Below are 57671 nucleotides of genomic sequence, written 5' to 3' on the forward strand. Positions count from 1 at the left end.
CCACCAGAACCCGTCCCGTCCCCCGTGCCGCAACCGGTTCCCGGCCCCGTTCCCGAACCCATACCCGGCCCTGTTCCTGAACCCGTTCCCTCGCCGGTGCCATCCCCCGTGCCATCCCCCGTGCCACAGCCCGTTCCCAGCCCCATTCCCCAACCTGTTCCCTAAACGCGGCTGATAGCCTTGGAGCCAGTTCGATGTTAGAGGTCACTGGATGAAGCCTGACGTTTGATTTTTAGAGTCGAAGCATGAGGGTTTAGACTGGATGAAGTCAACCCGCTTAATCTTTATGCCGCCAGGGTCAAAAGATTAACGTTTTGCTGTCTAACCTTTTAACGTTCATCTTGATATGCTGAGAGCCGGGATCGTCGGACTACCTAACGTCGGTAAATCTACTCTATTCAATGCTGTGGTCGCGAATGCTAAAGCGCAAGCGGCTAACTTTCCGTTTTGTACCATTGAACCCAATGTGGGCGTGGTAGCCGTTCCGGACGAGCGCTTGCAGGTACTCACTACCATCTCGGAATCCGTTGATACAGTGCCAGCCCGAGTTGAGTTTGTCGATATCGCTGGACTGGTCAAAGGAGCCAGTAAAGGGGAGGGGTTAGGGAACCAGTTTTTAGCTAATATCCGCGAAGTAGACGCGATCGTCCATGTCGTTCGCTGTTTCGAAAACGACGATATTATTCATGTGTCGGGGTCAATTGATCCCGTGCGCGATATTGACGTGATTAATCTGGAGCTGGCGCTAGCCGACCTGTCTCAAATCGAACGGCGGATCGATCGCACCCGCAAGCAGGCTCGCACCAGTAAAGACGCTCAGGCAGAACTGGCTGTACTCGAACAGCTCAACACCGTATTAAACGAAGGGAAGCCGGCTCGATTAGTATCACTCAACGAAGACGAAGAAGCGATCATTAAACCCCTGGGACTGCTGACCCGCAAGCCGATCATCTATGCAGCCAATGTCTCTGAAGATGATTTAGCAACAGGGAATGACTGGGTTGAGCAAGTCAGGGCGATCGCGGCTCAAGAAGAGGCTCAGGTGGTTATCGTCTCGGCTCAGGTTGAATCCGAGCTGGTCGAAATTCCAGAAGAGGAGCGAGCCGACTTTTTAGAATCCCTCGGTGTGCAAGAGGGAGGCTTGAAATCGTTGATTCGAGCCACCTACGAACTGCTCGGACTCCGCACGTATTTCACTACCGGCCCCAAAGAAACGCGCGCCTGGACGATTCAGGCAGGAATGCTTGCCCCACAAGCGGCTGGAGTCATTCACTCCGATTTTGAGCGTGGCTTTATCCGGGCTGAAACGGTTGCCTACAAAGACTTAGCCACACTCGGTTCGATGTCTGCCGCTAAAGAAAAGGGGTTGGTTCGCAGTGAAGGAAAAGAGTATGTAGTGCAAGAAGGCGACGTAATGCTCTTCCGCTTCAACGTTTAACCGTCTCCCTGTATCTCTCGTTCCCATAGCCGGGCGTTGCGTAGTTGAAGCATCAATAGCGGCTGGCTCTGGCAAAATCGCCGATCGCATAACACACCGTTTTGAGGCTGGCGAGCGTTTGCTGTTCTAGCTGGGTATCGTGAATGGCCTGAACAACCGCCAATCGTTGCTCATAGAAACCAATGGCTCGCTCGTATTGCCCCAACGAGTCGTAAATAATGCCTAAACTTTCCAGGGCTTGCTCTGTGTTGCGGTAATCTTGCAGCATTTGAGCAATAATCAGCCGTTGCTCATGATAAAAAATCGCTTTGGCAGGTTCACCCAGGGCATAGCAAACACTGGCTAGATTTTTGAGAATTTGTCCCTCAATTTTGGGATCGGCAAGCTGACGGGCAATCACTAGCAGTTGCTCGTAACATTGGACGGTCTGAGCGTATTCTTCTAAGGCATGGTGGGCATTTCCCAAATTTCGTAAGATTTGCCCTTCAATTTGCTGGTCGTGCAAATCTCTGGCAATTTCTAAGCTTTGTTCGTAATAGGCGATCGCGCCCCGGCAATCTCCCATCGCTTTGTATGCCATTCCCAGGTTGTTCAGCGCTGCCATCTCGCCACGCCGATCTTGAATGTCTCGCGCCACGATCAAACTTTGCTGCTTGTACTCAATGGCTCTGGTGTAGTCGTTCAGATGGCGGTAGGCATTTCCCAGGTTACTTAAGGCTTGCCGCTCAGTCCGGCGATCCATCGTTTGCCGCGACAGGGCAAGGCTCTGCTGAGAGGTTGCGATCGACTCCAGATAGTTCCCGAGGGCATAGTAAGCCAACCCTAACCCGCCCAGCGCTCGACCTTCTCCTTGTAAATCAGAAAGCGCTCGATAGGCCGTTAGCGCCTGTTGCAGCGTTTGCACCGCCGCTGCCGATTCTCGAATTTGATACTGTTCAATGCCTTTCTCTAGCCACCGATCGGCTTCGTCTTTGCGAGAATTGGCTTCTTGCCCCAAGGTCTGTTGGGTATCCCAAACGCGATCGCTCGCTGGCACAAGGGTACGATGCTGGTCATCAAATGGTGTAACCATAAGTTGAAATTTTCCCCATTTGAGGAGTCACAATGGCAAAGTCCAGCGTTTCTACAACAGTCGTTTAGGTCAAAGGAATCAAAGAGGGGCAATGGATATGCCAGCCCACTTTAATTCTTGGGTATACCGTTACTTGAATGCGTTGGTCTACTTCAGGTTTAGCCGAGCTAGCGCTAAAAACAAACGGTAGATGTTCTGAAGTTTCAAATAGCCCCAATGGCTTCTTCGTCATTTGCCTCCGCGAGATCGCTGACTGTACTGTAATCCTCACTCTGGCGATCGCCCCATTCCTAACAAAATCAACTAGATTGAAAGAGCCGTTTCGCTGTTTTGACTGTTGAGTTCTGTTTTCTCTGCCGAACGCCTCTTGTTTACCCCGGTGGCTCCATCTTCTGAGGCCACCCCCTTGATCTTTGCCTTTCCCAACGAATACAGCGTTGGCATCACCAGTTTGGGGTATCAGGTAGTCTGGGCCACGTTGACCTCACGCCCCGACCTGGCCGTGAGCCGCTTGTTTACCGATGTGCAGGAAGCACTGCCAGCACAGCCCGAACTGGTTGGCTTTTCGGTGTCGTGGGAGTTAGATTACGTCAACATTCTCAACATGCTGGAGTCTTTAGAGATTCCGATTCGAGCTGCCGATCGCATCCAGTCGCACCCGCTAGTATTCGGGGGTGGCCCTGTTCTGACGGCGAATCCAGAACCCTTTGCCGACTTCTTTGATGTCATTTTGCTGGGGGATGGAGAAACCTTGCTGGGCGATTTCATTGATGCCTATCAAGCTATTCGTACCGCCGATCGTCAAACCCAATTACATCATCTGGCTCAGGTGCCAGGGGTCTATGTTCCGGCTCTGTATCAGGTAACGTATGCCAGCCGGGATGGGGCGATCGCGGCAATTTACCCGATTGATTCCTCTATACCGGCACAGGTCGAAAAGCAGACCTATCGCGGCAATGTATTGTCGGCCTCCACCGTGGTCACTGAAAAAGCGGCCTGGGAAAACATTTACATGGTCGAGGTGGTACGCAGTTGTCCTGAAATGTGCCGCTTTTGCCTCGCCAGCTACCTGACATTGCCATTCCGCACTGCCAGTTTAGAAGCCTCATTGATTCCCGCCATTGAACGCGGGTTAACCGTGACAAAGCGTCTGGGATTATTAGGGGCATCCGTGACGCAACACCCGGAGTTTGAGGCGTTGCTGGATTTCATTGATCAACCGCACTATGACGATGTGCGCCTTAGCATTGCCTCCGTACGCACCAATACGGTGACAGAGAAGCTAGCGCGATCGCTGGTCAACCATGATACTCGCTCCATTACCATTGCCGTTGAAAGTGGAAGCGATCGCCTCCGCAAAATTATCAATAAAAAGCTGGACAATGAGGAAATTATTCAGGCGGCGATCAATGCCAAAGCAGGCGGCTTAAGCAACTTAAAACTCTATGGCATGGTAGGAGTTCCCGGTGAGGAACCGGATGATTTAGACGCTACGGTGTCCATGATGAATGCGATTAAACAGGCAGTTCCCGGTTTGCGGTTGACGCTGGGATGCAGCACATTTGTGCCAAAATCACACACGCCATTTCAATGGTTCGGCGTTAATCGAGCCGCAGAGAAACGGCTGAAGTCATTACAAAAACAGTTGCGATCGCAAGGTATAGATTTTCGGCCTGAAAGCTACAACTGGTCGGTGATCCAGGCACTCATTTCTAGAGGCGATCGGCGGCTCTCGCACCTGTTAGAACTGGCACGCCACTATGGCGACTCATTGGGCAGCTACCGTCGCGCCTTTAAAGAATTGCGGGGGCAATTACCCGAACTGGAGTATTACGTTCACGAAACCTGGTCAACCGATCAGGTGTTGCCGTGGAGCCATCTGAAAGGCCCATTACCGCAGGCAACTTTGATCAAGCATTTGGAGAGTGCCATGGGTCATTTTGAATCACCGCCTCCCTTGCCTGACCGTGAATCTGTTACGGTTTGAGAATATGGCTTCAGGCGATCGCCTCCCTCGCTAAACTAAGGTCATCTCTGATCATCCGTCTTGCAGGTCAACCGCTATGTCTACCACAAATGCTCCTGAATCGATAGCTGAGCAGATGGAACTGGAAAGCGGTGTCATCATTCCACCCTGTGATTTATGGAGCGACGAGCCACCGTTGGAAAGTGACTGGCATCGAGAACAGATCGAGCTATTACTCGCGTGCTTAAAGCAGCATTGGCGAGAGCGATCTGACTTTTATGCCAGCGGTAATCTCACGATTTACTTCAGCCCCGATCAAATTAAATCTCGCGACTTTAAAGGCCCTGATTTCTTTGTTGTGTTAGGAGCCACTCCTGAGCCGCGCAAGAGTTGGGTCGTTTGGGCAGAAAGCGGCAAATATCCTAACGTGATTGTGGAAATTCTCTCTGAAAGCACCGCAAATGTCGATCGAACCGCCAAAAAACAGCTTTATCAAGACACATTTCGTACCCCCAATTATGTTTGGTTCGATCCCTACAGTTTTGAGCTGATGGGATTTCAGCTCATCAGCGGTCACTATCAAGAGATTCCAGCGAATTCAGAGGGCTGGTTGTGGAGTGACCAACTGGAGCTGTACCTGGGCGTTTATGACACCAAACTAAGGTTGTTTACCGCTGAAGGGCAACTCGTTGCATCACCAGCAGAATTAGCAGAGCAAGAGCGGCAACGAGCAGAACGATTGGCGGAGAAATTGCGAGAGATGGGAATTGATCCATCGGCGATTTAGCGGCTACGATCGCCCATTTCAATTGTTCAATTACAGCCATTTTCATTTGCATTCACCACACTCCAAACCCTACACTGCACACCCATCTTGGCGAGACTGTGGCTGACTCGATTGAGAACTGCTGTAATGTCACCCTCACTGAACCACCATACGGCCTCATACATCTCGCCATAATTCAATCGGCTTAGATCATTGCTGCATCATTCAACACATACCGCAGGGTGGGTGATATCACCCATCCCTATTCAACGGCGCTTCAGTGAAGCAGATCGCTATGCTGATGTAGCGATCGCACTGGCAAATCTTGCACCTTACCCATTCTCAGAAGGTTGGATTGCGGTTGAACCAATCCTAAAGTTTGGCGCGAAATATCCCTAGGATAGAAGAGCGACAACAGGATATCGCCAATAATTCACCTTGCAGTCAACCAATTTATCAATGACACCTGAAGATATCACGGATGCTTTAACGCGTTTATTTGGCGCAACGGCGCAACCCACCGGAGCCGATGCGTGGCAGGTGGAAGAAGGCAACTTGCGGTTGCTAATTTTACTATCCGAAGATCAGTCCTGGCTACGAGCACTGGTCACGATCGCCCCTGCTCAGGAAGCCGCGCCCTATTTAGAACAGCTTTTAGAAGCCAACTTTGATGACACGCAAGAAACGCGCTATGCCATTTCGCAAGGGATTGTGTGGGGAGTGTTTCAACACGATCGCAACAGCTTGACGACGACCGATTTTGAGCGGGCGATCGCCCGTTTAACCACCATGCAGCAAACCGGGTTAGATCACAGCTTTAACAAACTGGCAGAAGAGCAAATTCGTCAAATTATTGCAGTCGCCAAACAACAAGGACAGTCTCTAGAAGCGACCATGCAGACGCTCGATCGATTCTACCAGGAAGGAGTAATGGGAGGAATGGATCAAGACCCACAACAGCGTGACGAATTTCTGGCAGCATGGCGGTATCAGCTTCAACGTCTCTGGAATGAAGCGGAGCGGTGAAGGAACTTTGTCACTATCCAATATCGCAGCCATAAAAAATCGGTAGGCGATCGCCTACCGACTGTTGGACTTTATTCAATCCAGGGACAGAAATTAGAACAGGTCGAATTTCTTGAACCGGGATGAATGGGTTGTTACGATGATACGTTCACCTTTAAGCCTGCTCTATCTTGAGAATAAGGTTCGAGCTGAACGGAAACGGGTTGAACATTCCAAATTTCCTTGCAATATTCCCAAATGGTGCGATCGGACGAAAACTTGCCCATCCGAGCCACATTCAGAATAGATTTGCGCGTCCACAAATCCTGGTCGCGGTAGACTTCACACACCTGGTTATGACAATCCGCATAGGACTGATAATCGGCCAGGTGCATGTACTCGTCCCCATGCAGCAAAGCGTCAACAATCGCCTTAAATAGCCCCGGCTCATTAGGAGAAAAGGCCCCCGTTGCGATCGCATCAATAACGCCTTTCAATTCAGGATTGCTGTAGTAGTAATCCATTGGGTTGTAGCCGTTCGCCTTGAAGTCCTGCACTTCCTGGGCGGTAAGACCAAAGAGGAAGAAGTTTTCGGCTCCGGCCTCTTCCCGAATTTCGACGTTGGCACCGTCCAGTGTACCAATGGTCAGCGCCCCATTGAGGGCAAACTTCATGTTGCCCGTACCCGAAGCTTCCTTCCCGGCAGTCGAAATCTGCTCCGAAAGTTCAGCGGCTGGATACGCCATCTGACCCATCGATACAGAGTAATTTGCCAGAAAGACAACCTTAAGTCGTCCAGCCACATCGGGGTCATTATTGACCACCTCGGCTACAGAGTTGATTAGCTTGACGACCAGCTTTGCCATGAAATAGCCAGGAGCAGCCTTACCTCCAAAGATAAAGGTGCGGGGCAACATATCCTGACCTGGGTTAGCCTTCAGACGATGATACAAACCGATGATGTGCATCGCATCCAGCAATTGCCGCTTATACTCGTGAATTCGTTTGATTTGAACATCAAACAGCGAGTTTATGTCAATTTCGATGCCGTTTGTTCGCAGAATATAATCTGCCAGGGTTCGCTTATTCTCGCGCTTGATGGCCTGCCACTGTTGCCGGAACTCTGGATCGTCAACAAACGCCTCCAGTTGCCGCAGCTCATCGAGATTGGCCGTCCAGCGATCGCCAATCTTCTCGGTAATCAGATTAGACAACGCTGGATTGCTCATCATCAGCCAGCGACGCGGCGTAATGCCATTTGTTTTGTTCTGGAACTTCTCCGGCCACAGCTCGTAAAAGTCATGCATCAGGTCTTGCTTGATCAACTGCGTGTGCAGTTCTGCTACACCGTTGACCGTATGGCTACCCACACACGCCAGATGAGCCATGCGAACCTGTTTGTCTGCCCCTTCCTGAATCAGCGACATGCGAGACAGCTTCGCTTCGTCTTTCGGATAGTTGGCGCGGACTTCGCTTAAAAATCGGTAGTTGATTTCGTAGATAATTTCCAGGTGTCGCGGCAACAACCGACTGAATAACCCAATTGACCAACGCTCCAGAGCTTCCGACAGCAACGTGTGGTTGGTATAGGCAAAGGTGCGGCGCGTAATATCCCACGCTTCATCCCAACCCAATTCATGCTCATCAATCAACAGTCGCATCAATTCAGCGATCGCGATCGACGGGTGCGTATCATTCAGTTGAACGGCAACCTTTTCTGGGAAGGCATCAAACGTCTTGTGCTTCCGCAAATACAGGCGAATGATGTCTTGCAGAGAGCAAGACACAAAGAAATACTGCTGCTGGAGCCGCAGTTCTTTGCCTTGAGGGGTCTGGTCGTTGGGGTAGAGAACTTTAGAAATGTTCTCCGAAAAGGTCTTGGTGGCAACCGCTTGCGTATAGTCGCCCGCGTTGAATACCTGGAAATTAAAATCTTCCCCGGCACGCGCAGCCCACAGACGGAGCGTATTAACGGTATTGTTTTTGTATCCCGGTACTGGAATATCGTAAGGAGTACCATGAACGGTGGTGCGTGGCATCCAGCGAACTTTGTAGTGTCCCTGGCGATCGGTAAAGGCTTCCGTGTGGCCGCCAAACTTCACTTCAACGGTGTATTCAGGACGAGCAATTTCCCACGGGTTGCCGTTTTGCAGCCAGTTGTCAGGATTTTCGCACTGCCAGCCGTTTGCAATTAACTGCTTAAAGATACCGAACTCGTAGCGAATACCGTAACCAATCGCCGGGATTTCTAGCGTAGCTAACGAATCGAGAAAACAAGCCGCTAACCGTCCCAAACCGCCGTTGCCTAACCCTGGCTCTTCTTCACATTCCAGCAGGTCGTCTAGATTTAATCCTGAGTCTTTCAACGCCTGGCGCATGGGTTCATACAAGCCAAGGTTGATCAAGTTATTCAACAGCAGGCGACCAATCAAAAATTCAGCCGACAGGTAATAGACCATTTTGACATCTTGCTCAAAATAGGTCTGCGCTGTCCGAATCCGCCGATGAACGAGGCGATCGCGCACTGTGTAGGCCAGTGCCATGTAGTAATCATAGAGCGTAGCAAAGTTCTCGTCTTTGCCCTGAATGTAATAGAGGTTATCGGCGATCGCGCGCTTGAGCGTTTCAACGCTCATTCCGGTGCGATCGTCCTCTATTCGATGCTCTATATGCTTAATTGGATTCTCGACCATAGTCCGGGGATTTATTACTCCAAAAAAACTACACCCGCTATTGCTCGAAAGAAAGTACCAATAGCTACACGCAAAACACTCTCAAGAGAGTTTTAAGATTTTCTGCCTCGAGTCGTACGCCGACAGGTGTAGATGCCCAATCTTAGAATGTTCAAGCAATAAACCGCTAGACGGTTGCATCATTCTAATCAATCGCCTTCAACACTCACCATACACTAGACTCAACTTCAAACAACCTTTACTCACCTGTAATCGACAAACTGTCAATCCAGATCCGGGGGCAGACCCCTGATCCAGTGAATTCAGCGTTGGGTTCCACAAAGATGATGGATTTCAGCACCTCCCGGAAATCGCCAGCAACCGTTGCAGACTCAATACTAATGCGCTTGCCCCGGTTCACTAACCAGCCATCAAACGGCAACGAGAACGACCCCTGAAGCGATTGCACCCCCGCATGAAGGGCTTGCAGATCGTCTACAAAAATGACGTTCTCAGCCGTATCCAGGCTGTAGGTTTGTTCGGTCGAGGTGCCCGGCATCACATGAAAGAAGTGAGGGCTAACGCTTACCTTAGAACCAATTCCCGCATGTCCGGTGGGTTGAGCGCCCATTCGCTTGGCCGTTCCCGCACTGTGCAAAAAGTTGGACAGCACGCCTTCGGTAATGAGCGGAATTCGCCGGGTCGGTGTTCCCTCTCCGTCAAAGGTTTCGCCACCCACGTTGTCTGGATGCAGCGCATCATCATAGACAGATAGCAGCGGAGATGCCAGTTGGCTCCCCAGCGAATCAGCGGTTGAAAGGCTCTGGTTATCCAGAATACTTTGAGCGTTAAACAGGTTAGAGAAAGCCCCCAACAAACTCAAAAACGCATCAGGCGAGAAGACCACCCGATATTTGCCTGTCTTCACCTTCTCATAGTTCAAATGGCTAATGGTCTTCTCTGCCGCCTCTTTGAGGCAGCCTTCGACATCCAGCCGGGTGACGCTGGGACTCACCCGAAACGCACCAGCGCTGCGGGGCTTTTTGCCATCTTCTTCTGTCTTGCTGTAAAGATAAATTGAGGCATAAGAATGAGCTTCTTGCCGTGCCGCTCCTTCGCTGTTGAGATAGAAGCGATCGATATCCCGCTGTGCCAACCCGTTGTAGGGCACCCCTTTAATCGCCGGGTGAGCTGCCGTCAGCTCTTTTTCAGCCTTGATCAGCGTTTCGATAAGCTGATCCACCGGAGCCTGCGGCGCTGTTTCTTCCAAGTGATGGGAAATGGGCGCGGTCGATTCAGGGCTAAAGTCAGGCGCATTGTCTTTCACGCCGAACTCGCTGGCTTCATGGGCAGTCTTGAGAGCCAGCTCAATGCCGCTGGGATCAAGGTCAGTCGTTGTGGCAACCCCTACCGTTTTGTCAGCATTCCACACTCGCACCATAATGGCCGAGCGGTTGGATGCCTTAACCTGTTTCGGTTCGCCCTCATCGACTTGAACACTGGTTTCATCGATTGAGGAACCCGAAATATCAAATTTGTTGATGCCAAGCTGGTGGGCGATCGAGCGAGTCTGTTCGACCAGTTTTGTAATATCCGTCATAGTTCATGTTCTCAGTTGAAAGTGCCTGGAAAGCTCGGTTTAGCGCCCACCCACCGTGATCGCGTCTACCTTAATATGGGGCTGACCAACCGTGACATAAATGCTGCCGCTTACCGAACCACAGAACCCAGCAGCCAACCCCAGATCGTTCGAGCACATCGAAATCCGATTCATGATTTCTTTGGCTTCTCCGATCAGCGTGGCTCCCTTCAGCGGCTTGGTAATTTTGCCGTTCTCGATCAAATAGGCTTCATCCACCGCAAAGTTGAATTGTCCGGTTGCACCAACGCTGCCGCCGCCCATCTTCTTGCAGTAAATGCCTTTGTCAATAGACGCAAACAGTTCGTCAATGGCATAGTCACCCGGCGCAATGTAGGTGTTACGCATCCGGGACGCTGCCGCAAACGCATAGCTTTGACGACGACCGCTGCCCGTCCGCGGGTGCCCCGTGCGAGCCGCCCCGGCGCGATCGGCCAGGAAGTTTTTAAGGATACCATTTTCAATCAACAGCGTCCGCTGAGCGGGCATCCCCTCATCATCCATATCAATCGTGCCAAAGGCATCGGTAGATAAGCCCTCATCCCAGGCTGTCAGGCTCTCGTGGGCAATTTTAGTTTCTTTTTTATCCGCAAACGGAGTCGTCTTGCGCTCAATTTGCGTCGTTTCCAGCAGGTGGCCGCAGGCTTCATGGAAGATCACTCCACCAAACTGATTAGCCATGATGATGGGATAGGAACCCGACTCAACATAGTCGGCATACAGCATGACTCCAGCAGACTCCGCCACTTCCTCTGCGCTCGCGTCGTAGTCCCAATTGCGGAGAAATTGGGGTTGCCCTGTACTGCCCAATCGCTTGCTAATGGAGGAGCGATGCGCGCCATCGGCACAAAGAAGGCTGTATCCCACGGATTGCGTCAGGCGAATATCTCTGGCAAAGGTGCCGTCGCTGGCGGCCACCAAAACTTCCTGCCAGTCGCGGAAGTAGGAGGCTCGGCGAGACTGCACATGCTTAGCCTTCGTGTTGAGCTTGGTGTTAGCCACCAGCAACACATCGCCCATTTCTCGCATAGAGCTACAGTCGGCCAGCCAATGCTCTTTGCCGCGCAGCGTTGCATAATCTCGTAAGGGTTCCAGGTTAATTTCAGGAACAAAGGCATTTGGCCCCGGTAGGTGAAGCCCCATAATGGCCAGAGCTTTTTCCAGAGCAGCCTTTAAGCCAGAAAAGGAAAGGTCATTAGTGCTAACGTAACAGTCGGCCTGTTTGCGGAAGACGCGGACACCAGCCCCAGTAGACAGTCGTGGTGAAATGCTGGTAATGGCATCGTCTTCGGCCAGACAGCTAATGTAGTTGTCCCGCTCCAGAAAGAATTCGATAAAGTCTGCACCTGCCGCACGTCCTAGCCCCAGCAAAGTGGATAAAGGAGCGCCCCATGTGTCATCGAAGCGATCGCGGGTTGAAGTGTAGCGAAGCGTTGGTAATTCTTTAGAAAGCAACAGAGTGCTTGAGGGCATCGAGAGCGTCATCGGCGATCGTCCTTCAGCGGGTAAACGGTTAGGCTAACTGAAACTTGGTAGAATCCAGCCTATCCCAGTCTAGCAAACGCCTCTATGCCTCGCCGGACTCACGCGTCCTGTGGAGGTTGAGCGCTGCTGAGTTGCCGGGGAAACCGTAACGCAAAGGTGGTGGAGTTGTTGCCGCTTTCCGCCTGAATCGATGCCCCCAAATATTCTGTCCGCTTTTTGACCAGAGCCAGCCCTAACCCTGTACCTGTGTATCGCCAGGGATCGTGATTGGGAACCCGGTAAAACTTATCGAAAATATGGGGCAACTCAACGGACGGAATTTCAACCCCAACATTGCTAACACTCAGAAAGATCGCTTCAGCCGTCGCCCACGCTGCAATTCCAATCGTGCCACCCACAGGCGTGTAGGTACAGGCGTTGTTCAGGAGTTCGCTCAGGATGTGGCTAAGAATGGATAAATCGGTGGTCAAGGCCGGTAAATCTGCTGGAATATCGATTTGCAATATCTGCTGCCGCTCATTGATCCGATCTTGAAATAGCTCAACCGCAAAGGGAATCCATGCTTGCAGGTTCACAGCACCCAGCACCAGGGGTTCGGTTCCGGCATCCAGGTGGGGAAACCCCAACAGATCGTCTACTAGTTTAATTTCGCGCTTGCATTCTTCTCGCAAAATTTGAAAGTATCGTGCCACTTGACTGGTCGCCATATCGAGCGTTCCTTGCTGGTGGGCAACTACTTCCAGCATCTGTACCGCCATGATGATATTAGCCAGTGGCGTTCGCAATTCGTGAGAAATAGTGCTTAAAAAATCCTCTTTCAGGCGGTTGAGCCGTTCCAGTTCGCGCACCTGAACCTGAGAAGCTGCATAGAGCTGAGCCTGACGCATGGCGATCGCACACTGGTTGGCAACCTGCTGAAGCAGCCGCAACTCCTGTTCGCTAAAGATGCGATCGCTGTGGTCAATCAACCAGAGATCACCAATTACGCCCTGATCGTCCAAGATTGGGCTGGCCAAAATACTAGCTCGCGACTCCGGCGAATGGGCGGTAAGGGGGCAACACTGCAACGGCTGCCCCCGCAAAATCTGCTCGTATTCTGGAGAATCGGCCTGCTGCTCGGTTCGTCCCGGCATTGGGGCGATCGGACTGACGTATTCAGACTGAATCGTAAAGGTTCCTTGTTCGGCACTATAGAACGCAGCGCTGCAACAGCCCACCCCCAGAGCGATCGCTAAATTTCGCACGGCGGTCTGCAAGATATGATTATCGTCCAGGCTATCTCGCACGCTATCGGCAATGCGCTTGAGCGTTGCTTCAAACTCAAAAGCACGTTCCAACGTTGTTGTGCGGTCTTGCACCTGCTGCGCCAGTTCCACGTTTAACCGTTGCACCTGTTGGTAGCGTTGAGCTTGCTGAATAGCGATCGCCACATGCCTTACAAGCTGCTGTAGCACGTCTATTTCCCACGGTTGCCAATTGCGCTGAGTCTGAACCTGATGCACAATCAACACGCCCCAGAGGCTACCAGATTGCTGAATTGGAACCGTAATTTGGGATTGAACATTGAGCTGGCGTAAATCATCTAGATACTCTGGATGCTGGTTCAGGTACTCATCCTGGTTGATATCCGAGCTAACCTGCACATGCCCCTGACTGAAGGCTTGATGCAGTGCTGGCGCAAAGGAGTGTCCTGCAAACCCAGATGGCTCCGATGTCGTGGTGCCCATTCGCGCAAATGCCGCCGCTTCGGCTGCAATCGTACCGGGGCGATCGCGTTCTAGTTGATATATCAGAACGCGATCAACAGACAGCAGACGGCACACTTCAGCCACCGTTGTCCTGAGAATGGTTTCTAAATCAAGCGACTCTCGAATCCGCTGTGCCGTATCGCTAACCAACCGTTCGCGTTCGGCCTGTTGGCGCAGGGCTTGTTCTAACTGAATGCGCTCCGACACATCTTGAAAAACAATAATCCCGCCAGTTACATCTCCTTGTTGGTTGCGAATGGGTGCAGCGGTATCGCCAATCGGGGTTTCCGCGCCGTCTTTTGTCCGCAGCAAGCAATCCTGGGGCAACCGCACGTTGATGCCCTGTTGCATGGCACGCAACACCGGGTTAGCAATGGCTTCTCGGGTTTTGGCATTGATTAAGTCTAAAACCCGACTCGACGATTCACCAATTGCCTCTGGCTGCCGCCAGCCCGTGAGGTCTTCGGCTACGGGATTGATGAAGGTAATACAGCCATCAGAATCAGTGGCGATCGCCCCATCTCCAATACTCGCCAGAGTCGTTGCTAGACGTTGCTCCGATTCTCTCAGCCGTTTTTCAAGCTGATGACGATGGAGCGCGATCGCAATGGCCGTTTGCAGTTCTTTTTCTTGAAATGGCTTAATGATGTAACCAAACGGTTCAGACATCATCGCCCGATGCAGGGTCGAGTCATCCGTATGGGCTGTGATGTAGATGACAGGAATATCAAAATATTCACGAATTTGCTGTGCCGCCGCCACACCATCAATGTTGCCTTCCAGCCGAATATCCATCAGCACCAGGTCAGGCCGGGTTTCACCAGTCACTTGAATGACATCGGAACCTGAAGCCACACTTCCTAAAACCGTATGCCCCAGGTGTTCTAGTGCTTCTCTGAGGTACCAGGCAGCAACGCTTTCATCTTCAGCAACAACAATTCTTGCCACGAGTACTGGTTCTGCGTCTTAAAAATACACTGCAATAATCGATGCTTAAACAAATAAATATTCCTCAAACGACTGCAATAGTAACGATTTCCAACAGCCAGGTGAGGTTAGTGAAGCAGTACAGATCCCTGACGGCAATGGCGACTGACTGGCGGACAGTACTTGATATATGGAGTTAAGAGATGCAGCACACGCTAGAACATGGATGATACCAGATATACGCGTGCCAACCAGGCAATTTCGAACTAAACCCAACTGAGATCCAGTGCGAATTTTACGGTGGGACGCGGTGTGTTGCAACACTCAATAGCCATAATGTCAGTTGAGCCTTGCTATTCAAGGGTATAGCCATACGATATCGCATTAGCCTAGCACTCGTTTGCCGTCATTTTATGTGTTGCGGTGGGCGTGTGTTGCACCAAACCATCATCTACCGCTGAAACGACGGCAAACCAGAATGAGCCATGCGGTTATCACTGTGTTGCAAGGAGTCGGCTGTCTATTTCCGTTAGGGGAGCATTTTGCGAAACGTCCCGACAAAAAGGCATCAAATTACCACCGCTAACCCCTGAAACGAGAGCAGTGGGACACACCGTTAGAGCCGACAGGATTGGAGGCGTTCAGGGCGACAGAAGCAAGGCGTTTGACTGATGGGTGCCTGCGATCGCCCCCTGTTGCTCGATCGTGTCATCTTGACCTATCAAATCGAGCGGCTTGCTGATGCAGATAATTGTTTTGCAAAACAATTTTCGCAAGTCTACCAGGATAACACTGCTATAACCGCAATCTCCCCGCTAAGGAAGCGTTACTTTCAGCGCCAAAAGCAACAGGAGTGACTGGATTAGCGTGTGTTAATTGAGGTTGAACCACGGCATGAGCTAACCGAAAGCAATCCTCCCCATTAGTCGTCTTCGGGCAATGCAAGCGCCTGATCTAACACAGTCAACGATTGCTGGGCTTCGGCTCGTGCCTCTTGATAACGCGAATGGGCTTGAGCAAAGGACTTTAGGGTCTTGAATCCTTCTTTCAGGGTATCAAACACCTCTGAGTCAGATTCGTCTTCACTCAACAGCGTATCTAGATGAGGACGCACCTTTCTGGCTTCAGCCCGTAGGGTTTGAGCCTTTTGCTTTAGGGTGGCAAAAGTACTTAGAACCTGAATGGCATGGTTGACCGCATCATCGGCTTCAGTTGTCACGGGAGATAATTCTTTCACTTCAATAAATTGCTGGGGGCCAAACCCATCTGAAAGATCAGTAGGAAGTTCGCCTGCTTCCATTAATTCAAGCAGCTGATCCATCGCCTTATCACGGGCTTTTGTTGAATCTTTGCCGGGAATGTCGATGACTACTTCTGGACTTTGGATGAGTGTATATTGAACCATAGTGCTGCAAAGTACATTTGTACTGATATATCCTGAGTTTATTGTAGTTCCTGTTGGGCTAGAGAGTCCGGTTCCAGGCTTGAGGAAGTGGATTGGATTAGACCTGAACCCTGAACCTGCTACTGGGTAACGTATCACTGACGGGGGTTACTAAAACTTCCTCTGCATCGCAATATGCCAGCACAGGACGATCGCTCGAATCACCTAAATTAGACAATATGGCAATTATTACAGTCAAAGACCTGAGCAAAGTGTATCCTGTTGCGGTCAAAGATCCAGGTCTCAAAGGCACATTACGGCATTTCTTTCATCGCACCTACCGTTCGGTGCCTGCGGTGCAATCGGTTTCGTTTCAGATTGACCCTGGGGAAGTGGTGGGTTTCCTGGGGCCAAACGGAGCCGGAAAAACCACTACCCTGAAGATGCTGACGGGGTTGATTCACCCCTCGAATGGGTCAATCGCAGTGGCAGGGCATGTTCCCTTTCAGCGTGAAGCCAATTTTCTGCAAAAAATCACCCTGGTGATGGGACAAAAACAGCAATTGATTTGGGACTTGCCCATGCTCGATTCCCTCAAAATCAATGCGGCCGTTTATGGCATCTCCGAGCGAGAATTTCGCCACCGCCTGGGAGAATTGACCGAAATGCTCACCCTGGAAGAAAAACTGACGCAGCCCGTCCGTAAACTTTCCCTGGGCGAACGGATGAAAGCCGAACTGCTAGCGGCGTTAATTCATCGGCCTAATGTGCTGTTTCTAGACGAGCCAACCCTGGGGCTGGATGTAAACGCGCAGGTTAGCGTGCGCGAATTCTTGCGGGAATACAATCGCCGCTATGGAGCAACCGTGCTGCTAACCAGTCACTACATGGCCGACATCACCGCATTGTGTCAACGCGTGCTGTTAATTTACGCTGGGCGTTTGATTTATGACGGCGATTTAGAAGGGTTGCTCGATCGCTTTGCGCCTTATCGCGAGGTCACCCTGGAACTGGGCAACGAGCGATCGCCCGCCGAACTTGAATCCTACGGTGAACTGAAGCAGGTAAACGGGCGTATTGTTCGCTTCATTGTCCGCCAGGAAGCGCTAACAAAAACCGTTGCGCGTCTCCTTGCCAACCTGGATGTGATTGACCTCACAGTGGCCGAACCCCCCATAGAAGAAGTGATTGGGCAGGTGTTTCAAACAGGAGCGATCGCATGAAGCGTGCAGTGCGTTCGGCTATTCGCAAAGCGAGAGCGCTGCTCTCGGTCTACTATGCCTACATGCTGGAATATCGGGCAGAGCTGTTGCTGTGGGTGTTGTCGGGCACTTTACCGCTAATCTTGATGGGCGTTTGGATTAAAGCCTCACAGCAAGGGCAGTTTGGCTTATCGCCGTTGGATTTTGTTCGCTATTTTTTAGCGGTTTTTTTGGTGCGGCAGTTCAGCGTGGTCTGGGTCATTTGGGAGTTTGAACGAGAAATTGTAGAAGGCAAGCTGTCGTTTCGCTTACTGCAACCTCTCGATCCGGGGTGGCACCACTTTGCCGCTCACTTTGCCGAACGGTTTGCCCGATTGCCCTTTGCCATTGCGCTGGTAACTCTGTTTTTTCTGCTGTATCCCGATGCGTTTTGGATACCCAGTCTGCCACGGCTGCTGTTAACGCTGCTAACGGTATTCATGGCATTTGTGCTGCGCTTCATCATGCAGTACACCTTTGCTATGTTTGCGTTCTGGACAGAACGAGCCAGCGCCATCGAACAATTTTGGTTTCTGTTTTATTTGTTTCTTTCGGGGATGATTGCACCGCTTGAGGTCTTCCCACCCGTGATGCAGCGTATTGTTCAGTGGACTCCGTTCCCTTACATGATTCATTTTCCGGCCAGTATTCTAATTGGCTTACCCGTGAATGTAGTGCAGGGGCTATTCATTACTCTGGGTTGGATGCTGTTGTTTTTTGCCATTAACCGCTGGCTGTGGAAAAAGGGACTAAAACAATACTCCGGCATGGGTGCCTAAGCTGTTAAGATCGGAAATTACGCTGACTCAATTTTGCGATCGCCCTACCATGAAACATACGCTTTCCGTCTTAGTTGAAGATGAAGCGGGAGTTCTGAGCCGCATTGCAGGCTTATTTGCCCGCCGTGGATTTAATATCGAAAGTTTGGCGGTCGGGCCAGCAGAGCAAGTAGGCATCTCGCGGATCACGATGGTAGTGCCAGGAGACGATCGGGCGATCGAGCAAGTCACCAAACAGCTTTATAAGCTGATTAGCGTCATTAAAGTGAACGACATCACAGAAGTGCCCTGTGTAGAGCGGGAGCTGATGCTGCTTAAGGTCAATGCCGCTGGTTCTACCCGTTCTGAAGTCATTGAACTGGCGCAAATCTTTCGGGCACGCGTGGTAGATGTGGGCGAAGATTCGCTGACGCTAGAAGTAGTGGGCGATCCTGGCAAGATGGTGGCGATCGTGCAAGTGCTGAATCGGTTCGGCATTCGCGAAATTGCCCGCACCGGGAAAATTGCCCTGGTTCGCGAGTCGGGGGTCAATACCGAATATCTCAAATCGCTTGAGGCCAAAATTTAAACCCGTCACAACTAGCCTAAAAAAGCGGTGGTGCTGTAATAGCACCACCGCTCGTTGATTAAACTGACTCAGCGTCCAAGAACGGAGTTGTTAGGAGGAAACCCCTACCAAAACGGGTTCTTGCTGCGATCGCACCTGCACCTGACCGTCATCATCGATATCTAAAACGGCGGTGTCTCCTGCTTTAACCGTGCCAGCTAGCATCGCTTCCGCTAAATTGTCTTCAATGAAACGGGCGATCGCACGGCGCAATGGTCGGGCACCATAGCTAGGATCAAAGCCTTCGGTGATCAGCCGCTCTTTACACGCGTCAGTCACGTCGAGCGAAATTTCCTGCTCTTCTAAGCGTGCCGATACCTCTTTTAGCATCAGGTCGGCAATTTGCACCACCTCAGGGCGCGTCAGTTGACGGAAGACGATAATCTCGTCAATGCGGTTGAGCAGTTCGGGGCGGAAGTGCTGCTTCAACTCCTCGTTGACCAGACTACGGATGCGGCCATATTTTGCCATTTCCATATCGTCTGTAGAGAAGTCGAAGCCTAAGCCGCCACCACCTTTCTCAATGACGCGAGAGCCAATGTTAGAGGTCATCACCAGCAATGTGTTCTTAAAGCTGACGACACGACCCTTGGCATCGGTCAGGCGACCGTCTTCCAGAATTTGCAGCAGCATATTGAAGACATCTGGATGCGCTTTTTCAATCTCATCCAGCAGAATCACCGTGTAGGGCTTCCGCCGCACCAATTCGGTGAGCTGTCCGCCTTCGTCGTAACCGACATATCCCGGAGGAGAGCCAATTAGCTTAGAAACGGTGTGGCTTTCCATGTATTCCGACATATCCACTCGAATCATGGCCTCTTCCGAGCCAAAAACGCTGGCGGCTAACGCTTTCGCCAATTCAGTTTTACCGACTCCGGTAGGGCCAGAGAAAACGAGGCTGGCGATCGGGCGATCGGGATTCTTCAACCCCACCCGGGCGCGGCGAATAGCGCGAGAGACCGCTGTAACCGCTTCATTCTGACCAATGACGCGTTCATGCAGCATGTCTTCCAGATGCATCAACATCACCGACTCTGATTCCGTGAGCTGATTCACCGGAATGCCTGTCCAGGAAGCCGTCACCTGAGCAATATCTTCAGCCGTCACTTCCGGCTGAGCCACAGCGGCAAACTCCGTCTGCGTTTGCTTCAGTTGCGCTTCAAGCTCCAGTTCGCGATCGCGCAGCTTACCGGCCTTGTCGAAGTCTTGCTCTCGAACGGCGGCTTGCTTCTCTTGTGTGGTTTGCCGTAGCTTACGCTCTAGCTCTTTAGCAGGAGACTTTTTGGCATGACGGAAGCGCACCAATGATCCGGCTTCATCAATCAGGTCAATGGCTTTGTCGGGCATAAACCGATCGGGGATGTAGCGATCGGATAGAGTTGCCGCGGCTTCCAGAGCAGCATCGGTAATAATCAGCCGATGGTGTTGCTCGTAGGAACTACGCAACCCGCGCAAAATGGCAAGCGTATCTTCAACCGACGGTTCGTTCACCGTCACTGGCTGGAAGCGTCGCTCTAACGCCGCATCTCGCTCGATGTGCTTGCGGTATTCATCCAGAGTGGTTGCGCCAATACACTGGAAGCTACCGCGAGCCAAAGCAGGCTTGAGCAGATTGGCGGCATCCATACCACCCTCAACGGAACCAGCCCCCACCAGGGTGTGAATTTCATCAATCATCAGAATGATGTCATCCGACTGGGTCACTTCTTCCATGATTTGCTTCATGCGCTCTTCGAAGTCACCCCGAAAACGGGTACCTGAAAGCACCGCGCCCATATCCAGGCTAATGACCTGCTTATCTAACAGAGTGCTGGGCACATCTTGATTCACGATGCGTTGGGCTAGCCCCTCGGCGATCGCTGTCTTACCCACGCCAGGTTCACCAATCAACACTGGGTTGTTTTTGGTGCGCCGACCCAGAATTTGGATGACTCGCTCTAGCTCTTTGGCGCGTCCTACCACCTGATCTAGTTCGCCTTTGGCGGCCAGTTCAGTCAGGTTTCTGCCAAATTCGGCCAGCGCTCCGTTGCGGTTTGGCTGACGACCGGACGATCGCATCGTGCCTCTTCCGGCGGAGCTTCCAGCCGCAATGGGTTCTTCGCCAATCGCGCGAATCACCGCACTGCGAATGATGCCGGGGTCGATGTCCAAATTGTTGAGAATTTTGACGGCAACCCCTTCACCGTCTTCAATCAGACTCAACAGTAAATGTTCGGGCGCAATGTGGCGGCTATCGAGCTGGTGTGCCTGCTGAAACGCTTCTTCAAACACTCGCTTTGTTTTGGGCGTAAAGGGCAGTTCAGCCGTTAACCCTCCCGTACCGCGACCGATGATCTTTTCAACTTCAATTCGAGCCGCGCTAAGCGTCAAGCCCGCTTCGGATAAAACGTGGGCAGCAATTGTACCGTCAACTCGCAGCAAGCCCAACAGAAGTTGCTCGGTTCCAACATAATTTTGCTTTAACCGACGAGCTTCTTCTTGAGCCGCCATCACGGTAGCAATTGCTTTTTCAGTGAAATACTCAAACATGGGTTTCCCTCTTAGGCAATGTGGCGATGAGCAAAACGCCCGACTCGCTGGTCGAGAAGTCGATCGTTGGAATCAACGGAGGCGCGATCGCAATTCTCGACGTGCCATCCGGTCGGGGCTTCTGCCAAGGAATAACGGGCAGGAGGCCAACTACCTTGATGAACTGACACCTCCTGCCGGCTCCATAAGTAAGCCTGGATCCCTAGTGGGACTGCAATCATCCAGCCCGCAACACACAGGGCGACTAAAACTGTCATTGCAGCACCTCACTCGTAAACTTTTGTATCTGCTGTTGTTACTAATGTAACGGGATCAGAACCCTACAGGCAGGGAGGAAAACCGTAGCAACCGAAGTAGGGAAAGCAGTAGTGTTTTTTTTTCAATCTTTAGCCGGATTGTGAATTTGCCTGAATCAGGATGTTAATCAAGCCAAATTTCATGCCTTCATCCATCCAGGTTGAGAACTAACCTCTGATGTGTTCATCAATGCCCATCCATTCAGGTGCAGGAATTGCCTGAAAATCGTCCGATCAACGTTTTGCACCAGTGGGATTCAGGGCAATGCTCTAAAGAGTGGGACGTTTGGCGATCGCGCGCCAGTGGGTTTGGTCGTTGGTGATCAGGGCAACAAAGTCTCACCGAATCTCAAAATTTATGCCTTCGGATAGAAAGGTGAAATTTTGGCGTAGAGGGGCGCGGGCGATCGCTTGAACTGTTAGAGCCATAGTCATAGGATGAACGTAAATCAGGCGTTTTTTAACCAAATAAAATGGATATTTTTAGGTTTTTATACTTAATTTCTGCTCTATTTGTCGGCACATGCCTCTTCTGCTGGCTACTAACAACCCATTGGATTTTTGGGCCAGTGGTAACCACATTCGCGTTTCTAGGCGGCCTGCTAGGGTTGGGGTTAATGGGAGCCATGCTGGTAAGACCGTCTCAAGATGAGTGGTAACAGCAGAATGGGCTAGGACTATAGACGGCAAGCTATGCCACAATTCCGTTTGGGTTGGCCGTCGCCACGATAATATCTTTGACTTGAGCCGGGGTCAGGTCTGGTCTGGCGCTCAGTAGCAGGGCAACCACACCTGCTACATGGGGAGCCGCCATAGACGTGCCGTCGGAAAAGCCATACTGATTTTGGGGCAGGGTGGAACCAACGCTGACGCCCGGAGCAACTACATAATTCAACGGTTTGTAGCCTGCGCGGTTAGAGAAGTCGGCCAATGTGCCATCCGGCGCGATCGCGCCCACCGCAATACCGACGCGATCGGCCAGTCGAGCCGGGTAGGCAGGCGAGCCAGCAGATTCATTTCCCGCAGCCATAACCACCACGCTACCGTTCGCCTCGGCATACTCAATGGCAGCTCTAACATCAGCACTGTATCCACCGCCCAGGCTGAGATTAATCACATCTGCACCATTGTCAACCGCATAACGAATTCCAGATGCGATCGACGCTGCCATACCGCTACCAAACTGATCCAGCACCTTAACAGGCATAATGTTGGCTCCAAAGGCCACACCCGTCACGCCAAACTCATTGGCCGCAGCCGCGATCGAACCCGCAACATGAGTACCGTGGCTATCATCATCGCTGAGGTCAGATGTGGCATCTACAAAGTTCCAGCCGTGGATATCGTCAATAAACCCATTTCCGTCGTCGTCAATGCCATTGCTGGCAACCTCACCGGGGTTTAACCACAGGTTGTGCTTCAAATCAGGATGCTGGACATCCATTCCAGTATCCACCACCGCAACAACGATCCCCTGCCCGGTGTATCCCTGCTGCCACACCTCTGGAGCATTAACAAAATCGACTCCCCACGTTGGGTAGGTTGCATCCGCTACGGCTGCAAACGGATTCGCGGCAATGGCGATTTCAACCGCCGCTGCTGCATCAACGCTGCCGTAACCAAATAACGGGCTGTACTGAGGCAGAAGGGCGATCGGCTCAGAGGCAATAGCCAAGTGATAAGTAGTGTCGTCTGTGTATTGCCCCACATGAATGTAATACCTGCCGGATGGCAGGCCGATATCGATCAATTCGGAGGCGTTGTCGCTAAGCAGCGCCGAGTCCAACACTTCACCCGCTTCGGCTTCAACAATGCCATTGCGGTTAGCATCCTGAATCAACTGCATATCGGCATCGGCAGTTAAGCCATCCAGCCTCAGTTGCAAATGGCTAATGGTGTCGAGTTCAAACTGATAGTAATCGCTCGGGTCAAGCCCACCCACAAAGTCATCAACGCTCGTTATGCCCTGTAGGTTTCCTAAATTGCGAGCCTGTTTCAGGGTGTTTCCGGCATGGTCGTCTGGCAACGGTAGTATAGCCGTCGAGAGGCGCAACTCGTAATGGGTACTACCCTGATCTGCCCCAATTTGTAAGTAATAGGTGCCCGCCGCTAAAGGCTGGCTGAAGGCAATCGGATGAGTGCGATCGCCCGCCCCCCGGTAAAGACGTTCGTCTTCACCAATGCGTCCATTCCCATCCACATCTTGAGATAGCTCCACCGCAATGTCCGTAGTCAGCGGATCGATCGACACCTTCAACTCACTAGAGCCAACTATCTCAAAGCGGTAGTAGTCACTTCTATCGGTATCGCCCACAAACTCAGTCAGGTGTTTGTCTACATCCAGACGCCCCAGATCGGCAGCTACCGTCAGGTCATTCCCTGCAACATCAGCCGTTGCAGTTAGCGTGTACTCTGCTGGAGCACCGCCCGCATGTTTGACCTGAATGGCATAGGTTCCTGCGGGTAAACAGGAACGAACAATTGTTTCGGGGTGCGTCCTGGCCTTAGAAGAATGGGCAATGGGAGCCGTTGAGCCATCGCTGTTTTCGCGGTACAGCTTCAAGTTAGCAACATTACTCAAACCGTCCAGCAATACACTCAACCCCGCAGATTGGGTTAGCTCAAATAGGTAGTAATCGCTGGGGTTCTCGGCGCTAACGGCATCAGACAGCACTCGTCTGCCGTTGAGACTGCCCCAATCTTGCACAGAGTCTGAGGCGTTGCGCGTTGCGATCGCACTGGCTCGTCGCCCACTTCGCCCACTTTGCCCACTTTGCCCTAAGTCATCTGCTTGCCCCTGCCTCAGTATGGGCAACAGGCAACACCTATCAGCCGGGGAGGAGGTTCCCCTGCCTACCAATCGCAGTGGCAACCGAGCTTGATTCCACATTGCCCAATCCCAAGTGCGCTCAATAATCAGCCCTGTTACACAACCCCAGAATTTGCGGTTGGTTCAAAGCTAGAAGACCGTGCATGTCGTGACGATCACCCTCACACTACAACCAAAGCCCAAACACCAGAGAAGGTATGTAAGGGTTTCGTTACAAATGGAGCGATACAGCAAAAACCACTCAACCAGACAGACGCAGCGGGCGATCGTTCCTATATGCCGATAATTGAGCCATTTTTGCCCCTAAACAACGAAAACATCCGGTTTAGCCAAGATGTTTATCTATACCTATCGCCGAAATAATGCCAAAAACCAATCGGCTTTACTTCACATGCCGAAACACTTCTTAAAAGATTTGGTCTAAATTAGGGGACGAAGTTTATTTAACTTAATAAACTGGGGTATTCTTAAGTAGGTAATTATTCTCACTGTGCATCTGCCACAGCTTCGATTTTGTTAACGATCGCCTGGTCTGTCAAGAAACGGTATTGGAGAGCAACGCAAGGGTATAGCCTCTTGGCCGCAGGATTGGGTTCAGCCATCATTCACGTTGTCTGTTCCTCCCTCCGCAAGTACCCTGGCACTGGCCGAACCAGGTGCGCTTCTTTTCAGACTGGGTGCAGGTTGCTCTCAACACCGCTAACGCGACCTGAAAACCATTCCTTCTTAGTGACGTTTGGGTAGGCACTCATGATGAGTACTCAATTTCCTTGGCTAACCGTTCTATTTCTGTTTCCGCTTCTGGCCGTGCTTCCAATCCCCTTCCTGCCCGATAAGGAAGGAAAAACCGTCCGCTCCTATGCCCTCGGTGCTGGATTGCTTGAATTTGCACTCATCATCTACGCCTTCTGGAAAGATTACGACTTACAAAGCTCTGGATTTCAGCTCGTTGAAAGCTACGCCTGGGTTCCCCAAATTGGGTTGAACTGGTCGCTGGCTGTCGATGGCCTGTCAATGCCGCTAGTGCTGTTGACGGGGCTAATTACCACTCTGGCAATTTTGGCATCCTGGAAAATTAGCCACAAGCCGCGTTTGTTCTATGCCCTGATGCTGGTGATGTACAGCGCTCAGATTGGGGTGTTTGTGGCTCAAGATATTTTAATGTTCTTCTTTATGTGGGAACTGGAACTCGTTCCGGTTTACCTGTTAATTGCAACCTGGGGCGGCGATCGCCGACTCTATGCTGCTACTAAGTTCATCTTATATACCGCTGTTGGCTCAGTCTTTATTCTGATTGCTGGCCTAGCAATGGCCTTCTACGGCGATACGTTGACGCTGAATTTACACGAGCTGGGTCTGAAAGACTACTCTCTCGGCTTTGAAGTGTTGATGTATGCGGCATTTCTGGTTGCTTTTGGGGTCAAACTGCCTATCTTCCCGCTACACACCTGGCTACCCGATGCCCACAGCGAAGCCCCTGCACCTGTATCGATGATCCTGGCAGGCGTAATGCTTAAGATGGCAGGGTATGCGCTAATTCGCTTCAACATTGAGCTTCTACCCAACGCGCATCTTTACTTTGCCCCGGTTCTAGCCATTTTGGGTGTTGTCAATATTATTTATGCCTCGTTAACAGCCTTTGCCCAAACGAACTTAAAGCGGCGGTTGGCTTATTCGTCGATCGCCCACATGGGGTTTGTCTTGATTGGGATTGCCTCCTTCACCGAGTTAGGGGTTGGCGGTGCGGTGCTGCAAATGGTGTCTCACGGTTTAATTGCCGCAACACTCTTCTTTTTAACGGGCGTTGCTTACGAACGAACCCATACTCTGGCAATGGATCGCATGGGCGGCATGGCCAAGCAGATGCCGACCGTTTTTGCACTGTTCACAGCGGGTTCACTCGCGTCGCTGGCGCTTCCCGGCATGAGCGGATTTGTGGGTGAGCTGACCATCTTCTTGGGCATCACCACCAGCGATGCCTACTCCACATCATTTAAGGCCGTTGTTGTGCTGCTCGCAGCGGTGGGTGTCATTTTGTCGCCCATTTACCTGCTCTCGATGCTGCGACAGGTGTTCTATGGTGAAGAGAATGTGGAACTGAAGTTCTCGCTGAGCGATGCCAAGCCACGCGAAGCGTTCATTGCGCTTTGTCTACTGGTTCCCATTATCGGCATTGGTATCTATCCCAAGCTGGTGACGCAAACCTATGACGTGAAAACCACTCAAGTAGCAGCGCAAGCACGGACGGCCTTGCCTCTAATCGCTGAGCGTCCCATCCACTTCACCCAACCTCACTTCGTTGCCCCATCGGTAATTGGTGCCGAGGCCAAGGAGTTAGTGAGTAGCGTTCTAGATTAAAGCGGTAGGTTTGCCTACCCGCTGAGAGCATCCAGGGCAACCGCTAACGGTTGCCCTTTTTGATGGGGGCAGGGTTAACGAATGGCGATCGCTCATGTATCAAACATGGCACTATAGAAGCTAAAGTTTTGTTACAGCTCTGAATCAGCATGAAATTTTCTAGCTTGCTTTTACTCGCGCCCTTAGCGTCCCTGCTGTGGTCAAGCAACGCCCTGGCTGCAATTCGTACGGAAGTCGTTGAGTATCGGGATGGTGATGTCGTTTTAGAAGGCTATTTAGCCTATGACGATGCCATTGAAGGTGAACGACCGGGTGTAATGGTGGTTCACGAATGGATGGGTCTGGATGACTATGCCAAGCAACGAACGGAGCAGCTTGCAGAACTGGGATATGTTGCGTTTGCAGCGGATATCTATGGTCAGGGCATTCGTCCTAGCAACAGGGAAGAAGCGGCAGCTCAGGCAGGGATGTATCGCGCCGATCGGCAACTGCTGCGCGATCGCGCTACGGCTGGTTTGCAAGTGCTGCAAAGCCATGCGCTTTCCGACGACAACCAGATTGCTGCGATCGGCTACTGTTTTGGCGGCGGTACCGTTCTGGAGTTAGCCCGCAGCGGAGCAGATATTGCTGGTGTCGTCAGCTTCCACGGCAACCTTGACACACCCGATCCAGGCGATGCTCAAAACATCCTCGGCCAGGTTCTGGTTCTGCATGGAGCGGTTGATCCACTCGTCCCAGCGGAGCAGGTCAGTGCCTTTCAAGCCGAGATGACTCAAGCCGAAGTCGATTGGCAACTGGTGTCCTATGGTGGTGCCGTTCATGGCTTTACGAACCCCGGCGCAGGCAATGATCCAACCAGCGGCGTGGCTTACCATCCAGATGCAGACCGCCGCTCATGGGAAGATATGAAGCAGTTTTTTGCTGAAATCTTTGCAGAATCAGGAGCAGAATAAAGACTAGAGGCTGAGATGTCAGAGAGGCGGTGCCAATGGCTCTGCCTCCACGGCTCATTGTCCAACCAGACCGCTCACCGTTGTGATAGGAGAACCGTTAATGACTCGAATCTTCATGGCGATCGCTGCAATTTTGGGCGGGTTAGCCGTTGCCGGGGGCGCGTTTGGCGCTCATGCCTTGCGGGACAAACTGGATGGGCGATCGCTTGAAATCTTTGAGACGGGCATTCGCTACCAGATGTATCACGCGCTAGCGCTGTTGGTAGTGGCGGTGCTGCTGAGTCGGGCAGAGATGAGTCAGGCATTGCTGACCATAACCGGGTATGCCTTTGTGGTCGGTGTTGCTATCTTTTCGGGCAGTTTGTATGCGCTCAGTTTGTCCCAAATTAAGTGGCTGGGTGCAATCACACCATTGGGAGGGGTGGCTTTTATCGTTGGCTGGATTTGTTTGGCGATCGCCGCTTTGGCCTACAAGTAACAATCTCCCTTCCACCCCTGGCTTCTGCCTCAATAACATGCCTCAATAACACGCCGTCTTTGGTTGGGGCGACGCATCGTTACGGTTCCCCCCACTGTCGTTTTGCGGTGCTGTCGCTAGGCTAGAAAGGTGAGCTATCAAGCGTAATGCTTGAAGCAATGATTCGTTTCGCTCAGCACGGAATGCTGAATGGATTATGCCTAAGACCCTGGACACAGCCAAAACTATTGAGCAAGCCATCCACGAAGCCGTTACTTATGCTCGTGAAGCCTGTGACTTGCAAGGCAGCACCTCTAGTGACTGTGCTGTAGCCTGGGATATTGTTGAAGAACTACAAGCGGAGCGATCTCATCAAAAGAGCAAAAAGACATCGCTGGAACACTATTGTGATGAGAACCCCGATGCCAGCGAATGCCGCATTTATGATGTCTAATCTGGCTACATAACGATTGAACTGAAGGCCATTTCTCTCAGATTGGTGCCCCAATTCAGTCGTGAGTTTCAAGGGAATCAATGAACTGCCGGTTGTCGTATGCAGCGCATTGGTTCCCTTTTTACTGAATCAATTAAAAAAGCCGTTCTGAAGGGAACGGCTGCAACAAGAGGAGTATAAGGAAAAGCAATTCCTCTGGAACCGTATCACGTCAGCGATCGCCCTTAACATCCCCTACAGGGGTATGAAATGTGCCCTGGCGACAACCCCAATGGAACGAGATGTGCCATCGTTTGTTGGGTGTAAGGGATCGTTCTTTAAGAGAAGACGGTCTTTACAGCCATTTTCGCTTGCATTCACCACACCCCAAATCCTACACACCACACCCATCCTGGTGAGACTGTGGCTGACTCGATTGAGAACTGCTGTAAGAGAAGACGTGGCGATGCCTATATCCTCACTGGCTCAGCGATCGTTGGGCTTGCGCTGTCTGAAGGGGTTCCTCCTTCGCCATTGAAGCAGCCATAAACAAAATATTTTGCCGTTCAGCCGCCAAAAAGCTGACGGTGTAAACCGTATCGTCTTGCTGCCACATCACTGATGAAAAGTCGGAAGGTGGCGTTTGGCTCGTTCCCTCCAGCAAAAAGCCCTGCACCCCCGGAGTCAGGGTAATTGGAGTAGCCATCAACTGATGTCGGGATAACTCTCGCTGCGCGTTCACCGAACCCGCATTCTCTGCTGTAAAACTGCCGACCAGGCAGGGAAATGGGCCGCTAGCGCAAGTAAATAAACTCACCGTCATCCGTGGCGGAGAAGAGGTTGGCAATACTCTGATTAGTAGCTCGTTCGGGTTCAACGAACCTGGCCCGCCTAACAACACGGTTGCAGGTAGCCGCATCACTGTGTTGGGTGGTGTCGTTTGCCGAATGCGATCGAGGTGAGGTAAAAACACATCAGCGGGCATCGCCACACCCGCCCCTGCATTTCCCAGCACCGCCAATCCCGTTAGCACCATCAATCCATAGCGATTTATCATTAGCCCTGCTCCTTTCAAAACGTGGATTTTATTCGCCGCCGCTAGCACGGGATAATGGCATCAGCACCATCCGTATGCCGCTGGCAGCTAACTAGAGTGCCATCAACAGAACGACTTACAGCCATTTTCATTTGCATTCACCACACACTAAACACTACACCCCACACCCATCCTGGCGAGACTGTGGCTGACTCAATTGAGAACTGCTGTAAAACGATGCAAGTGTACCCTTCGGCGCGATGAATGCTCTATTTTGTTTAGGCTTCTATACGTATCGATTGTCTAGTTCTTTCAGGTTGAGCGTCGTGACATGGCAAACATTGTTCGATTAAGCCGGATTAGCAAACGCCTTGAACTCCATTGGCGCAACCTGGCGATCGCCCCCCTTATCCTCTGCCTCATCGGGCTGTTAGGCTGTCAGCCTACTCCGTCCAGCAACGCGGGCGCTATTCATTTAACGCTATGGCATGGCATTAACCCACCCCCTAACCGCGATGTATTTCAGGAGTTGGTGGATCGCTTCAATCAGTCGCATCCCACCATTCAGGTGGAATCGCTCTATGTAGGACAGGGCGACCAGCAAATGCCCAAAATTTTGGCGGCAGTGGTGGGCAATGCGCCGCCCAACATGCTGTGGTTTGCTCCCATGATTACCGGGCAATTGGTAGAACTAGAAGCCATCCGCCCTATAGACGATTGGTTCGACGCTTCCCCCGCCAAAGAGCAGCTTGATCCGGCTCTGATCAGCTCAATGGAATTGGAAGGCCATCTCTGGTCGATTCCCTTCAGCACCAACAACGTTGGCATTTTTTACCGTCCCAGCCTATTTGAGGCCGCTGGTATTACAGAGCCGCCACAGACCTGGGAAGACCTGCGTCAAGTGGCTCACACCTTAACTCGTTCGGTCAACGGCAGCCAGCAGCATGGCATCCTCTTGCCCCTTGGCAAAGGCGAATGGACGGTCTTTACCTGGTTGCCATTCATGTGGAGTGGTGGGGGTGACCTGGCGGTAGATTCAGTAGACCAGGTAAATCTGGTGAATGAGGGCGCGATCGCAGCACTGCAACTGTGGCAAGACCTGCTTAACGATGGCTCGGCGATGTTGTCGCCGCCCGAACGCGGGTATGAAATTGATGACTTTTTAACGGGTCGCGTGGCGATGCAACTCACCGGGCCGTGGACGCTTGGGCAACTGCAAGCCACCGGGGTCGATTACGATGTAATGCCCATTCCAGTGGGCAGTGAACCAGCTACCAGTATTGGTGGTGAAAACCTATTTATCTTTAATGCCACACCCGAAGCAGAACGCGCCGCATTTACTTTTGCCGAATACGTGATGAGCGAAGCCTTTCAGACTCAATGGGCGTTGGGCACGGGCTACCTGCCGGTTAATGTACGATCGCGCCAAAGTGTAGCCTATAAAGATTTTGTCGCTCAAGAACCCACCTTAAACACCTTCATTGAGCAGGCCAAATATGGGCACTCGCGCCCCATCGTGCCGGGGTATAGCCGTATTTCTGAAAACCTGGGGCGGGCGATCGAAGCGACCCTATTAGGCAGCAACCCCACAGAGGCATTACAGGCGGCACAACAGCGCCTAAACCTGGTCTTCGGCTCCGACCCTGCCTAGCAAGGCATCTGAGCCATACCGTCTAGGCTCATCCAACAGCAGACAAGCTGAAACAGAACTTTCTACAATGGGTGGAATGTTGTCTCACGGTGATGGATAGCAAATGGCGCGAATCAAAAAGCGATGGATTGGGCTAGTTCTACTCTTTATTACAACCGTAGGGATGCTCATCGGCTGGAATTGGCAAGTCATCCAGCGGCAGCCCCGTGCCGTTGAAACTAGCTTTCGAGAACGGCTTGCCCCCAATCCACCATCCAAAGCGCCTGTCCCAGTCGTCGCTCCAACGATCGACGCGCAACGGGTAATGGCAGACCTGGAAGCCCTATCGTTTCGCCGCTATGCAGACGACGAGCGCCTCCGTGCCCGTCAATACATTGCAGACGCTTTACAGCAAGCCGGATGGGTGCCGCAAGAACAGGGGTACGACACCGGAGTAAACGTATATGCCGAACGTCCCGGCACCGATCCAGAGGCGGGCACCATTTTGCTAGCCGCGCACTACGATACCGTGGAGCGATCGCCCGGTTTAGACGACAACGCCAGCGGCATTGCCGCCATTTTGGAAACCGCCCGGCTGCTGGGTACTGTTTCAACACCGCGCACCCTGCAAGTTGCATTTTTTGATGAGGAAGAACTGGGGCTATTGGGCAGTCTGGCATTTGCTAACGGCAAAGCCGATCGCGACGTGTTGAAGGGGGCGATCGTTCTGGATATGGTGGGCTATGCCTGCCACACAGACGGATGCCAGAGCTATCCATCCGTTTTACCCGTTACACCAACAACCACGCGCGGAGACTTTTTGGCGGTGCTGGGCGATCGGGGTCATTTACCGTTGCTCAACAGCTTTCCAGAATCGCGCACTTCAGACCTGCCATCTGTGTTAACCATGCCCATTCCGTTACTGGGGCCTCTAACACCCGACTTGATGCGAAGCGACCACGCCCCTTTCTGGCAAAAAGGAATTGGTGCTGTCCTGGTGACAGACACAGCCAATTTCCGCAACCCCAACTATCACCGAGAAACTGACTTGCTAGAGTCGATCGATCAACCTTTCTTTATAGGGGCAACCCAAATCATTGTGAATGCGACGGCTACGCTGCTCAGCACGCCTGAGAGTCTGGCAACTGCCGCATCCCACCCGGCTCCAACGGCAGATTCACCAGCCTTAACGCCGCTGTAGCCAAGGGCACTGCGATCGCCTCTTTAGCATGATGGACTTGCTTAATCTGTCGTCTATTTGGAAAGATATTTCTTATAGCGACAATTATTTGGATTACATAAAATGATACGAACGTTTAACCCAATCCAACGTTGGGCAAAGTCTCTTCATCGGCTGGTCTTCCTTGCCATTGGGCTGGTTGTGATGGCACAGGTATGGGGTGTCAACACCAGTCCGGCGATCGCCACTGGTATTTACGATATGCCTTCGTTAACCGTTGGCACACCAACCTGGGTGGTTGACGATGCCGACATCCTGAGCCGTTTAACCGAAAGCAAAATTAGTGGCGAATTAGAGAAACTGGCACAAGACACAGGTAATGAAGTAAGATTCATCACCATTCACCGATTTGACTATGGAGAAACAGCCGATGGCTTTGCTGAAAAGCTGTTCCAGAAGTGGTTTCCCACTCCAGAGGCTCAAGCCAACCAGACCCTCTTATTGCTAGATAACGTCACCAACAACTCGGCCATTTATACGGGTGATGGCACAAGGGCACTGCTCACCGACGATATTGCTACTAGCGTGGCGCAGGAAACGCTCCTGGAACCGCTGCGAAATGGCAACAAGTACAATCAAGCGTTTATGGATGCGAGCGATCGCCTGGTCGCCGTGCTGTCTGGCAACCCCGATCCGGGGCCTCCAGTGATCGAGAAGGTGGTTCAAACCGAAGGCACATTTACCCCGGCTGAAGAAACGGACGATCAAAATGCCACCGTTGTGGTTGTCGTCTTGCTCCTGTTAGCCACGGTGATTCCGATGGCAACCTATTACCTGTATCAATCGTTTAGCGGTTGAACGTCAGCCTGGTTACGCTGCGAGACGTTGCTGATTTAACTCATCTTAAACAAGTACAGATCATCGCGGATGGCCTGTACCGCTTTAGCTCTCGGCAAGATTACTGCGTCACTGGCTGCATCAACTCGGTAGAACCAGTTTTACGGTGGGGAATCCAAAATTCGGCGTTGCTGAATCGCAATATGCCCTTCTCCAATTCCCGGAAACGTCCGAACCAAAGTCCCCAAAATCAGGGAATCGTTGAGCGATCAGAGCCATGACCGCTCAACGATTCGTACATCCCTTCAGCAATGCCCAACCTTAATCCTGGATATAGTCCTGGCCGTTGATTAGCGCCATCTCAGCCCGGACAAACTCCCGGCCTAGATAAGCAGCGTGGTCAAGATAACCAATTGGGCACGGTTTGGTTTCTTCAAAAATTTTGATGCACAGATCCTTTGCCGTTTTGCCACAAAAGGTTGCAGTTGGCGTGCGTTCAACCTTGCCTTTAGTTGGCAACGGCTTGCCTGTCTCTGGATCACAGGCTAAACCTTTGTCATTAATTACGTTGCTGTAGTGCTTGGCGCAAATTAATCCAGCGGTGCGATCGAGATAAACAATGAAGTAGCCTGCCGGATCGAGTTCAATGTAGCGTTTAGACAGCTTACTATCAAATGCTGTTAAGGCTTCAGCCATTGGAGTGGCAATGGGTTGAGGAGTTGGATTCACAGTTTGATTCATGGTCGGTTAGGGCGTGTTGAGCGCAGCACTTCGGATTGCCCAAACACGGGATACACATTTGAATTCAAATCTAGTGTAGGCTGCTACCAACCAAATCGGCTGATAGCCGCTCCCCTCAGTCCGCAGAATTCTACCCCATACCCGGCAAGCTATAGCCGCAACAACAGGCTATTTAGCCCTCCTCCACAGGATTTGACGTTTGTTTAAGCGGTAGATCTTGATTGATAGCATCCATTTCTTGCTGTTCCATTCGATTCACTTCATCAATATAAGAATGGAAGATTTTAGCCAGGCGGCTATCGTAAAAACGGTGTAAAGAATGGTTGGGGGTTGCCGGAAAGCCTCGCCGCTTTTTGTGACGACCGCCCGCTCCAGGGTCAAAGGTTTTGATGTTGTTGGCGATCGCCCACTCAATTGGTGTGTAGTAGCAGGCATCAAAGTGCAGCTTGTCAAACTCCTGCAAACAGCCCCAGTAGCGTCCATACAAACGATCGCCTTTGGTTAAGCAAAACGACATCCCCATCGGCTGCTGGGCGTTTTGTTCGTCAAAGGCTGCAAAAAATACGACCCGATGCCGATAGTGGGGATATAACTGCTCGAAAAATCGGCGGGTAAGATATTTACTGCCCCACCAGCCAAACTTGTCGCAGGTATCGGCATAGAACGTATACATTTGTGAAAACATGGCCTTGGGAATAGCTTCACCCGTAAAGACTTGTAACGAAAGACCCGCCGCAGACACCGCTTTACGTTCGCGCTTGATGTTGCGCCGCTGGTTGGCATTAAACGCTGCCAGATAGTCATCAAAGGTCTGATATCCCTGGTTTTGCCAAATGTAACTGTGATGCAGCCAGCGATCGAAACCATGCCGTGTCATCACGGCTTGCCAGTCTGGATCGGCGTAGAGAAAATTGCAGCCCGAGATGCGGTTTTGCAGACAGAAATGGTCGATCGCCCCCACCATGATTTCGGTCAGTTCGTCTTCATCTTCCCCAGGCGCAATTAAAAAACGATACCCCTCCGCCGGGGTAAAGGGCGACATGCCGAGAAGCTTTGGGTAATATTGAATCCCCAGACGCTGCGCCAGATCGGCCCACTGGTGATCAAAGACAAATTCGCCATAGCTGTGACCCTTAACGTATAAAGGAGCTGCTGCAACCAGGGAGCGATCGCGCCACACGGTCAGGTGGTTGGGCAACCATCCCGCCTTCGCCGTAGCGCTGCCAGAGGTTTCCATTACATGCAGCCACTCCCATTCCAGGAAAGGCATCGCCAGCGGCATTGCCAGCGCATCCCACTCCAGTTGGGGAATTTCGGCAATGCGGTTGATCCAGGCAACAGAGTATCGGGGCTTGAGTTGTTCCACCATGCTTATTAGGGTAATTCAATCCGTTTGTCGTTGCAGGCGGTTGATGGTTGCAGGCGATAGTGAAGAAACACCTCATCCTCCTGTACCCACGCTTCTAGCAGTTTCAAACGGGGCGCTAGATTGGGCAAGAAGCCCGTTCCATCAACCGGTGTGGGGGCATGGCTACCGCCCAAAAGTAACGGGCACACCGTTAGCCACAGTTCGTCGATTAGATCCAGGCCGAGCAACGTTGCCACCAGCGTTCCACCACCACACACCACGACCGTCTTCAGGTTCATCGCCCGCAGTTGCTGAAATGCGCTTTTCCAGTCGATCGTATCGTCTGGATCGGTAGCCTCCAGTACGCGATCGAATCCAGTGTGTCCCTGCCAACGGTCTGCTCCTGCCGCTGTCGTGATCAACCATCGGGGAATCGGTTGACGAAAAAACGGATAACCTGTGTTAAATTGCGCCAAGCGAGAACAGACAATTTGAACCGGCTGTGAAGGTTTTCCCTGTTGCGCCCGCTGTTGCAGTAAAGTTGGATGAGAAACCCGCAGCGTGGTGCCGTAAGCACGTAATGTTCCGGCTCCAAATAGTGCTGCATCTGCCAAAGCGATTTGACGCTCAAGATGGGCTTTGTCATGCGCCGAGCCAAACCGGGCAGGCGATCGCTGCTCGTCTGCGATTTTGCCATCGACACTCATGGCTAGCACTACCGTTGTATAGGGGCGAGAGAAACGATTAAAATTATCCACTCGTTTCAATTTTGTCAAGGGACTTTCTACTAGATTCTTTCTTTATGTGCATAAAGAGTGCTTGAAGAATTCCGCCTTCTGACCCTAATGCCCAAGTCATTTCGTCCGATTGGATATTAATCTTTAAGAGCAGGCTTCGCACCTCGAGTTAGATATCATTTACGGCTATGCCAGGTCAATCCTCTTTTCGCCGCATTTTGCTAACGCGAATTCTGATCCTCAGCATTCCAATTTTGCTGCTGGGAGTAGCGGTCACCTTTCGTAAGGCTCGTACCAGTTTGCTCTACACAGCACGGCAAAATTTAGAAGAAAGTGCGGTTCGCAAGGCCAATACAATTCAGTCATCGATTAACGCGCTACGGGCTAGTCTGACGATTGCCAGTCAAGCCTCTACGCTGCAATCGGGGTCGCCAGAAGCTGCTCAGGTCTTTTTGCGGCAACTTGCCGCTGATCTACCCGTGAACCAAGGCGCTTTGGGCGATCGCAGCAATGGGTCACAAATTGACTGCGTCCAGTTGATTGCGCCTCAAACCGAGCAACCCGTGGCTAGCACCTGCGGCAATCAGGCGATCGATTTAGACATCCCGGCTCGTTGGGAACAACCCTCGGCGGCAACCGATGCGAATCGGCTCCAAATGCACGTGCTGACGGTTCGCCCTGGCGAACAGGCCACCCCATCGAACGCGACCCAGCCCCGCAGCCAGCTCAACATCACCCTGGCGGCTCCGGTGTATGATGCCTCTGGTCAATTGCGTTACATTCTGGCAGCCGATGCGACGATGCGGCAGTGGGAGCGGGCAGAAGCGCGATCGCTGTTAGGATTTACCGCCATCATCGACCAAAACGGCACGTTCCTGGCTCATCCCTTCTCCAACCAGGTAGGGCGCAGTATCGATATCGCTGGAGACAAAGAGCGCTTTCAAGATATTCTCGACAACGCTTTGCGTGGCAACCCAGATGTGCGCCACCTGTTTAACTTCAGCGGCGACAAAACAGAGTGGCTGGCAGGATTCAGCCCGGTTGATATCCCCATCACCGATACAGACAACCAAACCTGGGTGGTGCTAGCCGTTACCCCTCTCGACAACGCCCTGCAAGGGCTAAAAGAAATTACGCAGATCTTGTTCATCCTCACGACGGGGTTACTTGCCGCCCATCTACTTGCCATGCTGTACATGGCGCGAGATTTGGCGCTTCCCATCGAACAACTGGGGAAATACGCTCGCCGCATCCACAAACGCGATCCATTAGAACAGGCTCCCAAAAACTTCAGGATTCGAGAAATCAACCAGCTTTCTGAAGTGCTAGACAACATGGTGAGGCGGTTGGAAGAACGGGCTAAAGAGCTGGAAACCGCATGGCAAGAGGCCGAAGCCGCCAACAAACTTAAGAGCGAGATCCTAGCCAACACGTCTCACGAACTCAGAACGCCGCTAAACGCGATCATTGGTTGCATTCGCCTGGTTAAAGATGACTGCTGCGATAACCGTGAAGAAGAACTGGAATTTTTGGAACAGGCCAATCGAGCGGCGGTTCACCTGCTGAAAATCATTAACGATCTGCTTGATATTCGTCGAATTGAGGAAGAAGGGCTGGCGCTTGCCGTAGAACAGGTTGATTTACGGCAAATCCTCCAGGAAGTGATTGAAATTCAGTCCGTACACATCCAACAAAAGGGCTTAACCTTAACCGCCCCCAACCTGTCAGAGCCAATTATGATTAAAGCCGACCCAGCTCGGCTCAAGCAGGTGTTGCTCAACGTGGTTTACAACGCAACGAAGTTTACCGATCGCGGCGGCATTACCATCAGTACCGGGTTAGAGCCTGTTTTAGACAGCCATGCAGAACCGAGCCAAACCAGTCATGATGCCAATACGCCAATACTTGCTAAATCTCGGGTAGTCATCACCGTTCAAGACACCGGCATTGGCATCGATCCAGCACAACAGCACAAGCTGTTCCGTCCGTTTGTCATGGTGGACGGTACCACAACCCGCAAGTTTGAAGGTACAGGGCTAGGGCTAGCCATTTCTCGCAACCTGGTGGAATTGATGGGTGGCAGCATTGGGCTATACAGCGATGGCCTGGAGAAAGGCACAACGGTAGAAATTAAGCTGCCAGTGGCCTCTGTAGCCGAAGATGCGATCGAATCACCGAAGCCAAATGGTGCGGTGGCTGAAGTCGCCATAACCCAGTCCACGGCTGAACGTTCTGCGATCGGCACCTAGTCTTTAGCGCCAATGGGGTCTGTCAGCGTTACGGCTTGCCCATCGTGGTGGAGCGATCGCGTCAGCCCATTCAAAATTTGCACCAGTTGGGCACCCACCCATCCAGACGAAATCGTGGAAGCGTTGTTACGCTGCACACACTCCAGAAAATGAGAGCAAACCTGCTGCAATGGTTCAGTGGTATCCAGTTCTAATACCTGGGATGATGAGTTAGCCGGAAGGAACTGCCCATTACTCCACGCCATTGTGCCCCGTTGCAGCGTCAGGGGTGCAGCCGCCAATTCGTCAAATGTCAGCGTTCCCGAGCCTCCCGTCAGGCAGAGACGACGCTGTTTGTCTGGATTCAGCCAACAGAGATGGATCATCGCTTGAACGCCGCTGGCATAGACCAGCTTGACCCATACCAGATCGGCCAACCCCCTGGGAAAGTGCCACCCCTGACTCGCCTCAGGCTGGAGCCAGACGGTTCCCTGAGCCTGCACTTGCAGCGGACGTTCACCCAGCCAGTGGTTAAAAATGGCGATGTCGTGAATTGCCAGGTCCCACAGGGCATCCACATCTTGCCGCACCGGGCCGAGATGGGTACGCGCCGCATAGCCATACCGAATAGCGCCCAACGCCCCTTGCTGCACCGCGACCCTGCCCCGTTGCACCGCAGGATGAAACAGATAGGTGTGATCCACCACCAACTGGCAATGCTGCTGTTCTGCTAAACGGCACAAGCGCAGCGATTCGGCCAACTCCAGCGTCAGCGGTTTTTCGACCAGAACGTGGTACCCCCGTTGCAGTGCCGCTTCTGTGAGTGAATAGTGGGTTGTGGCAGGAGTAGCGATCGCCACCGCCTCCAGACCAGGGCAGTCGAGCGCCGTTTGCCAATCGGTCAACAGGGCAGTTTGCTGATCCAGGCCAAACTGACGTGCCAGGGCATAGAGGCGATCGCGATGCGGATCAACGATAGCCACCACCTGAGCCTGGGGATGCTTCAGGAAATTTCGTACCAGATGAGTCCCCCAGCGCCCAGCGCCAAACACAGCAATCCGGGTGGTTTTATCCTGACGTTCGCTTCCGTACACTACCGACCGTCCCTATTTCCCAATGTCTCGCCCACCGCTTCAGTTTGCTGCAATAGCAACAGCGCCACCTGAGCTGCCGCCTGTTCAGCCGCTTTCTTAGATTGCCCCTTACCTTCTCCCCACGATCGCCCCTGAAACCATACTTCTGCCAAAAAGCGTTCGGCATCACCATGAAGTTGCCCAATTTCGGTCACTCGATATTCAGGCAGCATCTGGTATCGAGCTTGCGTCCACGATTGCAGCGCTCCTTTGTAGTTTTGCAGCGTCGGATCGCTACGGATAATGTCCGTTAGCCGTTGCAGGTGAGAATCGAGCCAGGGGTGGACGAGCCGTAAATCGTGGGTGCTGAGGTAAAGCGCCGCTAAAACAGCCTCAAACGCAGCAGCCAGACGGGTTTCTCGCCCCACCCTGTCGCTAAAAGCACTGTTCGACATTAATAAATACCGATCGAGTCCGTAGGAGTTGGCAATTTCAGCCAGGGTGCGATCGCTCACTAGGGCACCTCGTACTGCAGACAGTTCCCCCTCCGATGCCGTTGGATAGGTTTGAAACAAAAATTCTGCGGCAGCCAGCCGAATCACCGCATCACCCACAAACTCTAAACGTTCATAGTTGGCTTCCACCGAAGCGGTGGGATGCGTTAGCGCTAAATCTAACAGCCTCCACTGAATTGGAGCGTTCTCAGGCAGGCCAAGTTTCAACGAAAATTGACGAAGCTGGGAATGACGACGAGAATCCGAAACAGACATTAACCTTCAAGAATAAAAATTAGCAGATACAGCAAACAATAGAAAACCAGGGCAGGCAGAACCAGCGACAAAGACAGTAAAACGCCAAAACCTGGCCGTAGCGAAATTGGCAGGTTTGGTGGAGTTAGAAAGGGAGGAGTCGGACATAAGCCGGGTTCTGTTCTCCTATTGCAGGAGGGCAGTTATCTATCTGGGACGCTTGTTACCAAACGCCTCAAGCGGACTCGTAAAGGAAATATCCCTTACCGGAACAGGTAAAAGACCAACCTTAGCTCCTTCTGCCTTGCTCCCAACCGGGGTTTACCGAGCCAGCGCCTCTCAACGCTGCTGGTGCGCTCTTACCGCACCCTTGCACCCTTACCTGTATGCCAGACGTAACGGAGCACGCCTCAACACCATCGGCGGTATGTTTCTGTGGCACTATCCTCACGGTCACCCGCACTGGGCGTTACCCAGCAAGTTTGGTCTTTCGGGAGCCCGGACTTTCCTCAGACTGAACGTCTGCAACCGCCTGCGCCTACTCTTCCCTTATGTCTAGTCTAGTTTAGCGGCCTACTCACAACGCACGTTGATCACAAGAATTGCCAGTATTTCTTTTAGCCTTGGCGAATGCTGTTCACCTATTTCTTGGGGTTAAACGGCAGATGATCACTCCACGGCAGTTTTTTGATGGAAAAGTAGCAGGTGACAAATTCCAGATGCTCGGTAATATCTTCTCCCTTCCAGTCAAAAAACCGCAACGCCAGCCGCAACGAAAATTGCAGCGGCTTCTTCCCGTCCATAAACCTGGCAACGGTGTTCTTCAACTTTTGCGACGCTTTTTTAGACTCAGCATCTTTTTGCAGTTTTTCAATATCAACAATTGGAGCCGTTTCTTCTAAGGTTCCATCTTCTTTTTGCTTCAACAGATCTTCTGCGGTAATGGTTTCACGCAGCGAGCCACCCGGAGCCACAATGCTAAAAATTTGGCGTTGAGACAAGTCAACTTGGCGATTGGAGGGCAGCCGGATCACGCGACGCGACTGGTTCGCATAATCTGTTAATGTGCTTTGATCCCAGTCGATGCGGATAGAAATGTTTTTAGATTTATTGTCAAGGGTAAGAGCCAGGGTCTTAGGCTGCTCTGAAAATTGGTATCGATCGTTAAATTTGAACTTAATATCGACCACATCACTGAGGTTAGTGTCCTTCAACGGGATATCGGCCAGCGCCCGATCGAGAGTTGCCTTATCAAAGCTAATGGTGGTCTGCTCGGCTAAGGATTCAATCGAGTTGTACAACACCCATGTGATGCAAACCCCATACACCGCAAATATAATCAGGTCAATATTTTGATTTTGATCCATACATCACATCGAGAAGGAAATACGCAGCACGATGCGTTGATGATTTAGGTCGTTCCCTGAAAGCAGCTATTTAGTCAACGCCAACAGGCTTCAATTGGTATCTACACGCTGAGGCTTTCTAAATCCAGACTTCCCAAAATGCAACCCCGTTGCTAAACCAACGCGAGAGTCTGTCGTCCGCTCCTGAGCAAAGGCCAAACTACCAGCAGTAGACCGAACAAGATTGACCGCCAAACACCCTGACCTCGCTTTAGGTAGACAGATGGGTTCCATTGGTGTTGCTACCGTTGGCCTGGCGATTTCCCCTCATTTCCTCTCTCTTACCGCCGAGAGCCGAACCGGATGGTTTTGCCGCAAGTCAAACATTTGCAGATCTGACAGATGCAAACCCTGAGCGATCGCTTCAATACCTCTAAGACGGCGGTTCTTCCCGATTTCTTCCCACTTTTTTCCCCGATTCTTCACACCAGTGATGTAACCTAGCCGCCATAAGCGCTTCAGTGAAGCAAGCATCTGGCAACAGTTAAGCAAGTTAAGCAACGAGTCATGCAGGAATTACAGCATGAGGCCACTGAACTATAGAGAGGGGCAGGGAGTCGATCGCTTTCCAACGCAAACTCAGCATTGAATAGCGAGACGAATATACCCGGTCTATGGGGGCGATCGCGCCTCCCAAAAGTAAGACTTAGGCAACAACGTCTAAGAATCCGCAGCGTAATTCCTGGCAGTCTAGTTTGGTCATCCTGTTCTGAGGGAGCACAAAAGTGAGCAATCAACGGTTCTTAGGCTTGTCTCGGCGTCAGGTTATTCGCGGCCTTCTCGCCACTACCGCATTCGGAGTAACCGCCAAGCTGGGTACAGGGTGCAGTCGATCGGCATCAGAGGGTGCCAGCGGCGCTGATGGCAGCGACTCTATTACTCTGGGATTCATTTATGTCGGTCCCAAAGATGATTATGGATATAACCAGGCTCATGCAGAAGGGGCAGCAGGCATTGCCGCCAAATACAACTGGTTAACCATCGTTGAAGAAGCGAACGTTCCAGAAACAACCTCCGTGGAAGAGTCAATGCGAAGCATGATTGACCTAGATGGAGCAGTAGCTGTCTTTCCCACTTCATTCGGCTATTTCGATCCGCACATCCTGAAACTGGCAGAAGAATACCCAGAGGTGCAGTTTTTCCATTGCGGTGGCCTGTATCAGGATGGCGTTCATCCTAAAAACGTCGGCAGTTATTACGGTTACATCGACGAAGCACAATATGTTTCGGGCATCGTTGCTGCCATGACCTCCAAAACCGGCAAGCTTGGTTTTATTGCCGCTAAACCCATTCCCCAGGTGTTACGCAACATCAACAGCTTTACACTGGGTGCCCGCAGCGTCAAACCAGAAACCACCACACAGGTAATCTTCACTGGTAACTGGGCAGAACCCGTCAAAGAAGCTGAAGCGGCAAACAGCATGGCAGATCAAGGCATTGACGTTTTGACCTGTCATGTAGATAGCCCCAAAGTCGTCATGGAAACGGCAGAGAGGCGCGGTATTTTTTCGACTGGTTATCATGCCAATCAGGCTGAACTGGCGGCTAAAGGCTATCTCACCGGAGCAGAGTGGGATTGGACCACGGTTTATTCCAAATACGCCGAAGATATTCGGGCTGGAAAAACGCTGACCGATGGCAGCATTCCCCATGTGGTGCGAGGCGGCATCAAGGAAGGCTTCTGCAAACTGTCAGATTATGGGCCAGCGGTCAGCGCCGAGGCCAAGCAAGCGGCTGATGCGGCCTTGGCTCAGTTTCAAGACGGTAGCCTGGTGATCTACAAAGGCGAAGTCAAAGACAACACGGGCAAGGTTGTGGTTACCTCAGCCGAAGAGTTAAAGCAGCAAGATCCAAAGCTGGAGCAGATGAATTATCTCGTAGAGGGCGTAATTGGTAGCGTTAGCTAACCCTCAAAAGCCTCAAGCAGCAAAGACTTCACGGTTTGAGCTTCATTGAGGGGGTCAGGTTTTCCCCTCCCGTTTCATGCTGATTTTCTATTATTTTCACCTATGGTCACTCACGTTTGGCGCAGAAAGCTTGAATCTGCTTGTTTGCCGATCGCTGCTGTATTAGCGTCGCTGGTGCTATTTGGCATCTTTTGTGCAGTCGTGGGAGCGAATCCGTTTGAGGTGTATGGCTCCATCTGGAAAGCGGCATTTGGTCGCTGGACGAGTTTCCAAAACACGCTCATTCGCGCGGCTCCTTTAATGCTAAGTGCCCTGTGTACTGCATTACCAGCCCGATTGGGACTAGTAATTATCGGTAATGAAGGGGCATTGGTTGTGGGCGGGATTGGTGCTGTAGCGCTCGGCCTTGGCATTTCTACCGCCCCGCCTCTGGTGGTACAAATTGGCATGGCGATCGCCGCTATGGTTGCTGGCGGCCTGTGGATCGGCGCGGTGGGCGCGTTGCGTCACTATCGAGCCGTTAATGAAACGATTAGCAGTTTGTTGCTGAACTATATTGCGATCGCCCTGCTAAACCACCTGGTGGGCGGCCCCATGCGCGACCCCAGTTCACTCAACAAACCCGCAACGTACCCGATCGCCGCCGTCAACATGCTGCAAAGCATTCCCGGCACTCGCGTTCATTGGGGGTTGGTCTACGGCTTGGTCGCGTGCGTTATCGCCTATTTCTTGATTCAGCGCACCACGTTTGGCTTTGCGGCTCGCACCGCCGGGGGCAACATTCGCGCCGCGCGAATTGCAGGGCTTCCCGTTGGCAAACTCACTGTTGCTATCTGCTTTTTAGCAGGCTCCTGCGCGGGACTGGCTGGCATGGTCGAGGTGGCAGCCGTTCACGGCACAGCCAACGAATCGCTCAACGCAGGATATGGATACGGCGGTATTCTGGTGGCCTTTATTGCTCGCCATAATCCCCTGGCCGCTGCTCTGGTATCTGTCCTGGTGGGCGGTATTTTGGCAAGCGGTGGCATCTTACAGCGGACGCACGGTTTACCCGACGCAACAGTACTGGTTTTTCAAGGATTAGTGTTCCTGGTGGTGCTGTATAGCGAATCGCTGTATGGCAAGCTTCCCTTCTTTAGGGAGAAGCCAGCAGCCATGGTTGCCCCCCCGGCACCGCCCCCCAGCCCAGGGCAAGAACCTGTCGTGGTCAGTTAATCACATAATCACAGGCATGATGACCGCATGGGGATTGAGTGATGCAAGCAGATGCAACAAACTGAGTTCTCGTCCTCAGATCTCAAACCTTTAACGTTGGAGGATTAGGTTGTGGCAGCAGAAGCATTAGGTTGGTGGGGAGTTCCCTTGGCGATCGCCGCAGGCACCATGCGCGGTGGCACGCCCTTCCTGTTTGTCAGTTTGGGAGAATGCCTCACCGAAAAGAGCGGCAAAATTAACCTGGGGCTGGAAGGAACGCTATTGATGGGAGCCATGAGCGCCTACGCGATTTCCTATTTAACCGGATCGCCCTGGTTAGGGGTGCTGGTGGCTGGCATTGCCGGAGTGTTTTTGGGGCTAATTCACGGGTGGTTGTCTCAGCAACCGAGGGTCAACGATGTGGCGGTTGGCATTGCCATGATTGTCTTTGGTAGCGGGCTGGCTTTCTTCCTGGGCAAGCCATTCATTCAGCCCTCGGCTCCCCAGTTAGCCACTATTAATTTAGCAGCGGCGGGTGCCCCTCCGGCACTGCAATCTGCCTTACAAATTAGCCCTCTGTTTTTGTTGGGTGTGGCGATCGCCCCGTTCCTGCATTGGTTCTTCAAATCAACCCGCTGGGGTTTGTTTATTCGCGCCGTGGGTGACAGCCCCGATGCCGCAAGGGCGATGGGTTTATCAATTTTCAATGTCCGTATGCTCAGCGTTGTCGCTGGCAGTTTCTTAGCCGGAATTGGCGGCGCATCTCTGTCGCTTTACTACCCCGGCGTGTGGACAGAACGAATCTCTAGCGGTCAGGGGCTGATGGCAGTAGCCCTGGTGATCTTTGCCCGCTGGAACCCGATCCAGTGCCTCTGGGCATCCCTGCTATTTGGGGGCGCTCAAGCGCTTGGCCCTGCGTTGCAGTCGGTCGGGATTGAACAAGGCTATTACCTTTTTAACGCCGCTCCTTACATTTTGACGTTGATCATCATGATCATCACCTGTTCGCCCAAGCGAACGTTAACTGGAGTTCCTGGCGCACTAGGAACGGATAACTAAAGGATTTAAGGATGGGACGAAGGATAAGCGTCTCCGCCTCATCGTTTCGCCCCTTTTCTTACCGATTCTGACTGAGAAAGGTCTGTACTTCTCCCAATGAACATCATTTCGTTTCTCCCACGTCCCCGGAGACTACCGCATGGGAATTTTTGTTGAAGCGGAACCCTATCCCTATCCTTACAACGGCGATCTTCGTCCTGATAACACGGTCTTGCTGATCATTGATATGCAGATCGATTTCTGCGGCAAGGGTGGTTATGTAGATCAGATGGGCTATGACCTCGCGCTCACTCGCGCCCCGATCGCCCCCCTAAAAACCCTGCTAGCGGCTATGCGGGAACGACGATTCCACATTATGCACACCCGCGAGGGACACCGTCCCGACCTAGCCGACTTGCCAGACAACAAGCGGTGGCGATCGCGCCAAATTGGTGCCGGAATTGGCGATCCTGGCCCTTGCGGCAAAATTTTAGTGCGGGGCGAACCGGGATGGGACATCATTCCAGAGTTAGCACCGCTGCCGGGCGAACCCGTGATCGATAAACCGGGGAAAGGGTCTTTCTACGCCACCGATTTGGATTTGTTGCTCAAGCGGCAGGGCATCCAAAACATTCTCCTGGCCGGCATTACCACCGATGTCTGCGTTCACACCACCATGCGAGATGCCAACGATCGCGGCTACGAATGCCTTCTTCTCTCAGACTGCACCGGAGCCACCGACTACAGCAATCACTTAGCTGCCCTTAGCATGGTCAAAATGCAGGGCGGCGTGTTTGGAGCCGTTGCCGATTCCATTGCTGTCCTCAATGCAATCCAGCCGTTGTAACCGTACCGTTACGGATTGAATCGTGCGGTTATCTCCCCGATCGCTGACTTTACAGTTCCACTCCCTCTGGTAAACGCCATGACCACTGTGACCTCAAGACCCACCACTGTTGAACTAGAAAAGCCACCAGAGCTAGAAGTTCTCAACATGACCAAGCAGTTTGGTAGCCTGGTTGCCCTGGATAACGTTTCGCTGCACCTGAAGCCGGGAACCTTTCATGCATTGCTGGGAGAAAACGGCGCGGGTAAAAGCACACTGGTAAAGTGCATCATGGGCTTCTACATGCCAACCTCTGGCAAAGTGCTGATCGACAAGCAAACACAAACGATCGCCAGCCCCCGCGATGCCCACAAATATGGCATTGGTATGGTCTATCAGCACTTCACCTCTGTGCCAGCAATGACCGTGGCCGAAAACCTGGTTTTATCTCGGTATGACTCGGCCAATGTGATCAATTGGCAGCGCGAATACGAGCAGCTCCAGACCTTTATGGATACGGCTCCGTTCCAGGTGCCGCTCGATGTGCCGATCGCCCAGCTCGCCGCAGGTCAAAAGCAAAAGCTCGAAATTCTGAAGCAGCTTTACCTCAAAAGCAAAATTCTCATTCTGGATGAACCCACCTCGGTGTTAACGCCCGGTGAAGCCGATGAGGTGTTGGGCTTGATCCGCGAAGAAGTGACGGCTGGCAAGCTCAGCGTCTTGATGATTAGCCACAAATTCCGCGAGGTGACGGCATTTGTCGATGAAGTCACGGTGCTGCGAAAAGGCAAATTTGCCGGACACGGGTTCGTCAAAGATTTATCGGTTGCAGACATGGCCGAAATGATGATGGGAGAACGGCGAGAACCCAACCCGGTTGAAAAAACGATTCACCCTGATCCAAAAGCGGTTCTTGAAATTAAAGAGATTCATGCCAACAAAGACAATGGGATTGAAGCGGTTTGTGGCGTTAGTCTCACGGTTCACAGTGGCGAAATTGTGGGTATTGCCGGAATTTCTGGCAACGGCCAGCGCGAGTTAGTCGAAGTGTTGGCCGGACAGCGGGTCGCCACCTCCGGGCAGATTGTAGTTAGCGGTAGTCCTTACCGCGCCACTCGTGCCGAGATGTTTAAGCACAAGGTCTTTGCCCTACCAGAGGAACCCTTGCGAAATGCCTGTGTGCCCCATATGACGGTGGCCGAAAATATGGCGCTACGCACGTTCGATCGCACCCCCCAGTCCCACGGCGTGCTGCTCATCCTCAAAGCCATTCGGCAGATGGCACAGGGCTTAATTCAACAGTTTTCGGTTAAAACACCGTCTCCAGAAACGCCCATTAGCAACCTCTCTGGCGGCAACGTGCAGCGTGCGGTGTTAGCCAGAGAATTATCGGCTCAGCACATCAACTTGTTAATTGCCGCTAACCCTTGCTTTGGGCTGGATTTTGCAGCAGTCGAGTTTATCCACGACCAGATTGTAGCGGCTCGAAATCAAGGGGTAGCCGTTCTGTTAGTCAGCGAAGACCTGGACGAGCTGTTGAAGTTGTCCGATCGCATCATGGTGATTAGCGGTGGCGAGTTTGTTTATGAAAGCTCGATCGCTGAAGCCGATTTTGCCGCCATTGGACGCAGCATGGCAGGTCATTAAACCCGCCAGCGTGCCCCCAGGTATCTAAGGTATCTTGCTGTCACTATTGCCGTTGCTTCGATGTCCTTTTAGCGTTCTCTCTATGACTATCCCGGCATTGCCCTACGACTATGAACTTCCGGCTGATTTAAACCAACTGGCACTGGTTATCATCGACATGCAGCGGGATTTCCTTGAACCCGGCGGGTTTGGAGATGCCCTTGGTAATGATGTGCAGCGATTACAGGCGATCGTCCCAACTCTCAAGCACCTGTTGGACACCGTGCGATCGCTCAACCTAACCGTCATTCATACCATCGAATGCCACACCCCTGATTTGTCGAATTGCCCTCCTGCCAAACGCAGTCGAGGCAATGGAACCCTCAAAATTGGTGACGCGGGGCCAATGGGGCGCATTCTGATCCAAGGCGAACCGGGCAACGGTATCATTCCTGAACTATTACCCCTATCCAGCGAAACGGTGATTTACAAGCCCGGAAAAGGGGCGTTTTACAACACCGACCTGGAGCGCATTTTGCAGGAGAAGGGCATCACCCACCTGTTGATTACAGGCGTGACGACGGAAGTGTGCGTTCAAACCACGATGCGAGAAGCAAACGATCGCGGCTATGAATGCCTCATGGTAGAAGACTGCACCGAAAGCTACTTCCCGGCATTCAAACAGGCCACCCTGGAAATGGTACGGGCACAAGGCGGCATTGTAGGCTGGACGGCTCCAGCCCAAGCTGTGATCACACGCTTAACGACAACCGCTGCGATCGCCCATCCCTTCAGTACAGCCGTCTGAACGGAACGTTCAATAACATCATTGGTGTGAGATGGATCTATTACATCTGGCAGTAAATGGCACCCTCATGCGAGGACTGGAACTAAATGCCAATCTGCAAACGGTAAATGCCCAATTTGTTCGAGAAGCCTGGACTCTACCCATTTATCGGCTGTGGTCAATCAACGATCGGCATCCAGCCATGCTGCAAGTTAAAGCAGGAGGCGGGGCGATCGCCGTTGAAATTTGGACAATATCCGCAGAAGGCATTAGCAGCATTTTGCTCCAGGAACCGCCTGGATTATGCATCGGCAAAGTTTACCTGGCTGATGGCGAAGTGGTATTAGGCGTATTGGGTGAACCCTTCCTCTGCGAAAACCAGCGAGAAATCACACAATGGGGTGGTTGGCGAGCGTACATCACTGCGGTAGAAAAGAGATATAGCAGTAGCACATCAACCTGCAAGACAAAGAAAAATTAAACAAAAAATCTCCCTCAGCCACAGAGCCAGGGAGACTTCATAAAGGAATCTATACGATCTAAACAGTTTGGTCTCAAGACAGGTTGGAGCAATGGGTTAAGTAATGCTCCAATGGTTGCTTACGCCTGTTTCATCACTTTGCGACGAGACGTGGCGATTAAACCAGCCACCACTCCCAAACCAGCCAACGTTGCAGGTTCAGGCACGCTAGCAGAAGCAGAAGCAGAACCAACCACCTTCCAATCGGGGCCGTTGTAGGTCTTCTTGCTGGTAATTTGCAGTCCGGCGATTGAGTCAGACAGACCCAGATCAGCCAGGGTGATGCCTAGCGACCCTACCTTTTGGGCACCACTAATTTCTTTGGTATCAATGCTATAGCCAGCATAATTCCAGTTGCTGGAATAGAGGTTGAGCAGGTTTCCAACTAAGTTGCCGTTCTTGTCGATCGCCTGAACATCCATATGGCTGTTTTGTCCACGCTCCCAGAAGAACAACGTATCAACGGCTCGCTCAAAGAAAACGTTGATGATAGATTTCCCCGAGTCCTCTGTATCGATAATGCTGTTGAGGTTAAGATTACCCAAAGCGGTTGCAATATCGGAGTCGGTGGGGTTCTCTTTGGAAATCCCTACGGTAGCGTTGTCACCCATATCGGCACTGGCCGCACCGGAGTTACCGCCTGTCCACAGGTCGTTGCTAACAATTTTGGCAGCATTGACCAGGGAAAAGTTGTTAACCACGGTGCCATCGGTCAACGTCACAGACTTGAGGAAAATGTCTCCTTTGGGAGACGAACCCTCAAAGTTTGTGGTGAAAGAGAACGCTTGAGCAGGCGCACCAGATAGAGTCACCAAGCTGCAAGCTAGCAAACTAAAACAGGTAGGAATGCGCTGAAGTTTCATAAGAATTTCTTGCTTAGTAGCTACATCAAAATAGTTCAGGGCTTAGCGGGAACACATAAGTGAAATTGAGTTAAGCCGAGACACAAGCTTGGGGGCGTCTGCTTACAGTTACTACCTTACTCGTGTTTTTTGAAACTGAATCGATCTTGAACGGAACTTTAAACGATCTTCTTTAAAGCTAGGCAGAATCCACCCTTCATATCAACAAGCGCCCGTTTGGCGGTAAGGCCACTCCGTAAATGTACTGAAGCTTCAACCGACTTAACCGCCTTGAGAGAATTATTCTAGGGACAACTACAGAAGCGAACAGTAGAAACTGAGAGATTTGAAAAACTAATATTAGACAGCACTCAGTGGAATCCGCTGAACCGTGGGAGACAGGGGCGGCATCTCCAGGCTGCTCAGGGCGACAAAACTCCGTGATAGGCTGATGTCACCACATCATCTACCCTCATGATCGACCTCTACACCTTCACTACCCCGAATGGCCGCAAAGCCTCCATCATGCTGGAGGAAGTGGGTCTACCCTATAACGTGCATACGATCGACATCAGCAAGAATGAGCAGTTTACCCCAGAATTTATTGCCATCAATCCCAACAGCAAGATTCCGGCGATCGTTGACTCAGATGCCGACATCACAGTGTTTGAATCGGGCGCAATTTTGATTTACCTGGCCGAGAAAACAGGACAACTGCTGCCCACAGCACAGAAACACCGCTTTCAGGTGCTCGAATGGCTGATGTTTCAAATGGCCAGCGTCGGCCCCATGTTTGGACAACTCAACCATTTTCGCCGCTTTGCGCCCGAAACCATTCCCTATGCGATCGACCGCTACGAAAAAGAGACGCTGCGCCTCTACGGGGTATTAGACCGACAGCTTGCAGAGCAGGAATTTATTTGCGGAGAGTATTCGATCGCCGATATTGCTACCTATCCCTGGGTCGCCATTTACGAGTTTCAACAACTCACGCTTGAGAACCATCCCCACTTGAAGCGATGGGTTGAAACCATTGCTCAACGCCCCGCTGTGCAGCGGGGAATGGCCGTTCCCAGCTAAATCAATGGCTGAACTTCGAGGCACTTTTGAGGCGATCGCTTTTGGTGCGATTGCCTCAAAAGCGCTTCTAGACCTATCGCCCGCTTCGATCGCGCCATCACCCAAGTCGTTTGCTTAAGGCCGTGTGGCTACTTCTTTGCGTCTGACGGTGTTTTGAAGCTGGCCGCAAGTTCGGATGGGCTGGTCTGTTCGTAGACCTCAAACGGTTGGTGAATCCAGGGGTTATCGCCCAGGTAATCAACGTAGTAATCGGGCTTGATTACAGAGCAATCTTTGTACCACAGAACGGCAGTACGAACTTCATCAATATAGAACCCGTATTGGCGATCGAGCCAAACCAACGTGCGGTTCAGGGTCACGCCCGAATCAACCAGATCATCTACTAACAAAACATGGCTCCCCAGATTGGCCGTGGTCATGGTGAGGTCGCGGGAAAACGTGACTGAGCCTCGCACCTGGTTGTTCAGCCCTCCGTACGAAGAGGTTGCTAATATGGCAAGCGGCAAGTCGTAGATGCGAGCCAGAACGTCTCCAACCCGCAATCCCCCTTTGGCAAGGCAAACGATCTGGTTGAACGTCCAGTTCGACTCATAAATTTGGACGGCGAGTTGCTCAATTTTTTGATAGTAGTCTGACCAAGAAATATGAAGGTCTGGCATAGCTAGTTTGATTCACTTGCAGCGTTGAAAAGCATCATACAACCGACAGCCGGATGGCCTACAGTTAATCTTTCTACTCCGATTCGAGAGGAAGCGTACTGTAGAGATCCAGGAGGTCTAGAATTGGGCATACTTCCATCTACCCAGCCGAACGAGCCGAACTAAACCTGGTCGAACTAAACCTATAAGATTTAAGCTTCAGGCATTCATGCACGCTGGACATTAACCTGTTCTCTGTTTTCGATCTGTTTATTCAAGCCTACCTATGAGTCAATCGTCTGCCAGTTCTGAACCAAAGTCAGACAAGCTGAACTTCAGCACCAAGTTAGCCTATGGTGCCGGAGACTTGGGACCTGCGATCACAGCCAATGTTCTGGCGTTTTTTCTCCTGTTTTTTCTCACCAATGTGGCAGGATTAAGTGCAGGACTGGCTGGCAGCGTCCTCTTGATTGGCAAAGTGTGGGATGCCATCAATGACCCGATTGTGGGCGTTTTGAGCGATCGCACCCAGTCTCGCTGGGGCAGACGGCACCCGTGGATGCTGTTTGGCGCAATTCCCTTTGGCATTTTCTTCTTTTTGCAGTGGATTGTCCCTCAGTTTAGCGAGGAAGCATCCGCTCAACAGTGGGGCTTATTTTGGTATTACGTCGGAATTAGCATTTTGTTTAATGCCTTCTATACCGTCGTTAACCTGCCCTATACGGCTCTCACTCCAGAACTGACGCAAGATTACAACGAGCGTACCAGCCTGAACAGCTATCGCTTTGCGTTTTCAATTGGAGGCAGCATTCTGTCGCTGGTTTTGGCACAAATTATTTTTTCGGCGATTCCAGAGGATACAGGCAGACAATATTTTGTCTTGGGGGCAATCTGTGCAGTCATTTCCACATTGCCGCTCTACTGGTGCGTGTTTGGCACGCGCCAACGGGTTGCAGCGACAGAAGCTAGACGGCAACAAACTGAAGCGTCAGAGAACATTCCGTTGTTAGCTCAGTTTCGGATTGCGTTTAACAACCGTCCTTACCTTTTCGTCATCGGCATTTACCTGTGCTCCTGGCTGGCCGTCCAAGTCACAGCCGCCATCCTGCCTTATTTTGTGGTGAGCTGGATGGGATTGTCGGCTGCTGTTTTCACTCAGGTGGCGATCGCAGTTCAGGGTACCGCTCTGCTGATGCTGTTTGTCTGGAGTGCCGTTAGCGCCAGAATTGGCAAGCGAGCGGTTTACTTTATGGGAATGGGGCTGTGGATTGTGGCACAGGGAGGGCTATTTTTCTTGCAGCCTGAGCAGGCTTCTCTAATCTATCCGTTAGCCATAATGGCAGGAGTCGGTGTCTCGACTGCCTATCTGGTGCCTTGGTCAATGGTGCCCGACGTGATTGAACTGGACGAGTTAAACACAGGGCAACGGCGGGAAGGCGTTTTTTACGGATTTATGGTGCTGCTGCAAAAGATCGGGCTGGCGATCGGTTTATTTGTAGTAGGGCAATCGCTGGAAGCGGCTGGCTTTATTGAAACAACGGCTGGACAAGCCGCACCAACCCAACCCGATGCAGCATTACTTGCCATTCGAGTGGCGATCGGCCCTATACCAACCGTGGCGCTAGTGTTGGGATTGGTGCTGGCTTACTTCTATCCCATCACCCGTGAAGTTCATGCCGAAATATTATTGAAGCTGAAGGAACGGCAGCAATCTCAACAGCAATAGACAGTAATGGAAGGAGGGTACGAACGATCTGTCGCTCGGTATAAGTCTCCAATTTTAAGTTTTTGTATCCTCAGTTCAAGATAAAATCGGCAATAAATGTTTGATCCCCTTTGTTAGCAACCGTTAACTTAAGCTATTCAAACGAGTGTCTTGCCCTTTACCGCTGAGGTTTTATGAAGAGAATCTTGTCTCGATTGGTTGTTCTGGCTCTGGTGTTTGTGATTGGGTTAACCGGCTGTTCAAATACGCCCGCAGGTCTTTCGGGTAACTACCGCGATGATACGCTAGCGCTAGTGAACACCTTAAGAACAGCGATCGAGCTGCCAGATGATTCACCCACCAAAACCAGCGCGCAGGCCGATGCCCGCCAGATGATCAACAACTTTGCGTCTCGCTACCGCCGAGACAGTTCAGTGGCAAAGCTCAGCTCCTACACGACGATGAGAACGGCACTAAACTCGCTGGCCGGACACTACAGCTCTTATCCCAACCGTCCTGTTCCAGACAAGTTGAAGACTCGACTGGAAAGAGAGTTAAGCCAGGTGGAAGCAGCGTTGAGAAGAGAAGGCTAAACCGTAACAACTGGCTTTAAAACTAGCGTGGTGCTTCAAACTCAACAGAGGCAACCACGCTTTTTTATTGTGCAAATGTATTGTGTAAACCTGATGCGGTGTTTCAGGGCGTGTTGGATGCGATCAGGCGACGGGATTGCCGCTCTTGAATTTCTTCTAACGTGGCATCGGGAATAGCCCGAATGAGCTGGCGGGTGTATTCCGTTTGCGGCGAGTTATAGATTGAGCTGGCTAGACCAATCTCTTCGATCCGCCCCCGATTCATCACCATGATGCGATCGCTAACAAATTTTACGACCCCCAAATCGTGAGAAATGAAAATATAGGTTAAACCAAACTCTCCCTGCAAATCCCGCAGCAGGTTCAACACCTGCGCCTGTACCGAAACATCCAGGGCTGAAACCGACTCGTCGCAAACAATAAATCGCGGTTCACAGGCTAACGTGCGGGCAATACAAATCCGCTGTCGCTGACCGCCAGAGAACTCATGGGGCATCCGGTTCATGGCGCTTTCATCTAACCCAACCCGCTCCAGCAAGGAAACCGATCGCTGCCATCGTTCTGCCCGCGAACCGCCCACCTCATGAATGATCATCGGTTCCATTAACGACGCACCAATGCTTTGGCGTGGGTCCATTGAACCAAACGGATTCTGGAACACAATTTGCATTTGTCGTCGCAGCCGCCGCATTTGCTCATCGTTTTGCTGGAAGACCGACGCGCCATCAAAGAAGACATCACCTGCGGTTGGTTCAAGCAACCGCAACAGTACCCGGCTGAGGGTCGTTTTACCGCAGCCCGATTCTCCTACTAGCCCTAGCGTTTCGCCGGGATAAACCTCGAAGCTGACGTTATCGACCGCTTTGAGGGCTGTTTTGCGACCAAACAGCCCTGTTCTCACGGGAAAGCTTTTGGTCAAGTGCTGCACCGATAATAATGGAGACTGCTGCAACAACTGCTGTTCGTGCGATCGCTGCTCAGCTTCAGACACTTCTATCCAGAGGGTTTGGGTCTGAGCCGGATCGGGGATGCGCGAAACAATCTCAATTTCTCCGGATGCGTTGGTCGTCACTTGCATGAAGTCTGCTACGGTTGGCAACCGCTTAAGCTGCTGAGCCGGGCGCGGACGGCAACTAAGTAACCCCCTGGTATAGGGATGCTGAGGATTGGAAAACAGGTCATACACTGTTGCAGTTTCTACCGCCCGCCCGCGATACATCACCATGACGCGATCGGCAATTTCGGCAACCACCCCCATATCATGCGTGATGAACAGGATAGACATCTGACGGCGATCGCGAATTTCCCGCAACAGCTCCAAAATCGTCGCCTGAATCGTCACATCCAGCGCAGTGGTTGGCTCATCTGCAATCAGCACTGCCGGATTACCGCTCAACGCCATGGCAATCATCACCCGCTGCTGTTGCCCCCCCGAAAGCTGATGCGGATAACGCTGCATCATCGTCTCGGCATCGGGCAGCTTCACTTCCCGAAATAGCTCTAGCGCTCGTGTGTAGGCACTCTCCTGAGACAGACTCGAATGAAGCCTGATTGCCTCAATCACCTGCGCTCCACAGGTAAAAACCGGGTTGAGCGAGGTCATGGGTTCTTGAAACACCATTGAGACAACACCCCCCCGATAGCTTCGCCGTTCTGAATTGCTGAGCGTCAGTAAATTGACTGGCGTGGCTTGCGATCGCTGCGGGTGCTGAAACCAAAGCTCGCCGCTAATACGAGCCGAGTGGGGCAATAGCCCAATCACCGCCAGCGAGGTCACCGACTTGCCTGACCCGGATTCCCCCACAATCCCCAATGTTTCGCCAGCAAACAGCGTGAAAGAGATATTTTGCACAGCACGAACCAGACCAGATTCAGTGGGAAACTCAATCGCCAGGTTTCGAGCATCTAAAACCGGAACGTTCATATCACTATCAGTTCATATCACTCGGTAATAGTTCGTAATCAATAGTTTGGCATCCGCTGCAAGCGCCAAACTTGAAACCAGACAGCGATCGACGTTTGCTTTGGGTAATGCCTAGCCTAGCAAGTTGGCACGAATCTCACGATAAATATCAAACTATAGGCAATCGGGTCTGCTGCGATTATCACAACTGATACAGTTTGTGTCTGCTGTGTCCTTCTAGGATGAGCTGTTGTAAATTTAACTCCCATATCAAATTTTTAAGCACGTTTAGAGTGAGGACACCATGATTACAGAATGGCAGCGATGGCGACGATGGCGACCTGTGCTGCTGGGCATGGCTTTTGCGCTCACCGTAGTCCTCTCAAACTGCGGTCGATCGCCCAACGCAACCAATTCTCCTCAGGCCAACAGTCCAGCCTCCGGCGAGCAAACCGCTTTAGTGTTTGGGTTGGGGGGTGAACCGGCCAACCTTGAACCCGGAAACATCACCGATAACAACTCAATTTATGTCCATGAGCAAATTTACGATCGCCTGATTAACTTCCAACCGGGCACCACAGAACTAGAGCCAGGGTTAGCTACCGAGTGGTCGGCCTCTGACGATGGCTTAACCTGGACATTTACATTGCGAGAGGGAGTCACCTTTCACGACGGCACCCCGTTCAATGCTGAAGCGGTTAAAACCAACGTTGAACGCTGGTGGGACCCCGCTAGCCCAACCGGATATCGGGATGCTGGCCGGGGGTATGAAATTTGGCCGGGGCTGTTTGGTGGCTTCAAAGGAGACGAGGCTTCCACAGTGCAGGCCGTAAACGCAGTGGATGACACAACGATCGAATTTGTGCTAAACCAGCCGTTTGCCGCGTTTCCGGCAGCAATTGGTTCCGGTTATTTTGGCATTGCTAGCCCTGCGGCGATCGAAGAAGCCGGAACGGCGTATGGCACTGCCGGATCGACCGCTGTGGGCACCGGGCCTTACACGCTTCAAGAATGGCGATCAGGCGATCGCATCATCCTGGCCGCCAATCCAGACTATTGGGGTGAAGCGCCCCAGGAAGAGCAGTTGGTCGTTCGGTTTATCACCGACCCTTCTGCTCGATTAGCAGAGCTGAGGGCAGGGGCGATCGACTTTACGGTGGAGCTAGCGCCCGACCAAATGCCTGAAATCAGAAGTGACTCTAACCTGGAACCGGTTTTACGCGAGTCGCTGAATGTGGGCTATTTTGCCTTAAACACCAGCTATGAGCCGCTAGCAGATGCGCGGGTGCGGCGAGCGATCGCGCTAGCGATCAACCGGGAAGAGATTGTCGAGGCATTTTGGGGCGACCTGGGGCAAACCGACCCTCACTTCCTGCCACCGTCAATGGACAACTTTAACGACAAAAGCTTGAGCGCTTACGAATACAACCCAGACGAAGCCAAACAGCTTCTAGCCGAAGCT

General features: G+C 51.9%; 49 protein-coding genes, 1 other RNA gene and 1 pseudogene (1 of these 51 running past the window's edge). 28 read left to right on the top strand and 23 right to left on the bottom strand.

All coding sequences use genetic code 11. The features are described from left to right. Positions 1-346: 346 nt before the first annotated feature. Positions 347-1438, top strand: a complete 1092-nt coding sequence (gene ychF, locus IQ268_RS00010; protein ID WP_193874251.1) for a redox-regulated ATPase YchF — start codon at positions 347-349, stop codon at positions 1436-1438. A 52-nt stretch (positions 1439-1490) separates the two neighbouring features. On the opposite strand, the gene IQ268_RS00015 is transcribed toward ychF, so the two are convergent. Together IQ268_RS00015 and IQ268_RS00020 are read right to left on the bottom strand one after the other, a co-directional pair. Further along, on the bottom strand, positions 1491-2510 hold the full coding sequence (locus tag IQ268_RS00015; protein ID WP_193874253.1) for a tetratricopeptide repeat protein: 1020 nt from the start codon (positions 2508-2510) through the stop codon (positions 1491-1493). Positions 2511-2574: 64 nt separating this feature from the next. Continuing rightward, complete coding sequence (locus tag IQ268_RS00020) at positions 2575-2742, bottom strand: hypothetical protein (protein WP_193874255.1); 168 nt, start codon at positions 2740-2742, stop codon at positions 2575-2577. A gap of 102 nt (positions 2743-2844) precedes the next feature. Here IQ268_RS00020 and IQ268_RS00025 point away from each other — a divergent pair, with 102 nt between their 5' ends. The 4 genes from IQ268_RS00025 to IQ268_RS00040 all read left to right on the top strand — a co-directional run bounded on the left by IQ268_RS00025 (position 2845) and on the right by IQ268_RS00040 (position 6268). After that, entirely contained in the window at positions 2845-4497 is a 1653-nt protein-coding gene (locus IQ268_RS00025; protein ID WP_193874814.1) for a radical SAM protein, read from the top strand. A 76-nt stretch (positions 4498-4573) separates the two neighbouring features. Next, complete coding sequence (locus IQ268_RS00030; protein ID WP_193874257.1) at positions 4574-5263, top strand: Uma2 family endonuclease; 690 nt, start codon at positions 4574-4576, stop codon at positions 5261-5263. Positions 5264-5488: 225 nt separating this feature from the next. Beyond that, entirely contained in the window at positions 5489-5641 is a 153-nt protein-coding gene (locus IQ268_RS00035) for a hypothetical protein (protein ID WP_193874259.1), read from the top strand. A 60-nt stretch (positions 5642-5701) separates the two neighbouring features. Further along, positions 5702-6268, top strand: a complete 567-nt coding sequence (locus IQ268_RS00040) for a hypothetical protein (RefSeq protein ID WP_193874261.1) — start codon at positions 5702-5704, stop codon at positions 6266-6268. A gap of 134 nt (positions 6269-6402) precedes the next feature. On the opposite strand, the gene IQ268_RS00045 is transcribed toward IQ268_RS00040, so the two are convergent. The 6 genes from IQ268_RS00045 to IQ268_RS00065 all read right to left on the bottom strand — a co-directional run bounded on the left by IQ268_RS00045 (position 6403) and on the right by IQ268_RS00065 (position 16123). Then, complete coding sequence (locus IQ268_RS00045) at positions 6403-8940, bottom strand: glycogen/starch/alpha-glucan phosphorylase (protein ID WP_193874263.1); 2538 nt, start codon at positions 8938-8940, stop codon at positions 6403-6405. A 238-nt stretch (positions 8941-9178) separates the two neighbouring features. Beyond that, positions 9179-10519, bottom strand: coding sequence for a TldD/PmbA family protein (locus tag IQ268_RS00050; protein WP_193874265.1), 1341 nt, complete (start codon positions 10517-10519; stop codon positions 9179-9181). 39 nt (positions 10520-10558) lie between these two features. Then, positions 10559-12043: a TldD/PmbA family protein gene (locus IQ268_RS00055; protein ID WP_339383321.1), complete on the bottom strand. Its 1485-nt coding sequence runs from the start codon at positions 12041-12043 to the stop codon at positions 10559-10561. Positions 12044-12141: 98 nt separating this feature from the next. Continuing rightward, on the bottom strand, positions 12142-14739 hold the full coding sequence (locus tag IQ268_RS33285) for a GAF domain-containing protein (RefSeq protein ID WP_193874277.1): 2598 nt from the start codon (positions 14737-14739) through the stop codon (positions 12142-12144). A gap of 620 nt (positions 14740-15359) precedes the next feature. Continuing rightward, complete coding sequence (locus IQ268_RS32640; RefSeq protein WP_255527124.1) at positions 15360-15494, bottom strand: hypothetical protein; 135 nt, start codon at positions 15492-15494, stop codon at positions 15360-15362. Positions 15495-15640: 146 nt separating this feature from the next. After that, complete coding sequence (locus IQ268_RS00065) at positions 15641-16123, bottom strand: hypothetical protein (protein WP_193874279.1); 483 nt, start codon at positions 16121-16123, stop codon at positions 15641-15643. Between the two features lie 218 nt (positions 16124-16341). Here IQ268_RS00065 and IQ268_RS00070 point away from each other — a divergent pair, with 218 nt between their 5' ends. Genes IQ268_RS00070 through ilvN form a run of 3 tightly spaced genes read left to right on the top strand, consistent with a single transcriptional unit; the run spans position 16342 to position 18690 of the window. Then, positions 16342-17325, top strand: coding sequence for an ATP-binding cassette domain-containing protein (locus IQ268_RS00070; RefSeq protein WP_193874281.1), 984 nt, complete (start codon positions 16342-16344; stop codon positions 17323-17325). Then, complete coding sequence (locus tag IQ268_RS00075; protein WP_193874283.1) at positions 17322-18122, top strand: ABC-2 family transporter protein; 801 nt, start codon at positions 17322-17324, stop codon at positions 18120-18122. Before IQ268_RS00070 ends, IQ268_RS00075 begins: the two co-directional genes overlap by 4 nt. Positions 18123-18171: 49 nt before the next feature. Further along, complete coding sequence (ilvN, locus tag IQ268_RS00080) at positions 18172-18690, top strand: acetolactate synthase small subunit (protein WP_193874285.1); 519 nt, start codon at positions 18172-18174, stop codon at positions 18688-18690. A gap of 90 nt (positions 18691-18780) precedes the next feature. Here the strand turns inward: ilvN and IQ268_RS00085 are convergent, their stop codons facing one another. The 3 genes from IQ268_RS00085 to IQ268_RS00095 form a co-directional block, all read right to left on the bottom strand. Then, positions 18781-21258: an ATP-dependent Clp protease ATP-binding subunit gene (locus IQ268_RS00085; RefSeq protein WP_193874287.1), complete on the bottom strand. Its 2478-nt coding sequence runs from the start codon at positions 21256-21258 to the stop codon at positions 18781-18783. 11 nt (positions 21259-21269) lie between these two features. Further along, a complete protein-coding gene (locus IQ268_RS00090) occupies positions 21270-21515 on the bottom strand; it encodes a hypothetical protein (protein WP_193874289.1) in 246 nt (81 codons plus the stop codon). 730 nt (positions 21516-22245) lie between these two features. After that, positions 22246-24444 (bottom strand): S8 family serine peptidase, encoded by a 2199-nt coding sequence (locus IQ268_RS00095; RefSeq protein ID WP_193874292.1) that lies wholly within the window; start codon positions 24442-24444, stop codon positions 22246-22248. A gap of 690 nt (positions 24445-25134) precedes the next feature. On the opposite strand from IQ268_RS00095, the gene IQ268_RS00100 reads away from it, so the two are divergent. The 4 genes from IQ268_RS00100 to IQ268_RS00115 all read left to right on the top strand — a co-directional run bounded on the left by IQ268_RS00100 (position 25135) and on the right by IQ268_RS00115 (position 28606). Further along, positions 25135-26742 (top strand): NAD(P)H-quinone oxidoreductase subunit 4, encoded by a 1608-nt coding sequence (locus IQ268_RS00100; protein WP_305082358.1) that lies wholly within the window; start codon positions 25135-25137, stop codon positions 26740-26742. Between the two features lie 149 nt (positions 26743-26891). Beyond that, complete coding sequence (locus IQ268_RS00105; protein ID WP_193874294.1) at positions 26892-27695, top strand: dienelactone hydrolase family protein; 804 nt, start codon at positions 26892-26894, stop codon at positions 27693-27695. Positions 27696-27795: 100 nt separating this feature from the next. Then, positions 27796-28173 carry a DUF423 domain-containing protein gene (locus IQ268_RS00110; RefSeq protein WP_193874296.1) on the top strand — a complete coding sequence of 126 codons (378 nt, stop codon included), beginning with the start codon at positions 27796-27798 and terminating at the stop codon, positions 28171-28173. Positions 28174-28369: 196 nt separating this feature from the next. Continuing rightward, complete coding sequence (locus IQ268_RS00115; protein ID WP_193874298.1) at positions 28370-28606, top strand: Calvin cycle protein CP12; 237 nt, start codon at positions 28370-28372, stop codon at positions 28604-28606. Positions 28607-29063: 457 nt separating this feature from the next. On the opposite strand, the gene IQ268_RS00120 is transcribed toward IQ268_RS00115, so the two are convergent. Further along, positions 29064-29642: a hypothetical protein gene (locus tag IQ268_RS00120; protein WP_193874300.1), complete on the bottom strand. Its 579-nt coding sequence runs from the start codon at positions 29640-29642 to the stop codon at positions 29064-29066. Between the two features lie 310 nt (positions 29643-29952). Between IQ268_RS00120 and IQ268_RS00125 the strand changes: the two genes are divergently transcribed. The 3 genes from IQ268_RS00125 to psb32 all read left to right on the top strand — a co-directional run bounded on the left by IQ268_RS00125 (position 29953) and on the right by psb32 (position 33289). Further along, positions 29953-31272 (top strand): ABC transporter substrate-binding protein, encoded by a 1320-nt coding sequence (locus IQ268_RS00125; RefSeq protein ID WP_193874302.1) that lies wholly within the window; start codon positions 29953-29955, stop codon positions 31270-31272. 103 nt (positions 31273-31375) lie between these two features. Beyond that, positions 31376-32452, top strand: a complete 1077-nt coding sequence (locus tag IQ268_RS00130; protein WP_193874304.1) for a M28 family peptidase — start codon at positions 31376-31378, stop codon at positions 32450-32452. 102 nt (positions 32453-32554) lie between these two features. After that, positions 32555-33289: a photosystem II repair protein Psb32 gene (gene psb32 / locus IQ268_RS00135; RefSeq protein ID WP_193874306.1), complete on the top strand. Its 735-nt coding sequence runs from the start codon at positions 32555-32557 to the stop codon at positions 33287-33289. A 300-nt stretch (positions 33290-33589) separates the two neighbouring features. Here psb32 and IQ268_RS00140 read toward each other — a convergent pair whose 3' ends face one another. From IQ268_RS00140 to IQ268_RS00150, 3 genes are all read right to left on the bottom strand, one after another. After that, positions 33590-34009 carry a DUF4346 domain-containing protein gene (locus IQ268_RS00140; protein WP_228034958.1) on the bottom strand — a complete coding sequence of 140 codons (420 nt, stop codon included), beginning with the start codon at positions 34007-34009 and terminating at the stop codon, positions 33590-33592. A 172-nt stretch (positions 34010-34181) separates the two neighbouring features. After that, the gene (locus IQ268_RS00145; protein WP_193874308.1) at positions 34182-35378 is read right to left on the bottom strand and encodes a GNAT family N-acetyltransferase; all 1197 of its coding nucleotides are present in this window, start codon (positions 35376-35378) and stop codon (positions 34182-34184) included. 5 nt (positions 35379-35383) lie between these two features. Continuing rightward, a complete protein-coding gene (locus IQ268_RS00150) occupies positions 35384-36064 on the bottom strand; it encodes a RibD family protein (protein ID WP_193874820.1) in 681 nt (226 codons plus the stop codon). Positions 36065-36282: 218 nt separating this feature from the next. On the opposite strand from IQ268_RS00150, the gene IQ268_RS00155 reads away from it, so the two are divergent. Next, entirely contained in the window at positions 36283-38343 is a 2061-nt protein-coding gene (locus IQ268_RS00155) for a sensor histidine kinase (protein ID WP_193874310.1), read from the top strand. On the opposite strand, the gene IQ268_RS00160 is transcribed toward IQ268_RS00155, so the two are convergent. The 5 genes from IQ268_RS00160 to IQ268_RS00180 form a co-directional block, all read right to left on the bottom strand. Next, positions 38340-39416 (bottom strand): Gfo/Idh/MocA family protein, encoded by a 1077-nt coding sequence (locus tag IQ268_RS00160; protein ID WP_193874312.1) that lies wholly within the window; start codon positions 39414-39416, stop codon positions 38340-38342. The genes IQ268_RS00155 and IQ268_RS00160 overlap by 4 nt on opposite strands. Next, complete coding sequence (gene rnc, locus IQ268_RS00165; protein WP_193874314.1) at positions 39416-40165, bottom strand: ribonuclease III; 750 nt, start codon at positions 40163-40165, stop codon at positions 39416-39418. Before rnc ends, IQ268_RS00160 begins: the two co-directional genes overlap by 1 nt. A gap of 131 nt (positions 40166-40296) precedes the next feature. Next, positions 40297-40689: RNase P RNA component class A (gene rnpB / locus IQ268_RS00170), an RNA gene on the bottom strand. A gap of 96 nt (positions 40690-40785) precedes the next feature. Next, positions 40786-41511, bottom strand: coding sequence for a hypothetical protein (locus IQ268_RS00175; protein WP_193874316.1), 726 nt, complete (start codon positions 41509-41511; stop codon positions 40786-40788). A 306-nt stretch (positions 41512-41817) separates the two neighbouring features. Beyond that, positions 41818-42024, bottom strand: a complete 207-nt coding sequence (locus tag IQ268_RS00180) for a hypothetical protein (RefSeq protein WP_193874318.1) — start codon at positions 42022-42024, stop codon at positions 41818-41820. A 251-nt stretch (positions 42025-42275) separates the two neighbouring features. On the opposite strand from IQ268_RS00180, the gene IQ268_RS00185 reads away from it, so the two are divergent. The 8 genes and pseudogenes from IQ268_RS00185 (at position 42276) to IQ268_RS32645 (ending at position 49409) form a co-directional block, all read left to right on the top strand. After that, on the top strand, positions 42276-43457 hold the full coding sequence (locus IQ268_RS00185) for a BMP family ABC transporter substrate-binding protein (RefSeq protein WP_193874320.1): 1182 nt from the start codon (positions 42276-42278) through the stop codon (positions 43455-43457). 102 nt (positions 43458-43559) lie between these two features. Next, positions 43560-44672, top strand: a complete 1113-nt coding sequence (locus IQ268_RS00190; RefSeq protein WP_193874322.1) for an ABC transporter permease — start codon at positions 43560-43562, stop codon at positions 44670-44672. Positions 44673-44783: 111 nt separating this feature from the next. Further along, positions 44784-45710 carry an ABC transporter permease gene (locus IQ268_RS00195; protein WP_193874324.1) on the top strand — a complete coding sequence of 309 codons (927 nt, stop codon included), beginning with the start codon at positions 44784-44786 and terminating at the stop codon, positions 45708-45710. Between the two features lie 139 nt (positions 45711-45849). Beyond that, positions 45850-46536 (top strand): cysteine hydrolase family protein, encoded by a 687-nt coding sequence (locus IQ268_RS00200; RefSeq protein WP_193874325.1) that lies wholly within the window; start codon positions 45850-45852, stop codon positions 46534-46536. 78 nt (positions 46537-46614) lie between these two features. Then, on the top strand, positions 46615-48162 hold the full coding sequence (locus IQ268_RS00205; protein WP_193874327.1) for an ABC transporter ATP-binding protein: 1548 nt from the start codon (positions 46615-46617) through the stop codon (positions 48160-48162). A gap of 82 nt (positions 48163-48244) precedes the next feature. Continuing rightward, the gene (locus IQ268_RS00210; protein WP_193874329.1) at positions 48245-48949 is read left to right on the top strand and encodes a cysteine hydrolase family protein; all 705 of its coding nucleotides are present in this window, start codon (positions 48245-48247) and stop codon (positions 48947-48949) included. A gap of 39 nt (positions 48950-48988) precedes the next feature. After that, positions 48989-49081 (top strand): annotated as a pseudogene (locus IQ268_RS33290) (hypothetical protein); the annotation flags it as partial. Next, positions 49044-49409 (top strand): glutamyl-tRNA amidotransferase, encoded by a 366-nt coding sequence (locus tag IQ268_RS32645; protein WP_370584632.1) that lies wholly within the window; start codon positions 49044-49046, stop codon positions 49407-49409. The pseudogene IQ268_RS33290 and the gene IQ268_RS32645, both read left to right, overlap by 38 nt. A 119-nt stretch (positions 49410-49528) precedes the next feature. Here IQ268_RS32645 and IQ268_RS00220 read toward each other — a convergent pair whose 3' ends face one another. Beyond that, positions 49529-50311, bottom strand: a complete 783-nt coding sequence (locus IQ268_RS00220) for an exosortase-dependent surface protein XDP2 (protein ID WP_193874331.1) — start codon at positions 50309-50311, stop codon at positions 49529-49531. Between the two features lie 453 nt (positions 50312-50764). Between IQ268_RS00220 and IQ268_RS00225 the strand changes: the two genes are divergently transcribed. Beyond that, positions 50765-51370, top strand: a complete 606-nt coding sequence (locus IQ268_RS00225; RefSeq protein ID WP_193874333.1) for a glutathione binding-like protein — start codon at positions 50765-50767, stop codon at positions 51368-51370. Between the two features lie 128 nt (positions 51371-51498). Here the strand turns inward: IQ268_RS00225 and IQ268_RS00230 are convergent, their stop codons facing one another. Next, entirely contained in the window at positions 51499-52029 is a 531-nt protein-coding gene (locus IQ268_RS00230; protein ID WP_193874335.1) for a phosphoribosyltransferase, read from the bottom strand. A gap of 265 nt (positions 52030-52294) precedes the next feature. On the opposite strand from IQ268_RS00230, the gene IQ268_RS00235 reads away from it, so the two are divergent. Together IQ268_RS00235 and psb27 are read left to right on the top strand one after the other, a co-directional pair. Beyond that, positions 52295-53734: an MFS transporter gene (locus tag IQ268_RS00235; protein ID WP_193874337.1), complete on the top strand. Its 1440-nt coding sequence runs from the start codon at positions 52295-52297 to the stop codon at positions 53732-53734. A 173-nt stretch (positions 53735-53907) separates the two neighbouring features. Beyond that, positions 53908-54306, top strand: coding sequence for a photosystem II protein Psb27 (gene psb27 / locus IQ268_RS00240; protein ID WP_193874339.1), 399 nt, complete (start codon positions 53908-53910; stop codon positions 54304-54306). 103 nt (positions 54307-54409) lie between these two features. Here psb27 and IQ268_RS00245 read toward each other — a convergent pair whose 3' ends face one another. Further along, a complete protein-coding gene (locus IQ268_RS00245; protein WP_193874341.1) occupies positions 54410-56230 on the bottom strand; it encodes an ABC transporter ATP-binding protein in 1821 nt (606 codons plus the stop codon). Positions 56231-56513: 283 nt separating this feature from the next. Between IQ268_RS00245 and IQ268_RS00250 the strand changes: the two genes are divergently transcribed. Beyond that, on the top strand, positions 56514-57671 hold the 5' portion of the coding sequence (locus IQ268_RS00250; protein WP_193874343.1) for an ABC transporter substrate-binding protein. It continues 504 nt past the right edge of the window; the window shows 1158 of its 1662 coding nt (coding positions 1-1158); the start codon lies at positions 56514-56516; the stop codon falls past the right edge of the window.

Origin of the sequence: Oculatella sp. LEGE 06141, assembly GCF_015207605.1 — a bacterium.
Classification (GTDB): domain Bacteria; phylum Cyanobacteriota; class Cyanobacteriia; order Elainellales; family Elainellaceae; genus Oculatella.

What these genes read in the sequence shown, in the direction of transcription:
- IQ268_RS00065 (WP_193874279.1), bottom strand. Translation starts at nt 16,123, where the DNA reads ATGGTTCAATATACACTCATCCAAAGTCCAGAAGTAGTCATCGACATT.
- IQ268_RS00235 (WP_193874337.1), top strand. Translation starts at nt 52,295, where the DNA reads ATGAGTCAATCGTCTGCCAGTTCTGAACCAAAGTCAGACAAGCTGAAC.
- IQ268_RS00090 (WP_193874289.1), bottom strand. Translation starts at nt 21,515, where the DNA reads ATGACAGTTTTAGTCGCCCTGTGTGTTGCGGGCTGGATGATTGCAGTC.
- IQ268_RS00175 (WP_193874316.1), bottom strand. Translation starts at nt 41,511, where the DNA reads ATGGATCAAAATCAAAATATTGACCTGATTATATTTGCGGTGTATGGG.
- IQ268_RS00180 (WP_193874318.1), bottom strand. Translation starts at nt 42,024, where the DNA reads ATGCTTGCTTCACTGAAGCGCTTATGGCGGCTAGGTTACATCACTGGT.
- IQ268_RS00200 (WP_193874325.1), top strand. Translation starts at nt 45,850, where the DNA reads ATGGGAATTTTTGTTGAAGCGGAACCCTATCCCTATCCTTACAACGGC.
- IQ268_RS00030 (WP_193874257.1), top strand. Translation starts at nt 4,574, where the DNA reads ATGTCTACCACAAATGCTCCTGAATCGATAGCTGAGCAGATGGAACTG.
- IQ268_RS00245 (WP_193874341.1), bottom strand. Translation starts at nt 56,230, where the DNA reads ATGAACGTTCCGGTTTTAGATGCTCGAAACCTGGCGATTGAGTTTCCC.
- IQ268_RS00220 (WP_193874331.1), bottom strand. Translation starts at nt 50,311, where the DNA reads ATGAAACTTCAGCGCATTCCTACCTGTTTTAGTTTGCTAGCTTGCAGC.
- IQ268_RS00230 (WP_193874335.1), bottom strand. Translation starts at nt 52,029, where the DNA reads ATGCCAGACCTTCATATTTCTTGGTCAGACTACTATCAAAAAATTGAG.
- IQ268_RS00140 (WP_228034958.1), bottom strand. Translation starts at nt 34,009, where the DNA reads ATGAATCAAACTGTGAATCCAACTCCTCAACCCATTGCCACTCCAATG.
- IQ268_RS00225 (WP_193874333.1), top strand. Translation starts at nt 50,765, where the DNA reads ATGATCGACCTCTACACCTTCACTACCCCGAATGGCCGCAAAGCCTCC.
- IQ268_RS00095 (WP_193874292.1), bottom strand. Translation starts at nt 24,444, where the DNA reads ATGTGGAATCAAGCTCGGTTGCCACTGCGATTGGTAGGCAGGGGAACC.
- IQ268_RS00040 (WP_193874261.1), top strand. Translation starts at nt 5,702, where the DNA reads ATGACACCTGAAGATATCACGGATGCTTTAACGCGTTTATTTGGCGCA.
- IQ268_RS00150 (WP_193874820.1), bottom strand. Translation starts at nt 36,064, where the DNA reads ATGAGTGTCGATGGCAAAATCGCAGACGAGCAGCGATCGCCTGCCCGG.
- ychF (WP_193874251.1), top strand. Translation starts at nt 347, where the DNA reads ATGCTGAGAGCCGGGATCGTCGGACTACCTAACGTCGGTAAATCTACT.
- IQ268_RS00045 (WP_193874263.1), bottom strand. Translation starts at nt 8,940, where the DNA reads ATGGTCGAGAATCCAATTAAGCATATAGAGCATCGAATAGAGGACGAT.
- IQ268_RS00115 (WP_193874298.1), top strand. Translation starts at nt 28,370, where the DNA reads ATGCCTAAGACCCTGGACACAGCCAAAACTATTGAGCAAGCCATCCAC.
- IQ268_RS00020 (WP_193874255.1), bottom strand. Translation starts at nt 2,742, where the DNA reads ATGACGAAGAAGCCATTGGGGCTATTTGAAACTTCAGAACATCTACCG.
- psb27 (WP_193874339.1), top strand. Translation starts at nt 53,908, where the DNA reads ATGAAGAGAATCTTGTCTCGATTGGTTGTTCTGGCTCTGGTGTTTGTG.
- IQ268_RS00075 (WP_193874283.1), top strand. Translation starts at nt 17,322, where the DNA reads ATGAAGCGTGCAGTGCGTTCGGCTATTCGCAAAGCGAGAGCGCTGCTC.
- IQ268_RS00015 (WP_193874253.1), bottom strand. Translation starts at nt 2,510, where the DNA reads ATGGTTACACCATTTGATGACCAGCATCGTACCCTTGTGCCAGCGAGC.
- psb32 (WP_193874306.1), top strand. Translation starts at nt 32,555, where the DNA reads ATGATACGAACGTTTAACCCAATCCAACGTTGGGCAAAGTCTCTTCAT.
- IQ268_RS00050 (WP_193874265.1), bottom strand. Translation starts at nt 10,519, where the DNA reads ATGACGGATATTACAAAACTGGTCGAACAGACTCGCTCGATCGCCCAC.
- IQ268_RS00110 (WP_193874296.1), top strand. Translation starts at nt 27,796, where the DNA reads ATGACTCGAATCTTCATGGCGATCGCTGCAATTTTGGGCGGGTTAGCC.
- IQ268_RS00120 (WP_193874300.1), bottom strand. Translation starts at nt 29,642, where the DNA reads ATGATAAATCGCTATGGATTGATGGTGCTAACGGGATTGGCGGTGCTG.
- IQ268_RS00145 (WP_193874308.1), bottom strand. Translation starts at nt 35,378, where the DNA reads ATGGTGGAACAACTCAAGCCCCGATACTCTGTTGCCTGGATCAACCGC.
- IQ268_RS00055 (WP_339383321.1), bottom strand. Translation starts at nt 12,043, where the DNA reads ATGACGCTCTCGATGCCCTCAAGCACTCTGTTGCTTTCTAAAGAATTA.
- IQ268_RS00210 (WP_193874329.1), top strand. Translation starts at nt 48,245, where the DNA reads ATGACTATCCCGGCATTGCCCTACGACTATGAACTTCCGGCTGATTTA.
- IQ268_RS00085 (WP_193874287.1), bottom strand. Translation starts at nt 21,258, where the DNA reads ATGTTTGAGTATTTCACTGAAAAAGCAATTGCTACCGTGATGGCGGCT.
- IQ268_RS00130 (WP_193874304.1), top strand. Translation starts at nt 31,376, where the DNA reads ATGGCGCGAATCAAAAAGCGATGGATTGGGCTAGTTCTACTCTTTATT.
- IQ268_RS00125 (WP_193874302.1), top strand. Translation starts at nt 29,953, where the DNA reads ATGGCAAACATTGTTCGATTAAGCCGGATTAGCAAACGCCTTGAACTC.
- IQ268_RS00100 (WP_305082358.1), top strand. Translation starts at nt 25,135, where the DNA reads ATGATGAGTACTCAATTTCCTTGGCTAACCGTTCTATTTCTGTTTCCG.
- IQ268_RS00190 (WP_193874322.1), top strand. Translation starts at nt 43,560, where the DNA reads ATGGTCACTCACGTTTGGCGCAGAAAGCTTGAATCTGCTTGTTTGCCG.
- ilvN (WP_193874285.1), top strand. Translation starts at nt 18,172, where the DNA reads ATGAAACATACGCTTTCCGTCTTAGTTGAAGATGAAGCGGGAGTTCTG.
- IQ268_RS00105 (WP_193874294.1), top strand. Translation starts at nt 26,892, where the DNA reads ATGAAATTTTCTAGCTTGCTTTTACTCGCGCCCTTAGCGTCCCTGCTG.
- IQ268_RS00205 (WP_193874327.1), top strand. Translation starts at nt 46,615, where the DNA reads ATGACCACTGTGACCTCAAGACCCACCACTGTTGAACTAGAAAAGCCA.
- IQ268_RS00155 (WP_193874310.1), top strand. Translation starts at nt 36,283, where the DNA reads ATGCCAGGTCAATCCTCTTTTCGCCGCATTTTGCTAACGCGAATTCTG.
- IQ268_RS00070 (WP_193874281.1), top strand. Translation starts at nt 16,342, where the DNA reads ATGGCAATTATTACAGTCAAAGACCTGAGCAAAGTGTATCCTGTTGCG.
- rnc (WP_193874314.1), bottom strand. Translation starts at nt 40,165, where the DNA reads ATGTCTGTTTCGGATTCTCGTCGTCATTCCCAGCTTCGTCAATTTTCG.